This is a genomic window from Streptomyces pluripotens (assembly GCF_000802245.2).
GTDB lineage: Bacteria > Actinomycetota > Actinomycetes > Streptomycetales > Streptomycetaceae > Streptomyces > Streptomyces pluripotens.
Genome location: NZ_CP021080.1, coordinates 6,946,102 through 7,003,772, shown reverse-complemented (window position 1 = coordinate 7,003,772; position 57,671 = coordinate 6,946,102). Strand labels below are relative to the sequence as shown.

Sequence of the window (57,671 nt, the reverse complement as noted above, 5' to 3'; positions counted from 1 at the left end):
GCATCCCGACTGGGGCACGTACGAGTTCGACTACGGCCGCACCGAGGTCCGCAACTTCCTCGTCGCCAACGCCGTCTACTGGTGCGAGGAGTTCCACATCGACGGCCTGCGCGTGGACGCCGTCGCCTCGATGCTCTACCTCGACTACTCACGCGACTCCGGCCAGTGGGAACCGAACGTCTTCGGCGGCCGGGAGAACCTCGACGCCATGGCCTTCCTGCAGGAGATGAACGCCACCGTCTACCGACGCTGCCCCGGCGTGGTCACCATCGCCGAGGAATCCACGGCGTGGGACGGCGTGACCCGGCCCACCGACAGCGGCGGACTCGGCTTCGGCCTGAAGTGGAACATGGGCTGGATGCACGACTCGCTCCAGTACATGCAGAAGGAGCCGGTGCACCGCAAGTACCACCACAACGAGATGACGTTCTCGATGGTCTACGCCTACAGCGAGAACTACGTCCTGCCGATCTCCCACGACGAAGTCGTCCACGGCAAGCAGTCCCTGGTGTCGAAGATGCCGGGCGACTGGTGGCAGCGGCGCGCCAACCACCGCGCCTACCTGGGCTTCATGTGGGCCCACCCGGGCAAACAACTACTCTTCATGGGCCAGGAGTTCGCCCAAGGCGCCGAATGGAACGAGGCACACGGCCCCGAATGGTGGCTGCTCGACGACGACTACTGCTCCGCAGGCGACCACCGGGGCGTCCAGCAGCTCGTGCGGGATCTGAACGCCAGGTACCGGTCGCTACCCGCGCTGTGGCAGCGGGACACCGACCCGGACGGCTTCCAGTGGATCAGCGGGGACGCGGCGGACGACAACGTCTTCGCCTTCCTGCGCTCCGGCACGGCGGGGACCCCCCTGTTGGCGGTGTCGAACTTCTCCCCCGTCGTACGGCATGACTACCGCCTGTGGGTGCCCGACGGGATGCCCGCCTGGCAGGAGGAACTGAACACCGACGACCTCCGCTACGGCGGCAGCGGGGTCGGCGCCGAGGGCCCCTGCAAACCCGAGGACGGATTCTTGAGGCTCACGCTCCCGCCGCTCGCCACGGTGTGGCTCACACCGGAGCACTGACATCGCAGGTGTCGGCGGTCACACCGGGGGCAGTCTGGGTCGAACGGACCCCGACTGCCCCCGCGGCACGGAGGGAAGGGCGACGCAGGTGCGCACTGTCGGAGTGGAGGAGGAACTCCTCCTAGTCGATCCGGACAGCGGCGATCCGAAGGCCCTGGCCGCGGCCGTGCTCGCCCGGGCCTCCCACGACGATCCCGGACAGGAGGTGTTCGAGAAGGAGCTCTTCGGGCAGATGCTGGAGTTCGCCACGCGTCCGCAGACGGAGATGGCCGACCTCGGCGCGGAGATCGTGCGCTGCCGCAAGGAAGCGGCCCGGCATGCCGGACGCTTCGGCTGCGCGGTCGCCGCACTCGCCACCTCTCCCCTGCCGGTCAGCCCTTCCCTCACCGTGAACGAGCGCTACCGGTGGCTGGCCGAGCGATACGGGGTCGGCACCCGGGACCAGTTGGTCTGCGGGTGCCATGTGCATGTCTCCGTGGAGTCCGACGAGGAGGGCGTGGCCGTCCTCGATCGGCTCCGCCCGTGGCTACCGGTGCTCAGCGCGCTCAGTGCCAACTCCCCTTTCTGGCAGGGCCGGGACACCGGCTACGCCAGCTACCGCAGCCGTGTGTGGGAGCGCTGGCCGTCGGCTGGTCCGACCGAGCTGTTCGGGTCCCCCGAGCAGTACCGCCGGCGGGTAGCGGACATGGTGGCCACCGGCGTCATCCTCGACGAGCCGATGGCCTACTTCGACGCACGACTGTCCGTGCGCTATCCGACGGTCGAGATCCGGGTGTCGGACGTGTGCCTGTGTGCGCACACCGCAGTACTCATCGCCACGCTGACCCGGGCCCTGGTGGAGACGGCGGCGCGGGACTGGCGGGCGGGCCGGCCGCCGCCCGGTCACAGCGTCAGCCTGCTCAGGCTGGCCGCCTGGCAGGCGTCCCGGTCGGGTTTGGAGGAGGAACTGCTCCATCCGGTGACCATGCGGCCTCACCCGGCCCCCCTGGTACTGCGCGCCCTGCTGGAGTACACCCGGCAGGCGCTCACCGACCTCGGGGACGCGGACTGTGCCGAGCAGGCCCTGGAGGAGGTACTGCGGCGGGGCAACGGCGCGCGCGAGCAGCGGCGGCTGCTGGAGCGCACCGGCAGCCTGCGGGACGTCGTCACCGAGTGCGTACGGCACACCCAGGGCTGAGCCGCCCGCACGGGCGTCTGATCGGAACGACGGCGCACATCGCGAAGCGATCCGTGGACAGCACGTCGAAGACGGGCGGCGTGGCTGGCACCTCGGCGCAGCCCGCGGACGCTACGGCTGCGGGCGCGGCCCGCGGGGGACCTTCCCCGGGCGGGTGCCGCCGAGACCCACTGCGCCCCGGCCCACGGCCACGAAGTGTGCCCGGGCTCCGCAGCCGGGACCTGTTCACGTCATGTCTGCCGAGCCCTCGGGGCACGGCCACATCATCAACCGATCACGACTTCCCCGTTCCCGGCACCGAAAGCGGTCACCTGGGCTACATTCGAGCACCGCCGAGACCGAGCCGATCGGCGCAGTGACCCTCCGTACACCCCGGGAGCAGCGCATGCGGGACGTCTCCCTCGCTCCAGCCCTTACCCCGCCGCTCACGGGCGGCCTCGCCGACAGCATCTTCGACACGGCGGAGCACAACCCCGCCTTGCCCCTGCTCGCGCGCCGCGCGGACCCCTGTGCCACCGAGTGGACGAAGGTGACAGCGCGGGAAGTGCGGGACGAAGTGGTCAGTCTCGCCAAGGGACTCATCGCCGCCGGCGTGTCACCCGGCCACCGGGTGGCCCTGATGGCCCGTACCCGCTACGAATGGACGGTGCTGGGTCACGCGCTGTGGGCCGTGGGCGCCGAGGTTGTGCCCATCCATCCGGCTTCCTCCCGCGACCAGGTCGAGTGGATCCTGCGGGACGCCGGCTGTGTGGCCGTGGTGGTCGAGGACGAGCAGGGCGCCATGACCGTCGGAACCGTGTGCACCAGGCTGCCCCGGCTGCGCCACGTCTGGCAGCTCGACGGAGGCGCGTTGCACGAACTCTCCGAGCAGGGCGAGACCGTGCCGTACACCACGGTGGAGTCGTTGCGCCGGATTGTCCTGCCGGATTCCACGGCGGCCGTCGTCTACACCTCCGGCACCTCGGGCCGTCCGCTGGGCTGCGCGCTGAGCCACCGCGGTCTGGCCTACCCCTGTGACACCCTCCTGGCCGGCTGGGCCCACACCGCGGCTCCGCCGGGGGAGCAGCCCTCCGTGCTGGCCTTCCTGCCCTTCTCCCATGTCTACGGCATCATGATCATGTTGACCTGTGTGCGCGGCAGGGTGCTCATGGCGCACGAGCCGGAGCTGACCGAGGCGGCGCTGGCGTCGGCACTGACCACGTTCCGGCCGACGTACTTGTACGGCGTGCCCTCCATGTTCGAGAAGCTCTACAAGATATTCCTGCGCAGCGCGGAGCTGGCCGGCCGGGGCGCGTTGTTCGAACGGGCCGCACGGACGGCGCGGGACTTCGCCACGGCCGAGGAACGCCGGCGGCTGGGCACCGGGCCGGGTCCAGCACTCGATCTCAGGCTGCAGCACGCTCTGTACGAGCGGACGGTGTACCGCAAACTGCGCGCGGTACTCGGCGGCCGCGCGGTGCGCGGCACGTCCGGCGGTTCCTCGCTCAGCCGTGAGCTGTCGCTGTTCTACGAAGGCATCGGTGTGTATGTCCACGACGGGTATGGGCTGACCGAGTCCTCCGGCGGGATCACCATGCAGCCACTGGGCCGGGAAAAGTCCGGGACCGTGGGCCGGCCACTGCCGGGCACCGAGATCCAGGTGGCCGGTGACGGGGAGATCCTGGTGCGCGGACCGTCGGTCTTCCAGGGCTACGTCGGCGACGAAGCGGCGACCCGGGCCGCGCTGTGGAGTGGCTGGCTGGCCACCGGGGACATCGGGCAGGTGGACTCCGAAGGCTACCTGACGATCACCGGACGCAAGAAGGACATCATCGTCACCAGCGGCGGCAAGAGCGTGGCCCCGGCCCCGCTGGAGCAGCGACTGCGCCTGCACCCACTGGTCCACCAGGCGGTGGTGATCGGCGACGACCGACCCTGCGTCGGTGCCCTGATCACCCTGGATCCGGAGTTCCTCGCGCACTGGCGGGCCGCGCTGGCCCTGCAGGGCAATGCGCCCGGCCGGGAGAGCCGCGAGGAGAACGCGCTGCGGGAGGAGATCGCGCGGGCCGTGGCCTCGGCCAACAGCGCGGTGTCCCGCGCGGAGTCCATCAGGGTCTACCGGGTACTCCAGGAACCGTTCGCCGCGGACAACGGGCTGCTCACGCCGTCCATGAAGCTGCGCCGGGACGCCATAGTGCGGCACTACGCGGCCGAGATCGAGGCGATGTACCAGGCGCGGCCCCGGGGACGGCGGGGTGCGCCGGAGTCGCCGGACTGGGACGAGCCGGACGACGTCTTCCGCTGAGCGGGCGGACGCGCACCGAGCACTGTGCGGCGCGGACGGATAGCCGGCCCTGCCGGGGGAACCCGCAACGCAGGAGGAGTCCAGCAACGATGACCGTTCCGGCCAGCGGGGCCACGCGGGTCCCGGTCGGCCAGTGCCCGGGAATGCCAGATGGCGACGAAACCGCCTCAAAACGACCCGCACCTCTCACAGCAGAGCTACGAGCGTACGTTCTCCTTCGCGGGTGAGCTGCGCAACGTCGCGGAGGCGCGGCTCGCCGCGGAGGGCTTCCTGCGCGCCCTGGCCGGGGACGCGCCACCGAGCGCGCACGAATACTGGGACGACATCCTGCTGGTGGTGACGGAGTTGGCCGTCAACGCGGTCCAGTACGCGCCGGGGCCGTTCGCCCTGCGGATGCGCCGTACCTTCGGCGGGGTGCACGTGACGGTGCACGACACGAGCACCGCCGAACCGGAGCCGCGGCCCTTCCACCCCCGTTCCGGCGGGGGCGGGGTCGGCTGGCACCTGGTGCACACGCTGTGCACCCAGGTGATGGTCGTGGTGCACGACCACGGCAAGGACATCCACGCGTTCCTGCCCTGGTGACGGCCTGGACCACGGGTGGTGTCCGACGCGGACGCGCCCTGCGGACGGGGCCGTACCAGGACCGGCACCCGGCCTCCGGGCGGGGCCGCACAGCCGCCCAGGCATGGGGCCGGCTGCGTCCCCGGCTGGCGGAACGGCCCGGGGCACGGTGGGATCGGAGTCGGGGGCCGAGCGCTCCGGGGTCCGCGGACGGCGACGAGCCCAACCGCCTGGAGCCGCAGAAAGGGATGAACACCGTGACACGACCCAGGATCCTGGTGGTCGGCGCAGGCTTCGCCGGAGTCGGTTGCGTCCGCCGCCTGGAGCGGAAACTCGCCCCCGACGAGGCCGACGTCACCCTGGTGACGCCGTTCGCCTACCAGCTCTACCTGCCCCTGCTGCCCCAGGTCGCCTCCGGGGTGCTCACGCCGCAGTCGATCGCCCTGTCCCTGCGCCGCAGCAGGAAGTACCGCACCCGGATCATCCCGGGCGGCGCGATCGGTGTGGACCTGGACGCCAAGGTGTGCGTCATCCGCACCATCACCGACAAGATCGTCAACGAGCCCTACGACTACATCGTCCTGGCACCTGGCAGCGTGACCCGTACCTTCGACATCCCGGGGCTGACCGAGCACGCCTTCGGGATGAAGACCCTCGCCGAGGCCGCGTACATCCGCGACCACGTGATCTCACAACTCGACCTGGCCGACGCCAGCGACGACCCGGCCGAACGGGCCGCGCGGCTGCAGTTCGTGGTGGTGGGCGGCGGCTACGCCGGCACGGAGACCGCGGCCTGTCTGCAGCGGCTCACGCACGCCGCCCTGCAACGGTACCCGCGGATGGACCCGCACCTGATCAAATGGCATCTGATCGACATCGCTCCCAAGCTCATGCCAGAGCTGGGTGACAAGCTGGGCCGCAGCGCGCAGGAGATCCTCAAGCGGCGCGGCATCGATGTCTCACTGGGCGTGTCGATCGACAAGGCCGGTGCGGAGGAAGTCACCTTCACCGACGGCCGGGTGGTGCCCACACACACCTTGATCTGGACAGCGGGCGTGGTCGCCAGCCCGCTGATCGCCACGCTCGGCGCGGAGACGGTCCGCGGCCGGCTAGCGGTCACCGCTGAGATGACCCTGCCCGGCCATGACGGGGTGTTCGCGCTCGGGGACGCCGCGGCCGTGCCCGACGAGGCCGCGGGTGGCCCGGGCGCGATCTGCCCGCCCACCGCACAGCACGCCATGCGCCAGGGCCGAAGGGGTGCCGAAAACCTCATCGCGACGCTGCGGGGCCAACCGCTCCAGCCCTACCAACACCGGGACCTGGGCCTTGTCGTCGATCTCGGTGGCAAGGACGCCGTGTCCAAACCGCTGGGCGTCGAGCTGCGCGGTGTGCCCGCCCAGGCAGTGGCCCGCGGCTATCACTGGTCGGCGCTGCGCACCAACGTCGCCAAGGCCCGGGTGATGACCAACTGGCTGCTCAACGCGATCGCGGGAGACGATTTCGTCCGCACCGGTTTCCAGGCCCGCAGACCCGCCCGGCTGAAGGACTTCGAGTTCACCGATTCTTATCTGACGCCGGAACAGGTGCGTGCCCGGGTGCAGAGAGGCACCGCCGAGCGGCCCTGACCATGCGCCGGTAACCGGGACCGGCCATGGGCCGGCGGGCGGCACCGCTCGAGTACCGGAGAGGACCACCCCTCCGGTGACCGGTGAGCGGCGTCCTCGGGGCCGGGGACGGGTGGCGCGGGGCCTCGTGCGATCCTGGGCAGGAGATCGATTTCCAGCACGGGAGAGAGCGCGGGCGGCGTGAGGACAGCGGGACGGCCGGGGCGCGTACGGCTGTGGGACCGGTTCGCTGCGTCGGACCCCGGGCTGCTCCGGCTCACCGCGGGGCTGCGCACGGTCACCGCCATCGTCCTGACCCTCGCGGTCCTCGCCGTACTGCAGGCCCCGGTGTCCCAGCTGGTCGCCGGGGCCGTCGCGGCGATGACGGCGACCTTCGCGATCCGGGAGAAGCAGCGCCTGCAGCAGGCCGTCACCCTCGCACTCGGCCTACCGGTGGCGCTCTTCTCCGTGTCGCTGGGCGCCCTACTCAGCCAGCGGATCGTCGCGGGTGACCTGTTCTTCGTCGCGCTCATCTTCTGTGCCGTCTACGGCCGCCGGTTCGGCGACCGCGGTACGGCACTGGGTCTCATCGGCTTCCAGGTCTACTTCCTCTCCCTGTTCGTCCAGGCGACCACGTCCGTTCTGCCCGCGCTGCTCGGGGCCGTCTGCGTGGCGTTCGCATGCAGTGCCGCCGCCCGCTTCGTGCTGCTGCCGCAGACCGCAGCCGGGACGCTGGACCGGCTGCGCCGGGCCTTCCGCGCCCGGCTCGCCCAGCTGATCAGCGTTCAAGCCGAGTTGCTGGACGCCGGACCCGACGAGGCGGAAAGGGTCCTCCAGGATCTGCGGGCCGGCACCGCCCGGCTGCACGAGACGGCACTGATGATCCAGGGCCGGCTGGCGGACGGCACCTCCGACGAGTCGGTCGCCCTGCTGTTGCAGCGCCGGACCGCCGACGCCGAGATCGCCGCCGAACGCCTCGGACTGCTGCTGCTCACCGCGCGCAGCGCTCAGCGGACCGACACCCTCACCCTGCATCTGCCCGGTGCGCCACTGCCGGCCGGAGGCGAACTGCCGGTGCGGGACGAAGCGACGGCGGCGTTGCGCCGGGATCTCCAGGCGCTGAGGCTGCTGGCGCTGCGGCCGGCGGGTGAGGCCTCGGGGACCACGCTCGCCCAGCTGCGCAACCGGCTGCTCGGTTACCGCGACGAGGAGAACCTGCCCAAGGCCTCCCCGGCCGTGCGGGACGTCTTCCGGGGTCTGGGCGAGGCAGCCCGAGCCGTACTCGGCCTGCGGACGGCTCTGGACGGGCCGCAGGACGAGGCCGGCGACAGCCCGGCGACCACCCGCTCGCGCGAGGAACTGGACGCGGAGGACGCCGCGATCGAGGGTGGCGGGGAGAGCGCACCAGAGGAGGCGGAGACCACCGGCCTGCAACGGCCCACCACCCGGGCGGCGGTTCAGGTGGCGGTCGGCTCCTCGCTGGCCATCGCCGGAGGCGAACTACTCTCCACCCACCGCTGGTACTGGGCGGTGCTGACCTGTTGGATCGTGTTCATCAACACCGCCTCCACCGGGGAGATCCTGGTCAAGGGCTACCGGCGGCTGCTGGGCACGGTCCTCGGCGTGGTGGCCGGCATTGCGCTCACCGGGCTGGTCGGGCACCACACCTGGACGGCGTTCGCGCTGGTGCTGGTGTGCATCTTCGCGATGTTCTACACGGCGCCCCTGTCGTACACGCTGATGTCGTTCTTCGTCACGGCGATGCTGGGACTTCTGTACGCGCTGCTCAACACCTACAGCACGGCGGTGCTGGTGCTCCGGGTCGAGGAGACTGCGCTGGGGGCGGCCTGTGGGGTGGTCGCGGCGGCGGTGGTGCTGCCGGTCCGCACCGACCGCCGTACCGACGAACTCCTCGTCACGGTCCTGCACCGGCTCGCCGACGTCACCCGCGCCGCCGTCGACCAGTTGAGCGGCGGAACGGAAGCCGACCTGGTGGAGCAGGCACGCGAGTTGGACCAGGCGCTGGCCGATCTGCGCGGGGCCACCCAACCACTGACCCATCCGATCACCCCGCTGCGCTCCCGCCGGAACACCGCCCAGTACGTGGTGGCGCTACTGGAGACGTGCGCGTACCACGCGCGTTCCCTCGCTGCCACGGCCGAACTGCTGCCAACGCACCCGGCGATCGCGGCCGATCCCCGGCTGCGCGAGGCATGCGGGCGGATCGTGCAGAACATCGAAGTGATCGCCGCCCATGTGGCGGGCCGGCCGTCCGCACAGGGGATCGAGGCGGGCCCCAGTATCGCCTCGATGCTGGAGCCGGGGACCCCGGACTCTCCGCGCTACGGCCGGGTGACCGACCGAGTGCTGCGCCATCTGCAGCGTCTGGACGAGGCGGTCTCGGGTCTGGTGCGCCCGCTGCGTACCAGCACGGGTACGGCACCACCGGTCAGGTGACGCTCCGTCACGGGTTCCTCCGGGGCGGGGCCGCCCGGGCGGCAGATCAGGTTCGGCGCGTGTCGGGCCGGTACGGCGGGGCCACGGTGCCGGAGCGGATCTCCAGCCCCCGGTCAACCCGGATGATGGCCGGGAACGTGAAACAGGTCACGTGACCCGCTTTTAGGTTCACGCATTCCCGTCAAGTGGTTTATCGTTCATCAATACCTGATGCCGGGACGGCGCAGAACCGTTCTCTCTCCCGCTCGGTGTCACCATAGGCGGCCCTGGCTGGTTTCCCCCGTCCAGCCAGGGCTTTTTGCTGTCCGGGACAGGGCCGGCCCGGAAGATCCACGCCCTTCGAGGTGCCCCGGGCAGCGCGAACGGCTGAAATGGGCTTAGCGAAAGCACCCGGACCGCGACCGCAGCCGGTGAGGAGCCCGCGCCATGACCAAAGCGATCAAACTACTCACCGCCCTGCCCCAGGCACAGCGCGAACGCCTGATGGAGCTGGCCCAGGAGGTCTCCTTCCCGGAGGACACCCGCATCTTCGAGGTCGGCGGGACGGCCGACCGGTTCTGGGTGATCCGCTCGGGTGCGGTCCACCTGGACCAGGAGCTGTCCCCCCGGCAGCGGGTCACTGTGGCCACGCTCGGCGCCGGCGACCTGCTCGGCTGGTCCTGGCTGTTCCCGCCGTACCAATGGGACTTCGGCGCGGTGGCCTTCAGCAACGTGCGGGCCTACGAGTTCGACGGGCCTTCGGTGCTCGCGCTGTGCGTGGAGGACCCGTTGCTGGGACTCTCGCTGGTGCGGACAGTGGCCGAGGTTCTCGCCCACCGGCTGGAGACGACCCGCGGGAAGCTGATGGACCAGTACGCCATCCGGCGGCGCAGCGGACTGCTCTGATACCGCCGACAGGCAGGGTCAGGTCCGGCAGCGGCGCAGGCCCAGGGCCGCACCCGTCAGCGCTATCGTGCCTGCAGAAGGGGCGTCTCAGAGCCCTGCGGCAAGTCTCGCACCCCACGCGAGCATGGTGGCGGCGACCAGGCCGTCCAGGAGCCGCCACGCTCCTGGCCTGGACAGGAACCGGCCCAGGAACCGGGCACCAAAGCCGAGCGCGGCGAACCAGCACACGCTGGCGAGCGCGGCGCCGAGTCCGAAGGTCCAGCGCAACGGGCCCTGACCTGTGGCAAGGGAGCCGAGCAAGAACACGGTGTCCAGGTACACGTGCGGATTGAGCCAGGTCATCGCCAGGCAGGAGAGCACCGCCCGGTTGCGGGAGCCGGCTGCATCACCGTCGACCTGCAGTCCGGTGCCCGGCTTGAGGACCCGGCGGGCGGCGAGTGCGCCGTAGCCGAGCAGGAAGGCGCCGCCGACGAGGCCGACACCCCTGACCGCCCCCGGCCAGCGCACCACGACGGCCCCGACCCCGCCCACGCCCAGCGCGATGAGCACGGCGTCGGACAGGGCGCAGACGCCGACCACAGCGAGAACGGCATGCCGCCGGACCCCTTGCCGCAGGACGAAGGCGTTCTGCGCGCCGATGGCGACGATCAGGGAGAGGCCTGTGCCGAATCCGGCGGCTGCGGCCGTCAGGGGGTGGTTCATGCCGTCGACGCTAGAAAAGCCAATCCCGGAAGTACAGCTAAAGTTTCTTACGTAACATTAGCCATTGTGATGATGGATCTCCCCGTGGAACAGGTACGGACACTCCTCGCCGTGGTCGATGAGGGCACCTTCGACGCGGCGGCGGCCGCACTGCATGTGACCCCGTCGGCGGTCAGCCAGCGGGTCAAGGCCCTCGAACAACGCACCGGGAGGGTGCTGTTGCAGCGCGCCAAACCGGTACGGCCGACAGAGTCCGGCGCGGTACTGGTGCGGTTCGCCCGGCAGCTCGCACGACTGGAGCGGGACGCGTGGGACGAACTGGGGCTGAGTGGTACCGGCGAGCCGACACGCGTGTCGGTCGCGGTGAACGCGGACTCGCTGGCGACCTGGTTCCTCCCGTCACTGACCCGGGTGGCGGGGCTGTGCTTCGAACTGCACCGGGAGGACGAGGACCACACGGCGGCCCTGCTGCGCGAGGGTCTGGTGATGGCCGCGGTGACCTCCTCGCCCGAACCGGTGCCCGGCTGCACTGTCCGACCGCTCGGACGGATGCGCTACCTTCCTGCCGCCGCACCGCAGTTCGCCCGGACCCACTTGGCGGGGCGGTCCCTGCCGGACGTCCTGCCCAGCGCCCCCGTCGTCGTCTTCGACCGCAAGGACGACTTCCAGGACGGCTTCGTACGTCGGCTAGGCCACGGTGCGGCCGGTCCGTTCCGGCACTACGTGCCCACCTCGGAGGGGTTCGTGGATGCGGTCACCGCGGGGCTTGGCTGGGGCATGGTGCCGGAGGCCCAGGCTGGCCCGCTGCTGACCGAGGGGCGGCTGGTGCTGCTCGCTCCCGGCGAGTGGGTCGATGTCAGCCTGTACTGGCAGCAATGGAAACTCGACTCCCCCGCGCTCGCGGCCCTCGCCGAAGCGGTGACAGTGACTGCCGCAGCGGCCCTGCGCCGCTGAGGGCCGGTGCAGGGGCGACCCTTCGTCTGTCGTCCACGCCCGGTCCGGCCTGCCCCGCACCACGGCCGGTACGGCCCCCAAGCTGATGCGGTCTCCGGCGGCCGGAGACCGGTCAGCGATCAGGCGCTGTCCGGTTTGCCCTTCGTGTACAGCCAGGTGCGGAACAACCCGTCCAGCCTCTTCCCCGACTTGGTCTCGGCAAGCCTCACGAACTGCGCGGTCGTGCCGTGACCGTACCGGTGCCCGGACGCCCAGGCACGCAGGATCCGAAAGAAATCCCGGTCGCCGACGGCCCTGCGCACCTCGTGCAGGGCCATGGCACCACGGGCGTAGACGGGGGAGCCGAAGAGGTGGGCACCGCTACCCGGGTCGCCGGGCGGATAGGCCCACAACCGGTCGTTCGCGGGACGGGCGTAGAAGGCGTCGAAGGTCTTCTGGGCGCTGTCACCGCCGTGCTGCTCGGCGTACAGCCACTCGGCGTAGGTGGCGAAACCCTCGTTGAGCCAGATGTCCTTCCAGGAGGTCAGCGAGACGGAGTCACCGAACCACTGGTGGGCGCTTTCGTGCACCAGGGTGCTCAGGTCGGGCGCGGAGTCGTAGACCGGCCGGGTCTGGGTCTCCAGCGCGTAGCCCACGCCCGGAGCATGGTCGACGACCGCCCCGGCGGCCCGGAACGGATAGGGCCCGAACAGCTCGCTCTCCCAGGCCAGGACGGCGGGCAGCTTCCTCAGCACCGGCGCGGCGGCGCGCGCCTCCCGGGTGTCGACGGCGTTGAACACCTGGACGCCGTCACGGGTGGTGTACCGCTCCACCGTGAACTTGCCGATGGTGGCGGTGGCCAGATAAGCGGCCATGGGCCGGTTTTCACGCCAGTGGAAGGTGGTGTACCCGTGCCCGGTGTACCGCCGGAGCAGGGTGCCGTTGGCGACCGCGGTACGCCCTCGCGGGACGGTGATCGTGAAGTCGTACGTCGACTTGTCCTTGGGATGGCTGTTCGCCGGGAACCAGGTCATCGCGCCCTGCGGCTCACCCGCGACGAACGCTCCGTCATCGGTGGGGATCCAGCCGTCCGCCGAACCGTCGGGGTCGGTGACCGGTTTCGGGGTGCCCCGGTAGACGACCGTGACGCGGAAGCCCTGCCCCCTGTGCAGGGTTCGGCGCGGAGTGATGACGAGTTCCTGGCCGTCGTGCCGGAAGGCCGCCCGTGCCCGGCCGACGGTGACCGACGTGACCTCCAGACCCTGCAGGTCCAGATCGAAGCGGGTGAGCCGTTGGGTGGCACGGGCGGTGAGGACGGCCCTGCCGTCGAGCTGGCGTGCGGTGGTGTCGTATCGGAGCGTCAGGTCGTAGTGACCAACGTGGTAGCCGCCGTTGCCGCTGAGCGGGAAGTAGGCGTCGCCCGCGCCCGGCGCGCCGGCCGCGCAGGGCGTGCCGGGCGTGCCGGCCGCCGCGGGTCCACCGGTACCGAGCAGCGCGGCCACGGCCACCGGGATGGTGGCGAGGACCACGTCACGCCGCAGGACGGCGGTACGGCGTCGCGCGGGCTGTCTGCGAAGGTGCCTCACATGCGCTCCTCAGGGGTGACCGATGATCGACTGGCCGACAGATTAGGGGTGCTGGGGTCCCGTTCTCCGTCTCGTTCAGGCCAAGTCACGCCGTGTCTTGATCTCTTCAGGTCAGGGCGCGCCGCGTCGACCCCGGGTGTGCCGAGTGGGTCCCGTAGGCTCGCGCTACCGTTCCGCGACCGAGAGGGGCCTGACCGTGCACGTGCGCGTGCGCCGGATCTATGAGCCGCCCGAGCCCGACGACGGCCTTCGCGTCCTGGTCGACCGGCTGTGGCCGCGCGGGCTCGCCAAGGACGCGGCCCGTGTCGACGCATGGCCCAAGGTGCTCACCCCCTCGACCGAACTGCGCAGGTGGTATCACGGCGGCGGGTCGTACGAGGACTTCCGCCTCCGCTATGAGGCGGAGCTCGGCACTCCTGAGGCCGCCGAACTCCTCGAAGACCTCAGGAACTCGGCGCGTGCAGGACAAGTGACGCTGCTGACGGCGTCCCGGAACCTGGAGCGGAGCCACGCGCGGGTGCTCGCGGAGTTGCTGCAGCGCTGAGGCCCCGGCTGTCGGACGACCGGTGGCGGAACCGCTCGGCCAGCGAAGCCACCGAAGGTCACCACCGGGGATGCGGCACGAACGGCTCTGTGCGCCGTCAACCCGTCTGGCGGGCCGCGTGCCGTCCCGCGGCCCGCCCGGAGAACAGGCAGCCGCCGAGGAACGTCCCCTCCAGGGCGTTGTACCCGTGCACGCCGCCACCACCGAACCCGGCTACCTCACCCGCCGCGTACAGCCCGTCGATCGGCGTGCCGTCGGCACCCAGGGCACACGCGTCTAGGTCGGTCTGGATGCCGCCGAGGGTCTTGCGGGTCAGCACGTGGAGCCGAACACCAATGAGGGGACCTGCTGCCGGGTCGAGGATGCGGTGCGGGGCGGCAACCCGGCCGAGCCGGTCACCGATGTAGCGACGGGCGTTGCGGATGCCCTGGACCTGGGAGTCCTTGCTGTAGGGGTTGACGATCTGCAGGTCACGCGCCTCGATCTGGTGGCGTACCGCAGCGGCGTCCAGCAGTGGCTTCCCGGCCAGGTCGTTCATCTTCCCGACCAACTGCTCCAGTGTGCTGGCGGTGACGAAATCAGCGCCCCGGTCGAGGAACGCCTGCACCGGTACGGGGGCGCCTTTGCCCAGCAACCGGTCGCGCAGTACCGCCTTGCGGTCCTTGGCCGTGATGTCAGGGTTCTGCTCGGATCCGGAAAGCGCGAACTCCTTCTCGATGATCTTCCGGGTCAGGATGAACCAGGAGTGGTCGTACCCGGCGATGTCCTCGGTGGTGCGCAGGTGCTTGAGCGTGTTGAGGGTGTCATAGCCGGGCAGGCAGGGGTCGGGCAGCCGGCGCCCCAGGGCGTCGAGCCAGATCGAGGACGGACCGGGGAGGATCCGGATGCCGTGCCCCGGCCAGATGGGGCTCCAGTTCTGCAGGCCCTCGGTGTAGTGCCACATCCGGTCACGGTTGACCAGGCGTACGCCCGCCTCGGCGCTGATGTCGAGCATCCGGCCGTCAACGTAGGCGGGGACGCCGGTGACCATCTCGGCCGGGGGTGTGCCCAGCCGCTCGGGCCAGTGACGGCGGACGATCTCGTGGTTGGCACCGATCCCGCCGGTGGTGATGACCACAGCCTGGGCGGTGAGCTCGAAGTCACCGAGCCGGTCGCGGTTCGAGGCGACGCCGCGCGGTGAGTCGTCGTCGGCGAGGACGGTGCCGCGCACCCCGTGTGCCCCGCCTTCCACGATGACCAGCTCGTCCACCCGGTGACGGTGGTAGAAGGTCAGCAGCCCGTCCCGGGCGGCCTGGCGGGCGTATCCGACGAAGGGTTCCACCACGCCGGTGCCCGTGCCCCAGGCGATGTGGAAGCGCGGTACGGAGTTGCCGTGCCCGTTCGCCCTCAGGTCGCCGCGCTCCGCCCAGCCGACGGTGGGCAGCAGCTCGATGCCGTGCCCCCTGAGCCAGGACCGCTTCTCGCCGGCGGCGAACTCGACGTAGGCCCGGGCCCAGCGCACGCCCCAGGCGTCCTCGTCCTCCAGTCGGTCGAATCCGGCGCTGCCCCACCAGTCGTTCCACGCGAGATCGAAGGAGTCTTTGATGCCGAGCCGGCGCTGCTCGGGGGAGTCGACGAGGAAGAGCCCGCCGAAGGACCAGAACGCCTGCCCTCCGAGGTTGGCCGCGTTCTCCTGGTCGACCAGGGCCACCCGGCGGCCCCGGCTGGTGAGTTCGTGGGCCGCGACCAGGCCGGCGAGACCCGCTCCGACGACGATGACATCCGCGTCCATGGCGGCTGTGTCCTTCCTGTCAGTGCTCATACCTGGGGTGCTCGTGCCTGACTGCTGATCTGTGGGGTGCTCGTGCAGGACTGCTCGTACCAGGGAGTGCTCGTACCGGGGGCCGTCGGCCCGGGGTGCTCACGAGGGGGTCCGGCTGCCGTCCGTGAGCAGCGCCGTCAGCAGCTGCCTGAGCCAGGCCCGGGCGGCCTCGACGTCCTTGTCCAGCAACAGCTGTGTGGTGACCCCGTCGTAGGCGGCGACCACCGCGTGCGCGGCGCCGTGGACGTCACCGAGTACGGCGGGGAGCGCGTGGGCGCCCCGAGCCCGGAAGAGCCGGTCGGCAATGGCCTGCCGGAGCAGAGCGCGGTGGTCGAGGAGGGACCGGGCGACGGCCGGGTCGCGCGCGGCATGCACCAGGAAGTCGGTCTTCACCAGCAGCCAGTCCACGTCGAGCAGCAGCACCTCGGTGACCCGGTCCACGGACGCGGACACGTCCAGTTCCGTGCCGTCCCGGCCGAGCGCGTCGGCGACCTGGGAAGCGATGAGATCAGCGCGCTGCCGGTAGAGCGCGAAGAACAGTTCGTCCAGGGTGGCGAAGTTCGAGTAGAAGGCGCCCCGGCTGAACCCGGCGGCGTCACAGATCTCCTCGATGGACACCCGCCCGAAGCCCTTGGCGGCGAAGACCGCGAACGCGGCGTCAAGCAGCCTGGCCCGGGTGCGGCTCCGGCGCCGGGTGATGCGTCTGGGTCGCTCTTCCACGCCCACCACCCTCTCAATCGATACATGAATGTATCCGATACATCGGTGTATCGAAAGGCCCCCGCAGATCCGAGGGGACGGACGAGGGCTGGCGCACGCAACGAACATAAGGGAACGTACATTCGATTAAGGCGTAGTCTGGACCCATGTCCACGCACCTACAGGGCTCCCTCTTCGACCAGACCGACGAGGTGCGGCTCGGCCCGCTCGGCGGACTGGGCCGGACCGAGCTGGGCTCCGGTGCCTGGATCGACGTGCTGCCAGGCTGGCTGAGCGGGGCGGACATCCTCTTCGAGAGACTGGCCTCGGACGTCCCATGGCGAGCGGAGCAGCGGAAGATGTACGACCACGTGGTGGCGGTTCCCCGTCTGCTCGCCTTCTACGGGGTACACGCCCCGCTGCCCCACCCAGTCCTCGCCGAAGCCCGCACTGCACTGTCCCGGCACTACGCCGGAGAACTGGGCGAACCCTTCACGACCGCCGGACTGTGCTGCTACCGGGACGGCCGGGACAGCGTGGCCTGGCACGGGGACCGAATCGGTCGCGGTGCGCGCGAGAACACGATGGTCGCGATCCTCTCCGTAGGCGCACCGCGCGACCTACTGCTGCGCCCTGCCGACGGGGGCGGCACCACCGTGCGGCGACCGCTCGGACACGGCGACCTCATCGTGATGGGCGGCTCCTGCCAACGCACCTGGGAGCACTGTGTGCCCAAGACCAGCCGGGCCACGGGACCCCGCATCAGCATCCAGTTCCGGCCACGCGGTGTGCGGTGACGCATCCGCCGCCCCGCCCGCCCCGGGGGTCGACGCATCTGGTTGGCTGTCCCCGACGGCTACTGCTCGGGGTTCGGGGAGATCATGCAGGCAGAAGTACGCCAAGTCGCCGACGACGTCCATGTGGTGCACGGCCACCACACCAACTGGGTGATCCTCAAAGACGGTGACGCCGTCACGCTGGTGGACACCGGATACCCCGGGGACCGGCAGGGGCTGCTGGAATCCCTTGCAGCCGTGGACAGTTCGCCCGCGGCAGTGACAGCTGTGCTGATCACGCACGCTCACAACGACCACCTGGGCTCGGCCGAGTACCTGCGCGCCACCCACGGCACCCCCGTGCACCTCCACCCGGCCGAGGTCCCCCACGCCCGCCGAGAGTTCCTGCAGCAGGCCACCATCGGCGACGTGGTACGCAACGCCTGGCGTCCCGGTGTACTGCCCTGGGCGATGCACGTGATACGGGTCGGCGGGACGGAGAACCATCCCGTCACCGCGCCCGAACCCTTCCCGGTCGAAGGCCCACTCGACCTGCCGGGCAGGCCGGTTCCCGTCCACACCCCCGGTCACACCGACGGCCACTGCGCGTACCACCTGCCCGAGGCGGGCATCGTGATCTCCGGCGACGCCCTGGTCACCGGGCATGCCACCACGCGGGTCCAGGGCCCCCAGTTGCTGCTCGACTTCTTCCACCACGAGCGCGCACAGGCCCTCACCTCCCTGGGACTGATCGGCGGGCTCGACGGCGACATACTGTTGCCCGGCCACGGGCCGGTCCACCGGGGCCCGGTGCGCGCCGCCGCCGAACAGGCCCTGGAGCGCACCGCTTAACAGAACGACACCGCGGGCCCGCACGGGGGCGCAGCCACGCACGGTCCCGGTCCACAGGGGCCCGGCCGCCCCGGGTCACTCGTGCGGGACCACGGCCACCGGGCAGTCAGCGTGGTGCAGCACGCCGTGCGCAACCGAACCGATCCGGCCGCCGACGGCTCCACGGTGCGCCCGGCGCCCGACGACCACCAGCTGGGCCCCCGCGGACTCCGACAGCAGCACCTGTCCCGCGCTGCCCATCTCGACGTGCTCCGCCACGGGCACGCCCGGGAACCGTTCCCGCCACGGCTGCAGTGCCTCGGCCAGCGCCCTCTTCTCGTAAGGCTCCAGGCCGCCCGCCTCGTCGAGGAGCGCGAGCGAACCGGGGCTGTAGGCGAAGACCGGCGGCAGCGTCCACGCCCGGACGGCCCGGACGGCAGCGCCGCGGGCAGCCGCGGTCTCGAAGGCGAACCGCAGCGCCGCCGCACTGTCCTCGGGAGCGCCGTGCTGACCGACTACGACGTCCCGGCCCGCCGCTTCCGCAGCCGGTCGGTCGCCTGCCCGCACCAGGACCACGGGCCGCGTCGTGTCCGTGATCACCTGTTGGCCGACCGAGCCCAGCAGGAATCCGACGACGGGACCGTGGCCGCGTGAGCCCAGCACCAACATCTCGGCCGAGGCCGCGGCGCCAGCCAACACCTCCCCGGCGCCGCCCTCGACCACGTCGAAGGTGACCGCCAGCTCCGGATGCCGTTCCGAGAGCTTGCGCACGGCCTCCGCCACACCGTCCGTCGCCCATCGGTGCTGGGTTTCCCGGTCAGCCCCGGCGAGCGCCTCGGCGTAGCGCCACGCGTGCACCACACGCAGGGGAAGCGTCCGCCGCACGGCCTCCCGTCCCGCCCACTCCAGCGCGGCCAGGCTCTCCTCCGTACCGTCAACCCCTGCCGTGATCGGGCGTGTCATGCGTGTGTCTCCTCAGTCGTAGACGCGCTCTTCTTGGTGCTGGTGCCCACTATCGGGCACCAGCGGTCCCCGGAGCGAACCCGGGCGATCGCCCCTACGATGGGCGGGCAAGAGAGCCTCTTCCCCGCCCGGTGGCCGGGCCACGGCCCAGAACCGATTCCCGCATCAGGTCCGTCCCAGCCGCTGCCGAGCCCTGGTCAGTGAACTGCTCCCCCTGACCACCGGAACACCGGCGCAGGAAACCGAGTGGGCAAAGGGCACCCTGTGAGCACCGTCGACGGCATGGGCCCCGGCGTCCCTGCGACCACCCCGCACCGGGAACGGCCGGACGGGTACCGGCGAACCGGGCGCAGACGATTGCGGTGAGGGGCTGATGGGGAGGACGCACAGGTCAGGGGAGCACTGTCGGTCAGTCGTGTCAGGATGGGGCCGTGTCACAGATCGCTTTCACCACGCCCCCGTTGATCGGCCGGGACGAAGAACTGGCCCGCCTCACCGGCGTGCTGGAGCATGCCCGGGACGGTGAGGCACGAGCGGTGTTGGTGGCCGGGGACGCGGGGGTCGGCAAGACGCGGTTGCTGGATGAGGTCGCGGGCCGTGCGGCGCGGGCGGGCACGACCGTGCTCACCGGACACTGCGTGGACCTGGGAGACGTCGGCCTGCCCTACCTGCCCTTCACCGAGGTCCTCGGCACGCTCGCCGCCGACGAGCGCTTCGAGGCAGCACTGAGGGCACATCCGGTGGTGAACCGGCTGCTCGGCGCGGGAACGGACGCAGAGCGGGACGCCGACGGGCGGCTCCGACTCTTCGAGGACGTTGCCGGACTGCTGGCCGACCTCGCCGCCACGGCGCCGCTGCTGCTCGTTCTGGAGGACTTGCACTGGGCCGACCAGTCCTCCCGGGACCTCCTGCGTTTCCTGCTCAGTCGGGGTGTGCTGCACCGGACGGGTGGCGGTGTGAAGGACCGTCGTCTGACCGTACTCGTTTCCTACCGGGCCGACGATCTCCATCGCCGCCATCCCCTGCGCCCGCTGCTCGCCGAACTGGTCCGGCTGCCGGCCGTGGAACGCCTGGAACTGCGCCCACTGCCCGATCCGGAGCTCGCGCGACTGGTCCGGGCGCTCGGGGACGGACCACTGCCCGAGTCCGTCGTACGGGGCATCGTGGACCGTGCCGAAGGCAATGCGTTCTACGCCGAAGAACTGCTCGCGGCAGCGGGTACCACAACAACCGGAATGCCCAGCGGACTCGCCGACCTGCTTCTCATCCGGGTCGAGCAGTTGTCCGAGACCGCACAGCTGGTGCTGCGGACCGCGGCCGTAGCCGGGCGGCGGGTGGAGCACGCTCTGCTGCTTGACGCGGCGGGGCTACCCGACGACGAGCTGGAGACGGCGCTACGCGAGGCCGTTGGACGGCAACTCCTCGTCCCGGGGGACGATGGCGCCTACGCCTTCCGCCACGCCCTGACGCGCGAGGCGGTCTACGCCGACCTGCTGCCCGGCGAGCGGTCCCGGCTGCACGGCGCGTACGCCCGGCTGCTCGCGGCCTGCGGCAGGGCCCCGGAGACCGCCGCCGAGCGCGCCCACCACCACCGCGAGAGCCACAACCTGCCCGAAGCGCTGGCCGCCCGACTGGAGGCCGCCGACCACGCGCGGCGGTTGGGCGCGCCCGCCGAGGAACTGCAACATCTGGAGACCGCCCTGGACTTGTGGTCGTCGGTGCCGTCGCCCGCACGCCCTGCCGTCGGCGGCTTGGACCGGGTGACGCTGACCCTGCGCGCCTCGGCGGCGGCTGCGCACGCCGGTGACGCGCACCGCGCCGTCACCCTCACCCGCGCGGCGCTCGCCGACGTCGACCAGGACGCCGACTCCGAACTGGCCGCCCGGGTGCGGTACACGCTGGCCGGCAACCTGCTGACCGTGGACAGTCTGACGGCGGCCTACCGCTACAGCAGCGAGGCCCTGGCGATGATCCCCGCCGATCCGCCCTCGCAGACCTGGGTATGGGCGGCGGCCACACATGTCGCGGTGGCCCGTCAGGTTGGCGAGGACGAAACGGCGTTGCGCGTCGCACGCCAGGCGCTGCGGGTCGCCGAGGAGTTGGGCGTGACCGCGGCCCGGGCCGATCTGCTGATCTCCCTGGCCAACGTCGAAGGCGGTGGCAGGAAGACCGCGGAGGGCAGGGAGAGGCTGGGTCAGGCGCGGGAGCTGGCCCGCGCCGCCGGGAACGCTCCGGTGGAGTTGCGCGCGCTGTTCAGCCTGGCCGTCGCGGCCTTCGAGTCCGGGAACCTCCAGGAGTGCCCGGCACTGCTGGCCGACGGCCTCGACCGGGCCCGGTGCTCCGGGCTGCTGTCCTCGCCGTACCCGCTGGAGATGCGCTATCTCCAGCTCCTCGTGATGTACACCCTGGGGCACTGGGACGACTGCGTGCGCACCGCTGCCAAGGCTGCGGCCGCGCTGCCCCCGGTGGGCGGCAGCTTCGCGACGAGCCCCGCCCTGTACGTGGCGCTGGCTCGTGGTGAGCAGTCCGTCCTCGCGCGGGCCCGCGCCCTGCTGACGGGCCCCTTCGACTGGATGGGCAGGCTCGTGGCCGGGGTCGTCCTCACCGACGCCGCCGCCCAGGAGAGCGACCCCGAAGGGGCCATCCAGCGGATGCGGACGGTGATCGCGGAGCTGGGCGACGGCACGACCCGCCGGCCGGGGATCGCGATCCGGCTCGCCGCACTCTGTCTGGGAGCCGTCGCCGACCGTGCCGTGGAGCTGCGCCGCACCGACGCCGGAGCGGACCTCGCCCGCTGGGCGGGCACCGCGACCGAACTGGTGGAGTTGGCCCGGGCCACGGCAGGGCAGGACGGCGCGGGCCACGCGCCGGGCCCGGAAGGGCAGGCATGGCTGGCCCGCGCCGAGGCGGAGTGGACTGACGTCGTGTCCGGAGCAGACCCGGCGGCCTGGGAGAAGGCGGTGGCCGCGTACTGGTACGGCGACGGGTACGAGCAGGCACGGTGCCGACTGCGGTACGCGCAGGCACTGATCGCCGTAGAACGCCGCGCGGAGGCCGCGGAACAGGCACTCCTGGCCCGTGAGACGGCGGCCGGGCTGGGCGCGGCACCGCTGCTGGACCGGGTCGACGTGCTCATCCGCCGCGGCCGTCTGACCGCCGTGCCGTCAGGCACGGACCGCTCCGCCCCGCTCACCGCACGCGAACGGGACGTGCTGCGGCTCCTGGCGCGTGGGCGCACCAACCGGCAGATCGGAGAGGAACTCTTCATCAGCGGCAAAACAGCCAGCGTGCACGTCTCCAACATTCTCGCCAAGCTGCACGCCACGAGCCGAACGGAGGCCGTGGCAATCGCCTACCGAGAAGGTCTGATCGCTCCGGATCCCATGGGTTCGGGGTGACCCGCCGGTGTGCTGTCCCCGGTGTGACCGGGACGGCGGCCGGGTCCCGCGGCGGTCCCAGGACATACGGATGCCCCGCACGAGGCGGGGCATCCGGTGCTGCGGGTGGTGGGGTCGTACGTCAGCGACGGGCGGTCGGCCTGTTGGCGGCGGTGACGTTGACCGCGGCCCACGCCCGGTCCACCGTCTTGTACTCGGTGCTCTTCGCACCGTACAGGTCCTTGGCCGCCTTCAGCGTCGCTACGCGCGCCCCGTGGAAGTCGGTCGTGGAGACCATGTAGCGGGTGAGCGCACGGTAGAAGATGGCGGTGGCCTTGGTACGGCCGATGCCCTTGACCTTGCTGTTGTCGTAGGTCGGCGAGTCGTAGGTGACGCCGCCGATCTTCCTCTTGCCACTGCCCTCGGCGAGGAGGTAGTAGGCGTGCGAGGAGACGCCGGAACCCGCGTGCACCTCGGTGTAGTACGTCTCCGGCGACCAGTAGTCGATGGTGCCTTCGAGTTTGTCCAGCGACGGATGGTCCAGGCGACGCAGGAACTTCTGCTTCAACCCCAACTTCTCACCGATCAGGAAGTCCGGCGTGTCCTTCTTGTTGTGGGCGAAGAACTCGACGTTGGAACCGAAGATGTCGGCGAGCGACTCGTTCAGCGCGCCGGGCTCGCCGTACTGGTTGCCGTCCGAGTCGACGTACGTCGGCTCCAGTTTGGCGGTCGCATCCACCACGCCGTGGGTCAGTTCGTGGCCGGTGACGTCGAGGACGACGAGCGGCTTCTTGAACATCTTGCCGTCGCCGTCGCCGTACAGCATGCAGTTGCAGGTCGGATCCCAGAAGGCGTTGGCGACCTTCTTGCCCCAGTGGACCATCGCATGGGCCGCCTTGCCGTCGTTGGCGATGCCCTTGCGCTTGAAGGTCTTCTTGTAGAAGTCCAGGGTCTCGGTGACGCCGTACTGGGCGTCGGCCGCGGCACTGGTGCGGCTGGAGGTCTTGCCGTTGCCCCACACGTCGGTACGGCTGGTGAACTTCTTGCCCTTGGTGAAGCTCTCCGTGTACGAACCCTTGGCGTCCCGCGTCTCGGTGCCGTACCGGGTCCGGTCTCTGAGCTGGAAGTGGCCGCGCGAGGTCTGCGTGGTGGTGAGTCTGACCTTGCCCACGAAGAGGCTCTTGCCGGTGCCCTTGGCGTTCGCCGGGTAGCGCGCAGCACGGTGGCCACCCGGGTCGAACACCAGGCTGGCCCTGGCGGTGCCGGAGCCCGAGCCGGTGGCGGGGTTGATGGTCTCACCTCGCTTGCGCAGGGTGCGGACCAGCTTCGGTGACAGGAACTCGTCGCTGTCGGGGATGTCGCTGCGCACCTTGCCGGTGACGGCATCGACGACGACGGTGTGTGAGGCGCCCCGGCTGGTCACGGTCACCTGGTAAGCGAGGGCGGCGCCGCCGCCGCGGGCGTCGACGACGAGTCGAGCTCCGCCCGCATGGCCCTTGGCGGCGCGGGCGGCCTTCGAGGCGGCCTGACGAGCAGTCAGCCTGGCCCGAGTGGTGTCCGGCTTGACAGCGTGTCCGGCCGCGCGGGTCACGCCGGCGTAGGCCAGCTTGTTATTGAGATGGACGACGAGGTCGCCACCGAGCACCGGCAGGTTGTGGTGCGTCCGAACGAACCGGACGTGCCGGGCACCCTCGGGGTCGATCATCACGTCCTGGGCGTGGAGTTCGTCCCCCTTGGAGACGCCGGACGCCGAGGCATGGGCGAAGGCGGCGGCGCGCGCCGCCGCCACCACCGCCGCCGCCGACGCCGACGCGCTCGTCCTGGCGGACGCGGCGGACCGCTCCACCCCCGTGGAGGGACCCGCGAAGGCCGTACCGGCCAGTCCCGTGGCAGCGGTCGCCACCGCAACAGCGACGGCGACTCTACGTATGTGCGGTCTACCCACTGATCAGGGTTCCTTCATTCGAAGGCGGCCGGGTATCGCCAACCGCCTTACAGCACGGCACAGTTCGCGCCATGGGGGCTGGTCGGGCCCCACCGTCACCCTGACGGATCAGTCATGCACACGTAAAGATGGAATAATCCATTTCGTCAGCTTCTATGACAATCCTTTACAAAGGTGCACCATAGAGTGATCGCCGACTGACTAACTGTGTGTCGGCTGTGGAGACGCGACCTGAATCCTCTAGGTTCCCTGGGCGAAATGTGACTGAGGTCGCATCACCATGCACACGGACGGAAGTGGGTGCCGGATGGACTCAGTCTCGGCGGGACAGCGTGCCGTCCTCGGGGCGGTCGTGCTTTCGCTCATCGCGGTCCCGACGCAAGCGTCGGCCTGGACGACCGCAACGAACAAGGCGACCAGCACAACTCGCGCGACCGAGGCGACCGAGGCGACCGAGGCGACCGAGGCGACCGAGGCGACCGACAGGGTGAACTCCACTACGGAAGGGGAAATTCCGGCACCCGACACCGCGGGCGTCACCGCGGTGCTGCGCTCCGCCGTGGCCCAGGGCGCACCGGGCACGCTGGTCCGGATCGACGACCGGGGCAGGACGTACCAGTTCACCCGCGGCATCGCCGACCGCGGCACCCACCGGGCGATGGCGCCCGACGACCGATTCCGCGTCGGCAGCGTCACCAAGACCTTCTCTGCGGTGGTACTGCTCCAACTCGCCGACGAACACCGGATCACGCTGGACGCCCCGGTCAACCGCTACCTGCCGGGGCTCCTGCCCGACGACCGGATCACGGTCCGCCAACTGCTCAGTCACCGCAGCGGCCTGTACGACTACACCAACGACATGTTCGCCAGGAGCGTGTCAGGATTCGAGGCGGTGCGGAACAAGGTCTTCACCTACCGCCAGTTGGTTGCCCTTTCCCTGAAGAGGCCCCGCACCAACGCGCCGGGGGCCGCCTATTCCTATTCCAACACCAACTTCGTCATCGCCGGCCTGCTCGTCGAAGAGCTCACGGGTCAGTCCGTGCAGACCGCGTACGAGAACCGCATCTTCAAACCGCTGAAGCTGCGCGACACCTTCTACGTACACCCCGACACCACGATTCCCGGTCGGTCCGCCCGCGGTTATCTGACCCCCGACACGACCGGCGCTCCCCTGGTGGACGCCACCGCACAGACGGTGTCGTGGGCACAGAGCGCAGGCGCCATCATCTCCAGCGCGCGGGACCTCGACACGTTCTACAGCGCGCTGCTCGGCGGCACGCTGCTGTCCTCCGCGCGACTCACGGAGATGGAGCGTTTCCTCCGGGTCAACAGCACCACGGCGTACGGCCTCGGGCTGCGACGCCGGGACCTGCCGTGCGGGATCTCGGTCTACGGCCACACGGGCGCGGTACAAGGCTATTACACCTACTCCTTCGCCACGAAGGACGGCCGCCGCAGCCTGACCGCTGCCGCGAACACATCCAACAACGCCAAGGTACTCAACACGCTGGCGGGCGTCCTGAACTCGGCCTTCTGCGGCACGTCCCGTCGGGAACAGCAGACGCGGAGCTAGGAACTGTCGTCACACCTCGGCCCACGACCGTCAGGAACGGTTCGGCCACCAGGGTGTAGGCCTGCCCATCGCCTGGGACGGCACCCCGGGCGGGACGTTCACGCCATCCTGCGGCACTAGCTCGGGCGGCCGGTCGGCTGACGGGCATCAAGACATCGCCTGCGGCCAGCACTCCCCCACCGGGGTCCCGGACGGCTGGCTGAACCGTCCCGGTCGCCACACCAGCATCCGCAAGGGGGAGTTCATCCACATCGGTGTCGGCTCCTTGGGGGGCAGCCGGAACCGCCCACGCTGGGCCCAATCTTGTTCGGTCGCTGAACCGGCACGTCCCGTGATCTTGGCGGAACGACGCCCTCCAGGCCACTATGCCCCGCATGAAAGGTGATCTCTTTTCCAGGCAGCACATGGTACAGCCGGCCGCGGAACCGGGAATGTCCGTCGAGAACGCCAAGTGCATCAAGTATGCGGTGAACGGGGAAATGCACGCCCGCCAGGGCTCGATGGTCGCCCACCGCGGCAGTCTCAAGTTCGAGCGCAAGGGGCAAGGGGTGGGCGGCATGCTCAAGCGTGCCGTCACCGGGGAGGGGCTGCCCCTCATGGCGGTGCGCGGGCAAGGCGAAGCCTGGTTCGCACACGAGGCGCAGAACTGTTTCATCATCGACGTCGAGCCAGGCGACCGGTTCACCGTCAACGGCCGCAACGTGCTGTGCTTCGACGCCTCGCTGTCGTACGAGATAAAGACGGTGAAGGGTTCGGGCATCGCCGGCGGCGGCCTGTTCAACAGCGTGTTCACCGGCCACGGCCGACTCGGCCTGGTCTGTGAGGGGAACCCTCTGGTCATCCCGGTGTCGGCCCAGGCCCCGGTGTACGTGGACACGGACGCGGTGGTGGGCTGGACCGCACAACTGGAGACCTCGCTGCATCGCTCACAGTCCATCGGGTCGATGCTGCGCGGCGGTTCCGGCGAGGCCGTACAGCTGATGCTCCAGGGCGAGGGACACGTCGTGGTGCGGCCGAGCGAGCTCACGCCACAGAAGGCCCAGCAGCACTGAACCTTCACATGTGATCCGCCCACCGCGGGCAACCCCCGAAGCCGCACCGTCGTCTTGACCAACAGTAGACCGAGCCCCGGCCCCTCGGGCCGGGGTACGTTTCCAAGGAGCTATACATGGCATGTATACATTCCGTGTATAGAAAGGTTCACATGTACGGCAAGGCCTTCGCCCCGGAATACCAGGGCTCCCTGACCACCCTGTCCGTCAACTCCTCGCTGGTCGACGTACTGGCCGAGGCCGCTGAACGGCTGCGTGCGGCCGAGCGGTCCGGGCAGCCTGCCGAGGCAGCACGCTGCGGCCTCGCCGTCGCGGAGGCGCACCGACGCCTCGGCCAGGTACGCGACGCGGACCGCGCCTGGAAGGCGAGTTACCGCGCCGCCCGCGCGGCCAAAGACACCGCTGCCATGGCCTGGGCACTGTGGAGTGGCGGCACCCTCGCCCGGCAGCGCGGGGCCTTCCCGCTGGCACGGCGGCTGCTGGAGCTCGCGGCCGAACTCGGCGAACGCGGTGGGGACGTCGTGGTCCGCGGCTACTCACTGGCCGGCCTGGCGGAAACCGGCCGCATCCAGGGCGACTACACGGCGGTCGGCCGGCTGCACGAACAGTTACTGGCCGAGGCCCGCCGGCGCGGAGAGGCCCGGCACACGGTGTGGGCGCTGGAAGGCATCGCACAGATGCACCGCAACCAGGGTGACTACGACAGCGCGTACGGGCTGTTCGAGGAGGCCGCGGAGATAGCCGACCGAGCCGACGACCGGCGCGGACACGCCTGGGCACTGCGCGGCCTCGCCGACATCCTCTCGGTACGCGACGGCGACACCGAACGGGCGCTTGAGCTACTGTCCGAGGCGGAGGCCGGCTGCCGGTCGATGAACCTCACCAGCGCACTCGCCTACAACCACAAGATGCGCGGCAACGTCTGCTACCGGGCGGGTCGTTACACCGAGGCGCGGGACTTGTACGAGCTGGCGCTGAAGGAGTTCTGCGCGATGAGCGAGCCGCGCGGCGCGGCACTGGCCCGGCTCGGACTGGCCAAGTCGCTGGCCCGGCTCGGCCGGGAGCACACCGAAACCGCAGCCGAACTCGCCTCTCTGGCAAAGACGCTGGACCGTAGCGGCCTCAAACACGCACGGGAGATGGTGACCCGGGCACAACGGGAGTTCGGCCTCGACACGGAGACCGCACGATGACCGCGCTCCGTACGGTGACGCGGGCCCCGCACCCCGTTCCCGAAATCCTCGCCCGTTGCCAGGAGCTGGTACGGCCCGCGCTGGCCGAGGCCGTGGGGCGGCTGCACCCGTGGGTGGCCGAGATGGCCGGCTACTCCTTCGGCTGGTGCGAGGTCGACGGGACGCCTGCCCGCACGCCGGGCGGCAAGGGCCTACGGCAGGCACTGGCGGTCCTCGGCGCCGAGGCCGCGGGCGCCGACGGGCACCGCGGTGTCCCGGCGGCGGTCGCCGTGGAACTGGTGCACGCCTTCACCCTGTTGCACGACGACATCATGGACGGCGATGCGACCCGGCGCCGACGCCCGGCCGTGTGGAAGGCGTACGGCACGGGTCCGGCGGTGCTCACCGGTGACGCCCTGTTCGCCCTGGCGGTGGACACGCTCGCCACCGCGCCCCAGGGCCCGGACACCGTACGGTTGCTCTCCACGGCCCTCGCCGACTTGGTGCACGGGCAGGCCGACGACCTCCTGTTCGTCACCCGTCCGCCCACCGGCCCACAACGGGTGACGCCACAGGAGTACCTGACGATGGCGGAGAAAAAGACCGGCGCTCTGCTGGGTTGTGCCGTCGCGCTGGGTGCCGCGCTCGGCGTTGCACCCGCAGGCACGGTCACCGCACTGGACCGGGCCGGGCGCCATCTCGGCATCGCTTTCCAACTGGTCGACGACGTGTTGGGGATCTGGGGCGACCCGGCGGTCACCGGAAAGCCGGTGGGGGGCGACCTGCGGGAAGGCAAGAAGACGTTCCCGGTGGTGGCCGCGTCGGACTCCCCGGCGGCTCCCCGGCTGTTCGCCCTCCTCGGCCGCCCGGAGCGGGCAGGGGAGGCGGCCCGGCTGATCGAGGAGGCCGGGGGCCGGGCCGCTGCGCTGGCCGAGGCCCGCACGCAGACGGCCGCCGCGCGGGCACTGCTCGCGGACACGCCTCTGCCCACCCACGCCGCCCGGGACCTGTCCCGGCTGGTGGACTTTCTGGTGGACCGCGAATTGTAAAGCCCCTCCGGCCCGCACCACGCGCCCGGAGTGCGCCCTCGGTGCGCCGGTCGAGACAGACCGTGTCTCCACACGCGTGCAAGAGGTACCGCCGGTCGCGGACCAGGACGCCCCCAGGACGGTCCAGAGCCTGCCGGCCGCGCCAGGGGGCCGCCGTCCCCTGACGCAGGCCGTGGCTGTCACCACCTGTCGCGGAAGACGGCAGGTGGTGACAGCCACGGACGACCGCGCCCGGATCGGGCTCATGGTGCACGGGCCGGTGCGACGCCCCGGCACCTCGTCCAGTGGACCCACCGTTTCAGGCCAGGCGCTCGAACGCCCGCCCGCGCAGGGCCGCGAGCCGGGCGGTTCATTGAACGCGCCCCCGCGCATCCCGCGTACCTCTGGGAGACACGGGCAGGGTTTGCAGCGAAGGATGACCATGGTCAAGGCGAACGTCTCCGCAGACGGGTTGGCCGCCGGACGGTACCGGCTCCTGGAGGTGTTCGCCCGCGAGACGAACCGGCTATGGTGGCACGCCGAGGACCTGCGGGCGGAGCAACCCCGACTGGTGACGCAGACCACACTTCCGGAGCCGTCGGCCGACGACACCGCGTGCCGTGTCAGGGCCCGGGTCGTCCAGACCTCCGAAACCATGCGGATGCTGTGCCCGGGCCAGGTCGCCACGGTCGTCGACGCCGTGGTGGAGGAGGGCACCCTGTGGACGGTCATCGAGTCCATCGACGGCACTCCCTTGGGCGAACTACTCGACCGCGAAGGCACCTTCACCGCGGTCCGGGCAGCGCGGCTGGGCCTGGACCTACTCGACGTGCTCCAAGCAGCGCACGACGAGGGCATCACACACGGTGAGTTGAGCCCCGACCAGATCTTCGTACGAGACGACGGCCCGGTCGTCGTCACCGGCTTCGGGCTGGCGGGCGCGACCCTGGTGCCACGGCTCACGGCACCGTCGTACGCCTCGCCGGAGCAGGCCCGGGACGAGCGTATCGGCCCCACCGCCGACCTGTGGGCCCTGGGCGCACTGCTCTACACGATGGTCGAGGGCCGGCCACCGTTCCGCGAGCGCGACCGGCCCGACGCCACTCTGGCGGCTGTGGACCGGCTGCCGCTGCGCACCCCGCTGCGCGCGGGCCCACTCGCCCAGGTGGTGGAAGGGTTGCTGCGCAAGAACTCACGGGAGCGGCCGCCCCGGCCTGCGGTCCGCACGGCGCTGACCCGGGCCCTGGCCGAGAAGGCAGCCGTGGGTCGGGAAGCGGCGCCCGCGCCCTGGCTGCGCGGCACGTGCCGGCGGATGCGCCTGCTGGGACGGGCGCGGGGTGGACGCACCAGGGCAGCCGGGGCTGCCCTGGCCGCAGTCACCGTGGTCGCCGTCGCCACCGCGGCCCTGGCCACGGCCCATCGCCTCTCCGGTACGGACGCCACGCGGAGACCCCCCGAAGGCACCTCTTCGGCCGCCCCCACCCACGAGGAGACAGGCACCACCCACGAGGAGACAGGCACCGGCGGCCCCGCACCGGCCGCACCGCCCTCCGCGACCGAGCCGACCGTATCCCCCTCTGCGGCCGTGCCGCCCGGCTACCATCGTTACACCGCCGCAGAAGGGTTCTCCGTCGCACTGCCCGACGGCTGGAAGCGGCTGGCCACCTCCCGTATGGGCGACCTTGCCTACCGGATCACTTTCGGCGAGGGCGGTGACTCCCCCACCCTCGCCGTCACCTACAGCTCGCGCGTCGGCCCGGATCCGGTCGCCGTCTGGAGAGACGACGTCGAACCGCAGCTCGCGAAGCTGCCCGGCTACCGCCGCGTCGGCAACGTCCGGGCCACCACCTACCAGGGTCACCGGGCGGCCGATCTGGAGTGGCTGGCAGGCACCGGGCGGATGCGGCTGCACACCTTCGGGCGAGGCTTCCTGCTGGGTGGCCACCGGGGCTTCTCGCTGCGTTTCACCACGGCGACCGGTGCCTGGAACGACACGGCCAGCCGGCTGGCGCTGAAGACGTTCCTGCGGACCTTCCGTGCGCCGGGGGGCTGAACCCCCTCTTCCCCGGCCGTTCCCGGTCCGCGGCTGGGGCAGGGGGCTCACCCTGCAACAGTTCGACCGGGACAGCGGGACAGCTCAAGGCGGTCAGCACCCGTCCGGCAACACCGCGCGGAGCCACGGGACCCGGGCGGAAGGCCGTGCAGGCCCACGGAACGGGCATACCAGCGGACCGTGCACGGCCGGTGTCCGAGGCGTACGACGGCGGCCGGAACGCTGCGGGACGTCCCAGCGGCCGCCAGGACTCCCGGGGGCGGCAGCCGGGGCGACGGCAGTCGGCACCTCGGCAGCGCAGGCCCGGGCACGCACGGGTACCGCGTTCCCGCACGAGACCCACCGGGGTCGTGCCGCACGGGCAAGGCCCCCTCCCGGTCGAGGGGTTGCCCATGACGGATCGCCTACCGGCACTCGGTCGTACCGGGCACGGCGTGGAGATCACGCCCCGGTTCCACCTCCGCCCCCGCCGCCGGTGTGGTCACCCGGCCCGGGGCCCACCTCCTCGTCGTCCGGTGGGGTGGTGTGCCGGCGGCGGGCCCACAGGGGAAGGACATACCAGCACAGGAGGTACCAGGCGACGACGGCCGTCACCACGTACGGCACATAGCTGTCCCTGGTGGCCACCCGCAGGATCAGCAGCAGGGAGGACGTCATCGTGGCGAGTAGCAGGAGCAGACCGACGAAGGTCATCCGGGAGGCGAGCCGCACCGCCTGCGGCTTGACCCGCCGGCCGGAGACCAGGCGGTGCAGGGACACCGGGCCGATCAGGGCACCGGTCGCACACGCGCCCAGGACGACGGTCACGATGTAGATGACCTGGTTGGTCTCGGTGAGCCGGGCGTACTTCGGCTGGAAGACGACCGTCAGTAGGAACCCGAACAGGATCTGCACGCCCGTCTGAGCCACGCGAACCTCTTGGATGAGTTCGACCCACATCCGGTCGGCCCGCTCCTCCTCGGACTCGTTCCGCCCCCTGCGTCGCCCTTCCTCCATCATGCGGTGCGTGTAACCACCCGGCCGTTCCTTCAAACGGTGTCCACCCTGATGACCTCAGGTGCCGCACGGTCCGGTCGCGGATCCCGTGGTCGTACAGGTGCCGGATCGTGGTGAAGGTCTTCTTGGGAAGTGGCGTCAGCTGACTGGCTGCCGCGTCGGCACGGGCCGCTGCGGGCTGCCGGCGCCAGGGGGCACCCTGGTCGCACCGAGCCGCTGGTAGGTCCGGCGCAGGGCGGGGTCGGGAGGGGTCGCAGCCCTCTGACTCAGGAAGTGGGGACGTCCCTCCGGGAGGAGCTCGGTGGCCGCCCCCGGCACCCGCAAGCACCAGCGGCAGCCGCAACCACCAGCGGCAGCCGGAACCGGTGGTCAGGCACCGCCTTCGACAGGTACGCGTTCGGCAGCCGGGGCAAACCGAGCGCAGTGCTCGGTCTCGGTGCTGCCGTCCGGCGTCAAGCCGCGCGGACCGCACGGATCCGCCCGGCAGCGCGGGCTCTTCTTCGCCCACGGGCCCAGCGGGCCGGGTCCGGGCCAGGCCGCGCGGGCGGCACTCGCGCGGCACGGGAAGGCGGCCGTCATCGTCCGTCCGAAACCTGCCTCAACCCTTGCCGAAGTCCTGCCGCCCCTGTCCACCGATCGCCGGGGCTCAGGGCTCGGTAGTCAACTGGGCCTGCACAAGCGGCCCATAACGGTTGACGATGGCCTCGACATCGGTGTCCCGCAGGTGCGGACCGCGCGCGATGCCGTACATCACGCCGAGGCCGACGAGGGCGGAGACGGCGAGTTCGGCGCGCAGGCCGGCGTCCGGACCGGTGAGCCGGGCGGCGAGGCGCCCGGTCACCTGGGCACGGAAGTTGGCGCGCAGGATGTCGCCGTGATCTCCGTGCAGGGGCGCGAAAGCGATCCGTAGCAGCGGGTCGGCACCTCGCTCGCGCTGGCTGGCCAGGACATGTCGGACCATATGCCGGCCCAGGTCGGACAGTGGAGCGTCCAGCAGGGCATCCGCATCGCTGTCGAAGGACATCACCCGGGCGAACAGGGCGTCCTTGTTCCCGAAGTACTTCAGAATCAACGGCGCGCTGACACCCGCCCGTTCGGCTACGGCCTTGAGGGTGATGTCGGCGTGGGCATGTCGGGCTAGCAGATGGCGGGCTGCCTTGAGGATGAGGGCCTTGGTGGCTTCGGCGTCACGGCGCACGGGACCCACCCCTTCGGCAACGGGCTTTGGGGGAGAGTGCCTCCGGAAAACGGTCGGCTCTCCGGCGCCGGGACCGGATGCTGCGGGAGTCGCCTGTCGGCGACGGGGTGCGGTACTCACGGTTCTCACGTTCCCTCCAGCGTCTGGTCGCGGGCACCGCGGGTCGCGCCCCCGGCCGGCTGCATGACGTCGCGGGCGCGGTCGCCCGGGATGGACAGGGCCGCGACGCAGGCCATGACGGCCACGGCACCTGCCATGGCGAAGGAGAGCAGGTATCCGTGCAAGGCCGGTACGAGGACACCGTCCACCGGGCTGCTGTGATGGACGAGAACGGCCGCGACGGCGGCGCTGGAGGCGGCCTGGCCGATGGTGCGCATGAGCACATTGACACCGTTGGCCGAGGCGGTCTGCCCGGCCGGAACGGCGCGAAGGATCAGTGTCGGCAGCGCCGAGTAGGCCAGCGTGGTACCGGTCGCCACCACGGTGGCGCCCAGAATGATCATCCACAAATCGCGGCTGTCGGCGATGCGCACGGCGTAGCCGCCGGCGATGACGGCGGCGCCGAGGGAAAGTGTGATCCGCGGGCCGCGCGCGGCCGAGATGCGGGCCGACAGCGGGGAGAACAGCAGCATGGTGACACCGCCGGGCAGCAGACACAGGCCGGTGGCGACAATCGACAGCCCAAGACCGTAGCCGGTGCCCTTCGGCGCCTGCACCAGTTGGGCGGTGACCAGGGAATTCGCATAGAAGGCGAACCCGGTCAGCAAGGCCGCGACGTGCGTCAGACCTACCTGCGGCCGGGTCACCAGCCGCAGGTCGACCAGCGGCCGCTCAGCGCGTAGCTGCTGCCACCACCATAGGGCGAGGACGACCAAGGCCGCCGCGAACAGCGCCAGGATCCGGGCACTGCCCCACCCCCATATGCCGCCCTCGGAGACACCCAGCAGCAGGCACACCAGGCCAGTAGCCAGCCCCACCGCGCCGAGCACGTCGAAGCGGCCGGGTTCCCGGACGGACGACTCCTTGACTGCCCACCGCGTCGCCGCTGCGCCCAGCGCGCCCAGCACGCTGGTCAGCCAAAACATGGTGTGCCAGTCGGCGTACTGCACGACCAGGGCGGCGAGCGGCAGCCCCAGGGCGGCGCCGATGCCGACCGTCGCACTCATCAGCGCGACCGCCGAGCCCCGGCGCTCCGACGGGAGTTCGTCCCGCAAGATGCTGATGGACAGCGGAACGACCGAGGCGGCAGCCCCCTGCAGTGCCCGGGCGGCGATGAGCAGGCCGATGTCGGAGGACAGAGCGCACACCACGGAACCGGCGGTCATCAGGACGAGTGCCGCCGTGAGCACCCGACGCTTGCCGTACATGTCGCCGGCCCGGCCGAGGACGGGAGTGAGGACGGCGCCGGAGAGCAGGGTCGCGGTGACCATCCAGGAGACGGTGGCCGCCGAAGCGCCGGTGAGCCGCGGAAGGTCCGGCAGGAGAGGGATGACCACCGTCTGCATGACCGCCATGAGGATGCCGCCCGACGCCAGTACCGGGATGGTGAGCCGATCCCGCAACGGCAGCGTCGTGGCCGGGGTACGGGGCGGCGGGGGTATCGGGGCGGTCTGGTCCATCGGCGCTCCTGCGGACGACGCGGCAACGGGGTGAATGACGATTCACCCTAGCGGGTGAAGTCATTCACCAACGCCGTTCACTGGGCTGTATCCGGCACGCACGGTCAGGCGGAGCCCTGGTCACGTGAGGTTCTTCTGCAGACCGTGAGATACCTGCGCATGAAATGGTCGCGGATGCCGTCGGAGGTGGGCACGAAGGCCTCGGCGGCCGGTTGCCCGGCCCGGTCGGCGAGGACCGACAGCATCAGCATGCAGTCGTGCAACTGGCCGTGGGAGTCGAAGTAACGCAGCGCTCGGACATGGGTGAAGGCCGGCTCGGGCGGGAGTTGGGAGACGATGTCGGCGTCGTTGACGAAGCGGTACATTCGGCCGCCGAATCCGTTGTGGAACGCCTCGGCGAGCAGTCGGTCGCAGGTGCGCGGCTGACCGTAGGTGTAGACGCCGTCCACCACCAGGTGTGGCTTCTCCAGGTACAGCCGGGCACCAACCAGCATGGCGAGGGCACCGACGGGCAGGCCGTGTCCGGTGAGGAACACGCCCTGCCCGTCGGTGCGCAGTTCGGCGAGGGTGCCGACGACGGCCGGGTAGACCTGGTCCAGCACGTGGCCGAAGCCGTCGTGGACATGGCCGTTGCCGCCGGGACCGGGCCGTGCCGGGGCCCCGGCGTCACAGAGCCAGTCCTTGATCTGTGCGGGGTCGGTACCGCGGAAAGCCGTGACGAGTCTTTGTCCCCGGCCAGGGTGCGGGACCGGGTGTCATACAACGGGAAGGGCGGGGCGAAGCGGGTTTCGTGGTGCCGCACCCGGTCGAAGCCCCCGCGGGTGGCCGGCTCGTCGATGACGGCACGGTCCTGATAGGCGAGGTCGGCTGCACGGGCCAGCCAATAGGGCACGTTGCAAGCCGTAACCGGTCGAGTTCTGATCGAACGAGAGGGGGACCGCCACGGGAACGGGGCTCCTTCCGTGCAGGGGGCGGCTGCTGGAGTGCGGGACCAGGACGGTCAGCGCCGACGCCCGACCGAGCGGGCGTGCAGGGCCCGTGCGGCCCTCGGGCCGAGCCACCGCTTGAACCTGCGCAGCATCTCCAGCCGCCCGGCCGCCTTGTCGAGGCCGTAGTACAGCTGTGGGGGGATGTACGGCAGCAGTGGCGAGTGGCGTTGGCCAAGCAGAGCGAACATCCGGTGCGGGGGCAGATTGACGTAGCGGGGCAGGTTCTCGTACCACTGGGCGCTGTGGCGGGCTGCGCTCTGCGCCGCCAGCAGTTCGGACTTGCGCCGGCGCTCGTAGTCGGCGAGGGAATCGGGCAGGTCGGCGTGCGTGCGCAGGGAGTCGGCGAGGCACATGGCGTCCTCCAGGGCGAGGGTGGTGCCGGCGCCGATGGAGTAGTGGGTAGTGTGGGCCGCGTCCCCGAGCAGCACCAACTTGCCCTGGTGCCAGGTGCGATTGGTGACGGTGCGGAAATTCAGCCAGGCCGTGCCGGGACGGCAGATCAGGGGATGTCCGTCGAGCACACGCGCGAACAGCTGCTCCAGCAGGGCCACTTGCTCGCCCTCGTTCGCCCGGTCCAAGCCGAGTCCGGTGAACGCCCGAGGGGAGCACTCGACGACGCATGTGCTCTGCTCGCCGCTGAAGCCGTAGCCGTAGACCCAGATCCAGCCGTGCTCGGTCTCGGTGAAGGCGAAGGTGAAGGCGTCGAAGACCTTCGTCGTGCCGAGCCAGATGTAGTGGTTGCGGCCCGGGACGATCTCGGTTCCGAAGTGCCCGGCACGGCGGGTGCGCAGGGTGCTGTGCACCCCGTCGGCCGCGACCACGAGGTCCGCACCGGTGGGCGGTTCGGTGATCTCGCTCTCGTACTCCAGGCGCACGCCGAGGATCCGGGCGCGGTCGGCGAGCAGGTCGAGCAGCCGCTGGCGGCCGATTCCGAAACCCTCGTCACCTTGATGGCGTGTCGTCAGATCTCGTACGTGTGCGACGCCTTCGCTCCAGCGGACGGACGCCTCCTCGATCGCACGCGCTGACGCCGGGTCGTAGGCCTGCAGCCTGTCGAGGAGCCCGCGCCAGTACGTGACACCCCAACCGTAGGTGGAGCCTTCCGGGTTGCGCTCATGGACCGTAATCTCGCGGGACGGATCCTGCCGTTTGAGCAGGATGGCGAGGTAGAGGCCCGCGGGCCCTCCTCCGACACAGACGACCTTCACTGCACTCCCAGAAAGTAACCAGGCGTAGGCATTCAGATCCGCAGAGTAGCAGCGCCTCCAGGCCGTGCGATCGCGTCACCCTGACGCGGTGAGCCATACCACTCAGGCAGGCGGCCCGCGGGAAGGATCGCCGCAAACCCGGCGGCCCCAGCAAGGAATTGCCCGTTCCGGAACGAGTCGACCCGCCACCCAGGCAAGATCACCCTGGTTCAACTCTGTACGAGTTGTACATAATTGTCTGAATCGTAGCCAACTGATTCCGAGCGATTTCCCCCGTTCGCCGACCCCTCGATAGGCATGCGAAGTCACCACCTCACCACCAGGACCCTCCAGGAGGACCCGCATGCCCGACATCACCCGGCGCCGCGCGCTCACCGCGGCGGCCGCACTCGCGGCGACGGCCGGCGCCGTGACCGCCGTCGCACCCGACGCCCTGGCGGTCACCCGCAGTTCGCCCGATACCCCTGGCACCCGCGGCCTTCCGGGCGCCTCGGCCGCCACGACGACCGGCCGAGAGCACACCGTGCCAGCGGCGTTCGATGAGGTCTACCGGGGGCGCCGGATACAGGGCCGTCCGTCGAGCGAGGGAGGTCACCACCACGAACACGGTGGCGGCTACGCGGTGTTCGTGGACGGGATGCAACTGCACGTGATGCGGAACGCCGACGGAACCTGGATCAGCGTGGTGAGCCACTACGACCCGGTGGCGACCCCGCACGACGCCGCCCGGGCCGCCGTGAACGAACTGCAGGGCGCAGCGCTGCTGCCGTTTCCCCTCAACTGACCGCCGCCACAAGGACTTCCGGAGCCCGCTCGTCATGACCGTACGCAAGAACCAGGCCACGCTGACCGCAGACGAAAAGCGACGGTTCGTTGCCGCCGTCCTCGAACTCAAGCACAGCGGACGCTACGACGACTTCGTCCGCACGCACAACGAATTCATCATGTCGGACACCGACAACGGCGAGCGGACCGGCCACCGCTCGCCGTCCTTCCTGCCCTGGCACCGCAAGTTCCTCCTCGACTTCGAACGCGCACTGCAGTCGGTGGACGCCTCGGTGGCGTTGCCGTACTGGGACTGGAGCACCGACCGGACGGTTCGCGCCTCGCTGTGGGCACCGGACTTCCTCGGCGGCACCGGACGCAGCTTCGACGGCCGGGTGACGGACGGTCCGTTCGCCGCGTCCACCGGTGACTGGCCCATTACGGTGCGGGTGGACGGCCGCACGTTTCTGCGCCGGTCGCTCGGCAGGTACGCACGCGCGCTGCCGACACGCGCCGAGGTGGATTCGGTACTGGCCATGACGGCGTACGACATGGCACCGTACAACAGCGCCTCGGACGGATTCCGCAATCACCTGGAGGGCTGGCGCGGGGTCAACCTGCACAACCGGGTCCATGTGTGGGTGGGCGGGCACATGGCCACCGGCGTCTCCCCCAACGACCCGGTGTTCTGGCTGCACCACGCCTACGTGGACAAGCTGTGGGCCCAGTGGCAGCGCCGGCACCCTCGCTCCGGGTACGTGCCGACGGGTGGCACACCGGACGTCGTGGACCTGGACGAGACGATGAAGCCGTGGAACGACGTACGTCCGGCGGACCTGCTGGATCACACCGGGTTCTACACGTTCGACACCTGATCAGGCCTCGGCGGAGCGGCACTCCGGGTGACCCCAGCCCTGTGCGTTCTTGGCGATGGACTCGCCTGCCGCATAGGAGCGGCCGCACAGGCAGCGGCCCGCAAACTTCGCCTTGATGGTGCGGGAGGACGCTCCGCCGCCACTGCGGCGGGGCGCCTTCCGGCGCGGGGGCCCCGCCTTGGGGGTGTCGGGTGACGCGGGAGGTTCGGGGGAACCAAGGGAACTGCCGGCCGCCTCCTGGACGGAGGCAGCCTGGCTGGCGGCTCGGTCGGCGAAGTCGTTCAGCGGGTCACCGTCGGCCTGATGAGCGGGAACGTAGCGAAAGTCGACGGCACGGCCGTCGAGGAGTCCATCGATACGGACCACCAGGTCCTGGTTGGCGACCGGCTTTCCGGCGGCGGTCTTCCAACCGTTGCGCTTCCACCCGGGCAGCCAGGTGGTGACGGCCTTCATCGCGTACTGGGAGTCCATCCGGATCTCCAGCGGTACGTCCGGGTCGACTGCCGCCAGCAGCCGCTCCAGCGCGGTCAGTTCGGCAACGTTGTTGGTGGCCCGACCGAGCGGGCCCGCCTCCCAGCGGGCAGGGGTCCGCTCATCGCCCTCGGACACCACCCACGCCCATCCGGCCGGTCCAGGGTTTCCCTTCGAAGCCCCGTCGCACGCGGCCACCACACGTTCACGCATGCGCACGATCATGCCATGCCCGCGTCCGTCGCCGGCCCGGGCCGGGTCAGACGTCCTTGGTCTTCGGCATCTCACCCTCGGTGGTCGTGATGTCGATCACCGAGAAGTTCGCGCCCTGCGGGTCGCTGAGCGCCGCGAACCGGCCGAACGGGCTGCTCATCGGCCCGAAACGCAGGACACCACCGAGTTTGGCGGCCCGGGCGACGGCCGCGTCGCAATCGTCGACGGTGAAGTAGACGTTGACGTACGACGGCACTTCCGGCGGGAAGTCGTCAGTCATCCGCATCCGGCCGAGGACGGTGTTGTCGCCGACGTCGAACATACGGAAGTCGACCGATTCGTCCTCGATCTCCTTCATCCGGTAGGGGAAAACGGCGGAGAGGAAGCCGTCAGCTTTGCCTGGTTCCCGAGTGAACACCTCGGCCCAGCAGTAAGCACCCGGGGTCGCCGTGACCTCGAAGCCCTCATGGCTGCCGGCCTGCCAGACGCCGAACACGGCTCCACTGGGTTCGCGGGCCAGGCACATCGTGCCGAACTCACCGACCTGCATCGGCTCCATCAGCACCTCGCCGCCATTGTCCCGGATCTTCGCCGCCGTGGCGGCGGCGTCCGGCGAGGCGAAGTACAGGCACCACTGAGACTGGCCCTCCTGGCCGGGCATGGGCGGGACGACAGCGGCCACCGCCTTGCCGTCCACGTAGGCCTGGGTGTAGTTGCCGTACTCCGACGAAGACTCACCGAAGGTCCAGCCGAGGACTTCGCCGTAGAACTTCTTCGCCCCTTCGACGTCACTGAACATCGCATCCGCCCAGCAGGGCGTTCCCTCGGGTTGCACGGCCATGCCCGCACTCCTTCCCGTGTCGTTCTGTCCCGTTTCCTCACGCTAGCCACCCCGCCGTCGGCCCGCGCGCCGAGTACCGGTGGCCCGTCTCCTCGGTGCCGGCCGGTGACCGCCCGGCTACTCCCCCGCGTAGGCCCGCTCCAGTGCGGCGACGTCGAGCTTGCCCATGGCGAGCATGGCCCTGGTGGTGCGGGCGGCCTTCTCCTGGTCGGCGTCGCTGATCAGATCGATCAGCCGTTGGTAGACGACCTGCCAGGAAACGCCGTACTTGTCCTTGAGCCAGCCGCAAGGACCACCCTGGCCGCCGCCCTCGGTGAGCTTGGCCCAGTAGTGGTCGATCTCCTGCTGGTCGGCGCAGAGGATTTGGAAGGAGACCGCCTCGTTGAACGTGAACTCGGGGCCGCCGTTGAGCGCGACGAACTTCTGACCGTTGGCCGTGAACTCGACGGCCAGCACGGAGCCCGCTGGGCCGGGACCGGCCTCGGTGTAGTGCCCCACCCGGCCGAGGGCAGAGTTCTCGAAGACCGACACGTAGTAGTGCGCGGCCTCCTCGGCCTGGCCGTCGAACCAGAGGCACGTGGTGAATCCGTCGGTGGTCATGAGCACCTCCCGGAGGTGGAACGCGGTTCTCTCTACCGACCGATCCTCGACGCGAAACTCATCGGTCGCACAGCCGGGTCATCCGGATGGGCGAGCGCGCATCGCGCGGGGCATCCGGACTCTCGACCGAATTCGACCGGGGCGGAAACACCGCAGCACCGGAGGAACCGGGCCTGCTGGACGGCGATGCCCTGGCCTCCTTCCGGCAGCCTCGGCACACGGGGCTCCGCGGCCAGGTGGGGCGGCCGGGCCAAGCTGGTCGCGGGAACGGTGGGGCGCCTTGCCCGGACTACGGCGCACGATCGTCCGCAGTCAGCGCTTCAGCGCTGCACACTTCAGTTCGAAGCGAGCCTGCACGCGCTTGCCGACGGGTACGCGCTCCACGGTGACCTCCGAGGCCAGGGCGTGGACGATCTCCAGACCATGCCGTCCGACGCGTCGGGGGTCCTTGGGGTACCTGCTGGGCAGGGCCGAGCTGCTGTCGTACACGGACACGCAGACGTAGCTGCCGGTGCCCTCCAGTTCCAGGATGTACGGGCCGCTGCTGTGCTGGTCGGCGTTGGTGATCAGCTCGCTGACCACCAGGAGCAGCTCACCGTCGACGCGGATCCCGGTGGCGCACCACTCGGTCCTCAGCTGGTCCAGGAACTGGGCCGTGAAAGCCCGCGCCTCGGCGATGCATCCGGGCGCGCCGGTGTAGTGCGCCGCGCGTCGCAGCGGTTCCACGGGTACGTCGAAACCAGTCGGTATCGCTGCCCCGCCCAGGTACTCGGTCATGCTGTCTCTCTCGAAAGCCCGGTCCGGCCGGTCGCCTGTTGCACCGGGCTCGTACCCCGAGCGGAGCCGGACAGTCCACCGAATCCGTTCGCCGACCGCGCAGAGTGGTGATGCTCACACTACCGGGCCCGACACCGCGGACCGCTCAGGCCGTCGGCGAGCCGGTGTCGGGCGATCCCGGGAACGTGGACGTTGTCGCCGGCCGGACGGAAGTCGCCGAGGTGGGCGAACCACCCCCCGAAGTCGCGGACCGGGAAGTCACCGACGTCCGGGGTGCGGAGGTGGCCGTGGTGGCCGTGGTGGCCGACGTGGGGCCCGAGGACGCCGACGACGACTCGGCCGGGGGCGTCTCGGACGGGCGCCCTACCGACGACGACTTCGAACCCGGCGACTTCGAACCCGGCGACTTGGACTCCGGGGACTTCGAACCCGGCGGTGACGAGGACGGAGGTGACGTGGACGAAGAGGACCCAGACGGAGGGGTGGGCGGGGAGGTTGAGGTGGACGGGGAGGTGGAGGTGGACGAGGAGGACGTAGGGGGCCGGGTTCCCGAGGGGGAGGGGGACGGTGGCCGGCTCGACTTGCCCGGTGTTGGCGGGATCCACGGGTGCGGGTCCGCCGGGGGCTTGGCCTGCTGGTCATGGCGGCCGCTGTGGTCGCCGCGGTGACGATGGATCCAGCCGTTGTGACGGTGGTCGTAGAGCACGAAGACGTTGACGGTGGCTGGCGCGGGTGTCACCACAACCGTGTTCGAGGGCTGGTACGACGGCCAGCGGTGGCCCACCGGCTTCGGTGCGGTCCGCTGCGGGACCGGCTGGGTCAGCGGGTTGCCGCACGCGCAACGCACCCTGGGGACACCGCGTCCGTCAACCAGAACCGCGGTGCCCGCCTGAAGAACGGCCTGGTAGCTGGTTGCGGCGCCGTCGCGGAAGCCGTGGTTGGTGACACGAGTGTCGACACGCAGCTGGACAGGGGTGAGGGAACGCAGATAGGCCGGCACACCGGACGGCTGCACACCGGCCACGGAGGCGAAGGCCCGGTTCTTGGCCGAATCGGCCTGAAGGGCCTTGACCTGCTGCCCCACGTCGCAGGCGGCGACCTTCTCGGTGCCGCCGTACAGGCCGGGCGCTCCGCCCTCCACTGCGCGCACCTCGTTGGCCGCCCCGGTGGGCGCGGCAGGGGCCGAGGGCTCCGGTGGGACGGAGCTCTGTTTCGCGGTCGACTCCGTGAAGGGATCCTGGCCCGTGCTGTTCGCGGACTGCAGGAAGACCTCGCCCCCCTGGGCTGAGGAACCGCCACCGCCCGGACGGGTGAAGACCACCGCAAGGACCACGGCGACGACCACGGCGGCGGAGAGGGCCGCCACGCCCGGTACGGACTTCCACCACGGCCCACGGGGCCCCTTGGGCCCGGTACCGCCGCCCGGTGGCTGAGAGGGCGGAGGGCCGGAGGGGGGCCGGTTCGAACCGGACAGGGGTCCGGAGGGCGGCCCGGTGGGGTGACTGGAGGACGGAGGTTCCATGCTCACTGGCACTTCTTCCCGTCGCGATCGTCGCGATGCGCGGCTCTATTCGGTCAAATGATGCACAAATCTTCCTGCACATGACGGTTGGTGCATTTGGCCGTATTGAGCCCATTGTGTGTCACAGGATGGTGCGGCTCGCAAGCGGGCGCGGACGGCCCACCCGGCGAGCGGGCTGGGCGGACGCTGCTTAGCGTGGCAAGCGTGAGCCCTCCAACCGTTTCCGAGCGCCCCGTCGCCCGCCACGGCTGGGCCCAGGCCGTGGCTGCGGTGCTGACCGCACTGGCCGTCATGGTGCTGATGGCAGCGCTGGGACTATGGGCGGCCGGCGCGGCGGATCTGCCGGACGGCGCGTTTCCCAGGGTGGTGGCCGCGACCGTGGTCGCCGCGGTCGGCGGCAGTCTGGAGGTCTCCGGCGACGTCGGTGTGTTCGCCAAGACTCAAGCCGGTCTCACCGTGATCCCGCTGTCGGTGACGCTCGCCGGGGCCCTGGTGATCGGCACCGCCTTCCTGCGTCCGTTGCGGCACCGGGCGGTCGCCTCGGCCAGGGAACTGGCCGGCTGGGCCGCGCGGATCGCCGTGCTGTGGTTGCCGGTACTGATCGGCCTGGCCTTCGCCGCACGGCAGACCTTCGCCGTCGATCTGGGCAGCGGCGCGCTCAGCGACCTCACGGATCTGTTCGGTGCCACACCGAAGATCGGGTTCACCACGAACGTGCCGCTGACCGTGCTGTTCGGGTTGCTGTGGCTGTCCGGCGTGCTCCTGCTGACGCTGCTGGTCGCGCGCGGGGCTCCCCTGCCGGGCCGGCTGTTGCGCCTCCAGGAGACGGTGCGTCCGGCGGCTCACGCCATGGTGATCCTGCTCCTCGCCTGTGTCGCCGTCGGCCTGGTCAGCGCGCTGATCACGGCGGCCACCCGCGGGCACGTCCCCACGACCTTCGCGGTCGTCCTGCTGGGCCTGCCCAATCTGGTCTGGCCGGCCTTCACCATTGGTCTCGGGGCGACCTGGAACGGCCGCGTGGGCGGCCCCTTCGGGCTGCCGATGCCGCACGTCCTGGACGTCATCCTGCGCACCCCCGACATCTCTGTGCTGAACCTGCGCTCGCTCACCGGCTACGACGGCCGGTGGTGGTGGCTGGTGGTGGTCGACGCAGTGCTGCTGCTCACCGTCGCCTTCTGGATGGCGGTCCGCTCACCGGCCCGGCTCCGTCCCTGGCAGCACGCCGTGCACCTGGCCGTCGCACTCGGCCTGACCGTGCTGATGATCTGCCTGGTGGGGCGCATCTCGGCGCACTACGGCCTGTCCCTGCTCGGCATCGGCGATCTCGGCGGCGGTCTGTCCGGGGAACTGTTCCTCAGACCCCAGCTGTGGCAGGCGGTCGGCCTGGGCGTGTTGTGGGGGCTGGTGGCCGGCTTCCTGGGCGGCCTGCTGGCACGGCCGGTGCACCGCCGGGGCGAGGTGAACGGGGTCTGATCCACCCTCCCCGGGCTACCGCGCTACCGCGGCACTAGGAGCGGAATACCGGCGCGGCCCAGTGCGGGGGCCGGAGGGAGGCGGGCAGTGCGTGATCCGGCTCGGTCGCCGTGCGGACGGTGGTCGGCGGTGTGGCACAGGTCGCGCGGAGGGCGGCGACGAAGGCCAGGCAGGTGTCGTATCGGGCATCTGGGTTCTTGGCCAGGGCCTTGGCGAAGACGGGGTCGACAGCCGGGTCGAGGCCGGCCCGGGCCGCGCTCGGCGGAGACGGCTCGTCGTACTGATGGGCCCACAGCAGCGCCATGTCGTCCTCGCGTTGGAAGGGCGGACGGCCGGTGAGGGCTTCGCAGACGACGCAAGCGAGGCCGTAGACGTCGCATCGTCCGTCGACCGGGCGGCCAGAGATCTGCTCAGGGGCCACGTAGTCAAGGGTGCCGACGAACTGGCCGACGCTGGTGAAGCCGGTCAGCGACAGCGACTTCTTGGTGAGGCCGAAGTCGGTGAGGTACACGTGCTCGGGGTGGTCGCTGTCGGTGCCCTGGGCGACCAGGATGTTGCCGGGCTTGACGTCCCGGTGGACCAGGCCGTGCTCGTGGGCCGCGTCCAGGGCCGAGGCCACCTGCCCCGCGATCCGTACGGTGTCCGGCAACGCAAGCGGTCCGCGCCGATCGAGGAGGTGACGCAGGTCGCTGCCCGCGACGTACCGCATGGCGATGTAGAGCACCCCGTCCGTCTCACCGGCCTCGTAGACGGGCACGATGTGCGGGTGGTCGATCGCGGCGGCCACCTGGGACTCGTGGGTGAAACGCTTCCGGAAGGTGTCGTTGCGGGCCAGTTCGGGGGCTAGCAGTTTGAGTGCGACAGTGCGGCCCAGGCGCAGGTCGCGTGCACGGAAGACGACGGCCATGCCTCCCCGCCCGATCTCGCTCTCGACCAGGTAGTTCGCCACCTGACGTCCGATGAGTTCCGAGGGCCGCCCCGAGAACAGGCTGGACTCCCGCGCCATCAGCGCTCACCCCCGGGCGCGGCCAGCCGGGTCGGGGCGTGTCCGGACTCGTCCGCGCCGGCCGCCGACCGGTCGGTGGCGTAGGTGCTCAGGCGCCGTCCGTCGCCGTACATCCACCGGCCCTCCCGCGCGTCGTACATCCACACCGACTCCCCGTCGACGACGATCCCGACGCGGAGGTTCCGGGTGCGGTCCTGGAAGGCCTCACCGTCCAGACCTCCCGCCGCCAGTGCCTCGATCGCGGACCGGTAGTCGGCCAGGTCCTGCTCGGCACGGGCCAGCAGGGGGCGCGGATCGGCGGCGCCGGCGGGGGCGTCGGAGGCGGGCGGGTCCTCGGGCACGGCGACCAGGTGGCGGCCGTCGACCCAGGCGGCCCAGCCATTGGCGCACCGGATATGTCCCCAGTCGCCCCGCCACTCCACCAGTTGCACCGGCAGCAGCGGGTCGAGGGACACGGTCGGCCGGGCCGGGTCCGGAGCTTCCCAGGCGGGCATGCCGCGCGGGGGGACGACGTGCGTGGCCCGGAATCCGCGAGACGACGATACGGTCATCGGCTCGCCTACCTCCGCATCACGGCCGGCTCCTGCCGGCGCAGCAGCCAGCCGACCACGACGCCGTAGACGGCGGACAGCACCAGCAGCATGGCCAGGTTGAGCAGCCATACGCCCGTCGAGTGCCGGAACAGGGGATCGGCAGCCAGAGTGCCGGGAACAAGCCGTGACAGCCCGACCGTCCCGGCCATGGCACCGAGTGCCCAGCGGGAGGGCACGAGCCAGGACAGCTGCTCCAGGCCGGGTACGCCATGGAGCCGGAGCAGGGCGCCGCAGAAGACGACCTGGATGATGGCGATCAGCACCAGCAGCGGCATCGTCACCTCCTCCTTGCGGACCAACGCGGAGACCAGCAGGCCGAGCATCATCGCGGTGAACCCCAGCAGAGCCACCGCCAAGGTCAGTTCGGCGAGTGGCGGCAGGAGAACGCCCTTGCCCCCGGGGGCGTTCAGGTCGACACCAAGCAGGGCGACGAGGGTGAGGACGACGGCCTGCGCGACCGTGACCGTGCCGAGCACCACCACCTTGGAGATCAGATAGGCGGACCTGGGCAAACCGACAGCGCGTTCGCGCTGATAGACAGCGCGTTCCTTCACGAGTTCACGGACCGCGTTCGCGGCTCCGGTCAGCACCGCGCCCACACACAGGATGAGCAGCGCGTTCATCGCGCTGTCCCGGGCGAGCCGGCCCCCCGCCAGGGCACGGGCCATGGCCCCCATCACAAAGGGCAGGGCGATCATGATGACGAGAAAGGTGCGGTCGGCGCCCAGGACCGCCGTGTAGCGGCGGACCAGTGTGGCGAGCTGGGCACCCCAACTACGCGGCCGGGGCGGCGACACGGGGGCGAGCGGGGCCGGGCCGGGGTGGTGCGGCTGGCTGGTGGCCTGGGTGACGTAGTGCCGCTGGAAAGGCGACTCGCGGTACTCGCGAGCCCAGTCCCGCTGGCGGTCGCGCTCGAAGGCCTCGAAGGCCTCCGGCCAGTGATCGAAGCCGAAGAAGGCGAGGGTGTCACCGGGCGGGCCGTAGTAGGCGACCCTGCCACCGGGAGCCAGCACGAGGAGGCGGTCGCAGACGTTCAGGCTGAGGACGCTGTGCGTGACCACGATGACCGTGCGGCCATCGTCGGCGAGGCCACGCAGCATGTTCATCACCGACCGGTCCATACCCGGGTCCAGCCCCGAGGTCGGTTCGTCCAGGAAGAGCAGGGAAGGCTTGGTGAGCAGTTCCAGGGCCACGCTGACCCGCTTGCGCTGCCCGCCGGAAAGGCTGTGCACGGGCTGCTCCGCGCGCTGTTCGAGGCCGAGTTCCCGGATCACCTCGTCCACTCGGGCCCGCCGCTCCGCCTTGGCCGTGTCCTGCGGGAAGCGCAACTCGGCGGCGTAGGCCAGGGCGGCGCGCACGGTGAGCTGGGGGTGCAAGATGTCGTCCTGGGGCACGAGACCGATACGCCGGCGCAGTTCGGCGTAGTCCCGGTAGAGGTCACGGCCGTCATACAGGACGGTGCCCCGATCGGCGGGCCGCTGCCCGGTCAGGGCGTTCAGCAGCGTGGACTTGCCTGCACCGCTCGGTCCGACCACTGCGAGTAGGCACTTCTCCCCCACCGGGAAGGACACGTGGTCGAGCAGGACCTTGCGGCCGTGGTCGACGGCGACGGTGAGCTCCTGCACGTCCAGGGAGACCTCGCCGGTGTCGACGTACTCCTGGAGTTCGTCACCGACGAGACAGAACGCCGAATGACCAATACCGATGATGTCGCCGGAACCGACGGGAGCACGGCTGACGGGGCTGCCGTTGAGGTAGGTGCCGTTGTGACTGCCGACGTCGAGGATCTCGTACGTGCCGTCCGTGTGAGCGCGCAGTTCGGCGTGCCGGCGGGAGACGGTCAGGTCGTCCACGACCAGGTCGTTGTCGGGAGCCCGGCCGATGCGGATGGTGCGCGCGGGCAGCGGGCGGACGCTGGTGGGCCTGCGGAAGGTGCCGGTCAGTTTGGGCAGGGAGACCTCGGTAGGGCGGTTCGGGGTGGGGTCCGGGGCACTGACCAGGACCGCCCGGGGGCCGTCGGCCGGGTTGCCGAAGCGGATCTCGCTGCCGGGCCGGACGTCGCAGTCGTGGACCCGGTGGCCGTCGGCGTACGTGCCGTTGGTGCTGTGCCGGTCCGCCAGCGTCCAGCGGTTCCGGTCGCAGCGCAACACGGCGTGGTGCCACGACACCCGGGCATCGTCGAAGACGATGTCGCTCAACGGATCGCGTCCGACTTGATAGTCGTGGCCCGGGCTCATCACCGTGGAGCCCGTGTCGGTCTCCAGGACAAGTTCAGGCGCCGTCGGGGCGATCGGCCGCTCCGCCATGCCCAGAATTGTACCGATTGGCCCACTCGTGTGCCCGTTCGATCCCGACACGTGGCACGTCCGCGGACACAGCTCAGGGGGCGGTCACGACGAGTGCCGGGAGGGTGCGCTGCATCCGCACGGCGTCAACGGATTCGGCGAGCAACTCGTACTCGGTGGTGTCGTCGCTGGCGGCGATCCGCACCAGCCGACCGCCGGACAACTCGTCGGCCGCCAGCTCCTGCCGGGCGTCGTCGGCACACCAGGCACGCAGTAGAGCGGGTACGTCGGCCACGGTGTCCGCGACCGGCACCAGTGCGCCCACCGGGACGGCGCAGCCCCCGGGCGCCGGATCGAGCCGCTCGGCGATCCAGGAGGCCCGGTCCCGCAGCCACCACAGCGCCAGTGCCAGCGTCGGCGCGCGATAGGTGCCCAGCGGTACGCCGATGCGCCTGCCGTCGCACGTGCCGTACGCCGTCACGTGGCACAGGAATTCGTCGTGCACGCCTCACTCCCCCGTAGCTTCGATGCTGGCCAGCCAGGCCCCTCGCTCTCCGTACGGCTCCTGTGCGGTGAAGTGCCCCTGACATTCGAGTATCGCCACTGCCGAAACCCTGTCACCACGACTTTCCGGCCAGTCTGTTGGCATATTCACCGCCGGCCCCGGCCGGAACGGACCGGGCGAGGACGGTCGCCCGGGCATGACGCCAGAGGTAATCGCCTCACCCGGGCTACTTCGAGCATGGTGGTCGCACCGGGTCGGCGAATCTCGATCCGGGACCTGACCAGCAGATGCGACCTCGACGGAGGCTGATTCGCCATGTCCGTGCACACCGATCGCTACGAGAACGCCGCCGCCCGTTACTTCGAAGCCTGGAACGCCACCGGGCCGGCAGCCCTCCAGAAGGCGGTGGCCGCGGCCTGGACCGCGGACGGCGGCTACACCGACCCCCTCGCCGATGTCCGGGGGCACGAGCAGATCGCGGCCGTGATCGCAGCGGCCCAGGAGCAGTTCCCTGGCTTCGTGTTCCGTCCTCTGGGCACGGTGGACGGGCACCACGACACCGCGCGCTTCGGCTGGGAGTTGGTGAACGAGACGGACGGCTCGGCACCGGTGGCCGGTTTCGATGTGGTCACGCTGGACGACGAGGGCCGAATCCGGCAGGTACTGGGCTTCCTGGACCGGGTTCCGGAAGGTGCCTGACGGGATCCGCGCAACGACGGGTACCGCGCGCGACGGCGCGTCCTCCGGTCCTGCTGGGACCATCGTCCGGAAGGGGTCGGCCCGGTAGCCCATGTGCTTTCTGGTCCGAACGGGCCGACAGACCTTCCGCCCCTGGCCCCGCGGCGCGCATCCTTGCGCCCGCGGTGTATCGGGTCACGGCCAGCCAGGGCCAGCTGGGCCAGGGTCCCGCGGAACCCTGGCCCAGTCGGCGCGCAGGGCCTCGCCGAACGCGGATTCCGCTGCGCCAGGCGGCGACCCGTCGTTGTCGGCGAGGTCGAAGTGGGTGACGCCGAGGTCGAACGCTCAGCGCAGGATCGCACGTCGGGGCCCGGCCAGCCGTTCGGGGCCGAAATTGTGCCAGGGGCCGAGCGAGAGCGCCGGCAGCTTCAGACCGCTGCGTCCGGTACGCCGGTACGCCGGTACGCCGGTACGCCGGTACGCCGGTACGCCGGTAGGGCATGTCGGCGTACCGGGCGGTGTGTGCGGTGCACAACACGGCTCCCAGGGCGGGCGCAGCGATCTACCGGTGCCACTCTTGCCGGGCAGCGATCCAACAGGAGAATTCGCTGAAATTCAGCGGATAGGCTTCTCAGTCATGGAACTGCGCCAACTCCAGCATTTCGTCGCGGTCGCCGAGGACCGGCATTTCACCAGGGCTGCCGAGCGCCTGATGGTGTCCCAGTCGGGCCTATCGGCTTCCATCCGCTCGCTGGAGCGGGAACTGCGGGCGCCGCTGTTCGTGCGCACCACTCGCCGAGTCACCCTCACCGAGGCCGGGCGTGCGCTGTTGGTGGAGGCCGAGCGGATTCTGGCGCAGGTGCGGTCGGCACACGAGGCGGTTGCCGCGGTGCAGGGCGTCCTGCGTGGCACACTGGCGCTCGGCACCGAGCAGTGCATCGCCGGGGTGCACGTGGCCCGGCTGCTGGCCGCGTTCCGCAGGCGGCATCCGGACGTGGAGATCCGGTTGCGGCAGACCGGCTCCGGCGCATTGGCGGAAGAGGTGGCGGCCGGGCGGCTCGACCTGGCCTTCGCCTACCGCACCGAACCGGACACCGATCAGCTGCGCTCGGTGTCCCTGGCCGGCGAGCCGATGACGGTGCTGTGTCACCCCGGCCACCGCCTCGCCTCGGCGACGGCCGTACTCGCTCCGAACGACCTCGCCGGTGAGGTCTTCGTCGACTTCCATCCGGACTGGGGCCCGCGGCGCACGACGGAGGCCGCGTTCGCCGCGGCCGGGGTGCGGCGCGCCGTCGCGCTGGAGGTCAACGATGTGCACAGTCTGCTGGACCTCGTCGAGGAGAACCTCGGGATCGCGGTCGTGCCCCGGCACTTCCGGCACAAGCGGCCCTCCCTCGCGGCACTGCCGCTCAAGGGCATGGGCGAGACGGAGTACGAGACCATCGCTCTGCTCCCGCCGGAACGGGCCACCAGTCCGGCCGCCCGCGCGCTCGTCGCGCTCCTCGCAACGGCGGATCCGGTGTCACCCCCCGCGGGGGCCCAGGCCCGCTGATCTGCGCCGTGGGGCGGCCGACGCCACGGCCCACCCGGCGCGGAGCGTCCGCGACCTGGACGCGGGGCCGCCGACCTGGTGATCCTTACCGCGCGGGACTCCACCGGCGGTCCGGGTGCACACGTCGGAAGTCCGGCTTCCGTGGGAGCCGGACTTCCGGACGCGTGCCGGAGCGCGATACGCGAAGGTGGATGCATGCATGCCAAGGACATCCTCATAGACGGCTACGGCCGCATCCGGGAAGAAGTCCATGCCGTCCTCGACGGCCTCGGACCGGACGAGCTGCACCACCGGCCGGTCCCCGACGCGAATTCCGTCGCCTGGCTGGTCTGGCACCTCACCCGGGTCCAGGACGACCACGTCGCCGACGCCTTCGAGCTAGGCCAGGTATGGCTGTCCCAGGGCTGGGAGAAGCGCTTCGGCCTCGACCTGCCCCGGCACGACACCGGCTACGGGCACAGCCCCGCCAAGGTCGCGAAGGTCCGGGTCGGATCCGCCGGTTTACTGGCGGACTACTACGACGCCGTGCACGAACAGTCCCTCGGCGCCCTGCGCGGTCTCGCCGCCAACGATCTCGGACGCATCGTCGACGAGCGCTGGGATCCCCCGGTCACCCTGGGTGTCCGCCTGGTGAGCGTCCTGTCCGACGACCTTCAGCACATCGGACAGGCCGCTTACCTCAAGGGGCTGATTCAGAGCGCAGCCGCATAACCCGGCAGGACCACGTCCTCGATGAGGGCGTTGCGCTCATCGAACGGGATGAAGGCGCTCTTCAGGGCGTTCACCGTGACCGTGCGCAGGTCCTCGACCGTCCAGTTGGCCTGCTCGACCAGCAGGGACATCTCCCGGGTCATCGTCGTGCCGGAGACCAGCCGGTTGTCGGTGTTGAGGGTGACCCGGAAGCCGAGGTCCTTCAGGGCCGTGATCGGGTGCTCGGCGATCGAGTCAGCACAACCCGTCTGGAGGTTCGAGGTGGGGCACATCTCCAGGGCGATCCGGCGGTCGCGCACCCAGGACGCCACCCGGCCGAGCTTCCCCTCCACGATGTCCTCCGTCAGACGCACACCGTGGCCGATCCGCTGGGCACCACAGACCTGCAGGGCCTGGTGGATGCTGGGCAAGCCGTGCGCCTCGCCGGCATGGATGGTGAAGGGCACGCTCTCGCAACGCAGGTGCTCGAAAGCATCCAGGTGGTCGGCGGGCGGGAAGCCGTCCTCGGCTCCGGCGATGTCGAAGCCCACGACGCCGGCGTCACGGTAGGTGACGGCCAGTTCGGCGGCCTCCCGGACGCGGTCGAACATCCGCATGCCGCACAGTAGGGTGCCGACACGAACGGGAGTGCCGGCTGCGGCGGCCTTGGCCATTCCGGCGGCCAGCCCCTCCTGCACGGTCTCCACGACTTCGGCGAGAGTCAGGCCGCCCTTCAGCATCAGCTCGGGCGCGTAGCGGACCTCGGCGTAGACCACACCGTCGGCGGCAAGGTCGAGAACGTACTCCTCGGCAGTACGCAGCAGGCCCTCGCGGGACTGCATGACGGCGAGGGTGTGCTCGAAGGTGGCTATGTAGCGGACCAGGTCGCCGGAGTTGGCGGCCTCGAAGTACCAGGCCGCCAGTTCGTCGGCGTCGGTCGTGGGCAAGGTGTGGCCGACCGCGGCCGCGAGTTCGATGACGGTGGCGGGGCGCAGGCCACCGTCGAGGTGATCGTGCAGGACGGCTTTGGGGAGCCGGCGGAGGGACTCGGTGTCGATGCGGGGCGCGGTCATGGCAGGGGCTTTCCTCAGCAGGTGGTTCAGCGGTGGCACCGCAGGGGCTGCGGTGGTGGTGCACGGGGACCGGCAGAGGCCGGTTGAACAGGGGTGGGGCGTCGGTCAGGCGACGGGCTGGAGCAGGTCCCAGCGGTTGCCGTACAGGTCCCGGAAGACGGCGACGGTGCCGTAGGGCTCCTGGCGCGGCTCCTCCAGGAAGGTCACGCCGGCGGCCGTCATCCGGGCGTGGTCGCGGGCGAAGTCTTCGGTGTGCAGGAAGAAGCCGACACGTCCGCCGGTCTGGTCCCCGACACGGGCCCGTTGCTCCTCCCCCTTGGCCCGGGCCAACAGGATCCCGGTGCCGCCCGCGTCGCCGTCGGGCTCCACGACGACCCAACGGGAGCCGTCGAGCCGGGGGGCGTCCTCGGCCAGGCGGAATCCGAGGGCCCCGGTGTAGAAGCGGATGGCCTCGTCGTAGTCGTCGACGACGAGGGTGACCAGCGCAACGCGTCGCATCGGGACCTTCCGGTGGGGGTGGTTAGCCGGTGAGGTTATACGTAAAACGAGACGGGCGCCAGTCCTCTTTCTACGCGCGTTGCGACGGGCTCGGGGGAGCTACCCCGTCAGGGCCTCGCCTCGCCCTGGGCAACCTCCACCCGGTGGTGGAAGGCAGCCATGCCGGTGACCGAGGCCACCCCGGAGACAGCGGTGCAGGCGATGAGGAACGCGGCGACCGCGCGGCCGGCCCGGGATGCGCGGGGCACGGCCAGGAGGGCCTGGACACGCCTCGGGACCGGGCCGGTGGTCGCGGCTGCAGCAAACCCCGGACGCGCGCCGTGGCCGCCCTGGCCTGCCAGGGCGGCCCGCGCGATGGCACGGGCGGTCAAGCGCCGGTCGCCGACCGAGAGCGCGGCGGCTTCGTCTGCGGCGCGCTCGACGGCGAGCCGGATCGTACCCCGGACCGCACGCAGTGCGGGATGGCAGTGCGCGGCCAGTTCGGCGGCGAGCAGGAAGTAGTGGTGGCCGCCTTCGTTGTGCGCGCGCTCGTGAGCGAACAACGCCTCCCGTTCGGGGCCGTCCAGCGAGCGGAGCATCGCCGTGGTGACGACGATGCGGTGCGGTCGCCCGGGGAGGGCGTAGGCGTCCGGGCAGGGCGAGTCCACGACGCACAGATCCCCGGCGACGGGGCCGCGCCCGGCCTGTGACCTGGCTGCCCGGAAGGCCCGCGCCTGCTGGACCAGCGACCCGGCGAACGTCCATGCGCACCTGACGAGGACTCCGGCCGAGAGGGCGGCAGCCGGGACGACGAAAACACCGGAGGCGGTGCGCAGTGGGTGCACCAGTTCGCCGAGCGCGGCGAAGAACGGGAGCTTGAGCAAGCCGATGAGGACGAATGCACCTAGCGCGGCCGTCGAACAGCCGGCGAGGACGACCGCGCAGAGGGTGACGGTCCGCAGCGCGGCGACCGGCGCCAGCCGGTCCAGGGCCCGGTGGGCCGCTGCCGGCAGGGCGAACGGCAGCAGCAGGGGCAGCAGAAGCAGCGCGGTCATCGGCCGTCGGACGCGAGCAGGTCCCGCAGGACGCGTTCGTCGTCGGGGCTGAGCTGGGCGACGAAGCGGGCGAGTACGGTCTCCCGGTCGCTGTCCCGGTCAAGTTCGCTGTGCATCCGACGCGCGGTGAGGCCATGGGCGTCCTGGGCGCCCCGCACGGGGAAGTAGGCGTAGCCGCGGCCCTGACGCCGCCGGTCGACGACTCCCTTGTCGTGCAGGCGGGTCAGGATCGTCGTCACCGTGGTGCGGGCGAGGTCCGCGCCGAGGCTCCGCTGGACCTGACCGGGCGTCTGAGGCCCGCCGGCAGCCCAGAGCGCGGCCATGACACTCGCTTCGAGTCCGCCTGCCGGTCGGCGTTCATCCTTGGCATCGGTCATGGGAACCTTCCTCACCCGTCATTCTTCTGCCGTCCGGGACCGTCTACACGATGGTAGTCAGCCGGAGCCGCCGTACGCCCACACCCCGGCCCCGGCCCCAGACCCCACACCCCGGAACAGCGAGCGGCAGACCCCTGGTACTGGGCGAGAGGCGCCCCCGCCCAGGGTGACCCCTCGCGGAACGGGTCCCCGCGGGTCCGTGCCCGACCGCTGCGCGTCCGCCCGGGCCGGTTCCCCCTCCATACGACCGGAGGACACCGCTTCCTCACTCCTCGGCGGGTCCGCGGTGCCGCGGGCCGAAGCAGCCGGGGAGGGGCCACGGGCCCGTTCCCCGGCGCGGAAGACGGTCACGGCGCCGGGCCATGGTGGAGCGCCGCCCGACCTGCCGGCCCAACACGGCCATCGGTGTCTGGGGGGGCGCAGGCCGGTCAACGGCGTCTGCCGGTCGTAGGCCCGGGTTTCGCCGTCAGGGCTGGTCCGCGAAGGAGCGCACCTCGATGGGCAGTGTGGTGGCGAGGGCGGCCTTGCGGCCCCACGCCAGAGCCTCCTCCCGGTCGGCCGCCCGGATCAGGCACAGTCCACCGAGGTACTCCTCGCCCTTGGCGTAGGGACCCTCGGTGGTGCGGACGTCGCCGTCCCCCGGCCGGATCACGGTGGCGGCCTCGGGACCGTCCAAGCCACCCGCGAACACCCACGCCCCGGCGGCACGCAACTCGTCGTCGAAGGCCTTGACGTTGCGCATGATCTCGGCGAGCGCGTCGGGTGCGGGCGGCGTCCCGCCGGCCGGCTGGACCACGCTGAGCAGGTAGTGCTTCATGACGACCTCCAAGGCGTCGGACCCGTGTCGGGCTGTCCGTCCACCTCCTACACGAGCGGCCGGACTCCGGTTCGGCACCGCGCCCCGGAGCAGGCGGAAAATTCGCGAGAATCTCCGTATGACCATCAGCGCACATCCACTCGTCGACCGGGCCCGTCGGCTCGCCGCAGATCTGCTCGCCCCCGAGGCCGAGCGGGTCGACCAGGAGGGCGTGCCCGCCAGTCACATAGCAGCCGTCAAGCGGTCCGGGCTGCTCGGTGCCGTCGCGCCGGTCACACACGGCGGCGCGGGGGCTCCGCCTTCCGTGCTGCGGGAGACCGCGGAGATCCTCGCCGGAGCATGCTGTTCCACGTGGTTCGTGCAGACCCAGCACCACACACCGGTGCAGACCCTGACGCAGAGCGAACTTCCGGTACGCGAAAGGCTGCTGGGCCCCCTGGCGCGCGGAGAACTGCTGTCCGGAGTGGCGTACGCACATCTGCGGGCGTATCCGCGCGTCCCGGTGCGCGTCCACCGGCGGGGCGCCGGCTGGCGGTTCGACGGGACGGTCCCCTGGTACACCGGCTGGGGTCTGAACGACGTGCTGCTGCTCGCCGGCGTGACCGACACCGGCGAGGTGCTGTTCGCCTTCGCCGAGGCCTGCGACCAGCGAGGGCTGCGTGCCTCACCGCCTATGCGGCTGGCGGCCCTCACCGCCTCGCACACGGTGTCGCTGGAGCTGGACGGCCTGTGGCTGCCCGAGGAGGCCGTGGCCCTGCGAACGCCCTACGAGCGGTGGGCGCCCGGGGACCGGGCCAGAACGCTAGGCACCAACCCTGCCGTGTTCGGCGTCGCCCGGTCCGCCCTGTCCCTGCTGGACGAGGAGACGGCCGGACCGCTCCGGGTCCGACTGGCCGACGTCCGCCGCCGGGCCTACGCCCTGGCCGACCAGGCGGAGCCGGGCGAACGGACCGGGGAACGGCTGGCAGTGCGCGCGGATGCCTACGAGGTACTGCGCACAGCGACCACGGCGGCGGTGGTGGCCGGGGGAGGTCGGGCGATGGCCCTCACCAGTCGTGCGCAGCGTCTCGCCAGGGAGGCGTTGTTCCTCCTGGTCCAGGGCCAGACGGCCGAGTCACGCGCGGCGCATCTGCGGACCTTGGCCGGGACTCCGCCGGAACCGGGTGGCATCAGGAACACCTGAATCCCTGTCCGGCAGGCCCCGTCGACCCGCGTGTGCACACCAGACGCACCGGCAGCGGCACACCAGCCCGGGCAACGGCGCCCCGTACCGCCGAGAGGCCCCGAAGCCATGCGAAAGGTCCCCAGCGCGACGTGTACAGTTGCGCGGCTCCGCTGAGGCACCCGTCAGACCGGCCGCACCGGAACTCCGGTCGGTCCGCCGCTCAGGTACTTCGTTCCGGCAGACCGGACAGGACGACATCCGGGGCGGACATCGGGCCCGACTCCTCGTCCGACACGGGCCGTGACGCATCAGGAGGAACGCGGGGCCGGCGACGGCGCCGTCAGGGCTCGCGCGGCACGCGGTGGACCAGTGCGAGCGAGCCGGCCGTCGCCGCCGCGGCCAGGACGAAGGTGGAGCACGCGACCGCCGTCCCGGTCCGCCATCCGCCACGAGCGGCGTGTCCGAGCCGGGTCACCCCGCGCCCTCGCGCGGGCACGCCCGAGGCCGGCTGCTCCGCGCCGGCCAGTTGCCGCCAGCACGTCACTGAGCCGACTTGGGGGCGTTCACCTCTCCCTCGAACCCCACCCGCTCCTGCCTGCGCCCCAGTCGCCCCGGCCACCAGGCGAGGCGCCCGATGTCCAACACCAGTGCGGGCACCAGCAACGAGCGCACCACCAACGTGTCGAGCAGGACGCCGAAGGCGACGATGAACGCGATCTGCACGAGAAACGCCAGCGGGATCACCCCGAGGGCAGCGAAGGTCGCCG

48 protein-coding genes and 3 pseudogenes (2 of these 51 only partly in view) are annotated in these 57,671 nt (G+C 70.8%); 24 read left to right on the top strand and 27 right to left on the bottom strand.

What is annotated here, in order from left to right; all coding sequences use genetic code 11:
- The 7 genes from glgB to LK06_RS30930 form a co-directional block, all read left to right on the top strand.
- Positions 1–1,078, top strand: partial view of a 1,4-alpha-glucan branching enzyme gene (gene glgB, locus LK06_RS30960; RefSeq protein WP_086083597.1) — the 3' portion only. The gene continues 1,124 nt to the left of window position 1, outside the view; only the last 1,078 of its 2,202 coding nucleotides appear in the window; its start codon lies beyond the left edge, outside the window; the stop codon is at positions 1,076–1,078.
- An 88-nt stretch (positions 1,079–1,166) separates the two neighbouring features.
- Entirely contained in the window at positions 1,167–2,255 is a 1,089-nt protein-coding gene (locus LK06_RS30955; RefSeq protein ID WP_039657834.1) for a glutamate--cysteine ligase 2, read from the top strand.
- A 385-nt stretch (positions 2,256–2,640) separates the two neighbouring features.
- Complete coding sequence (locus LK06_RS30950) at positions 2,641–4,539, top strand: AMP-dependent synthetase/ligase (protein WP_043434637.1); 1,899 nt, start codon at positions 2,641–2,643, stop codon at positions 4,537–4,539.
- A gap of 150 nt (positions 4,540–4,689) precedes the next feature.
- On the top strand, positions 4,690–5,124 hold the full coding sequence (locus tag LK06_RS30945; protein ID WP_039657832.1) for an ATP-binding protein: 435 nt from the start codon (positions 4,690–4,692) through the stop codon (positions 5,122–5,124).
- A 227-nt stretch (positions 5,125–5,351) separates the two neighbouring features.
- Positions 5,352–6,728, top strand: a complete 1,377-nt coding sequence (locus LK06_RS30940) for an NAD(P)/FAD-dependent oxidoreductase (protein ID WP_039657831.1) — start codon at positions 5,352–5,354, stop codon at positions 6,726–6,728.
- Positions 6,729–6,908: 180 nt separating this feature from the next.
- Positions 6,909–9,164 carry an FUSC family protein gene (locus LK06_RS30935; RefSeq protein WP_234367549.1) on the top strand — a complete coding sequence of 752 codons (2,256 nt, stop codon included), beginning with the start codon at positions 6,909–6,911 and terminating at the stop codon, positions 9,162–9,164.
- A gap of 426 nt (positions 9,165–9,590) precedes the next feature.
- Entirely contained in the window at positions 9,591–10,049 is a 459-nt protein-coding gene (locus LK06_RS30930; protein WP_039657830.1) for a cyclic nucleotide-binding domain-containing protein, read from the top strand.
- Between the two features lie 87 nt (positions 10,050–10,136).
- Here the strand turns inward: LK06_RS30930 and LK06_RS30925 are convergent, their stop codons facing one another.
- Positions 10,137–10,751: a LysE/ArgO family amino acid transporter gene (locus LK06_RS30925; RefSeq protein WP_039657828.1), complete on the bottom strand. Its 615-nt coding sequence runs from the start codon at positions 10,749–10,751 to the stop codon at positions 10,137–10,139.
- A gap of 66 nt (positions 10,752–10,817) precedes the next feature.
- Between LK06_RS30925 and LK06_RS30920 the strand changes: the two genes are divergently transcribed.
- A complete protein-coding gene (locus LK06_RS30920; RefSeq protein WP_039657827.1) occupies positions 10,818–11,705 on the top strand; it encodes a LysR family transcriptional regulator ArgP in 888 nt (295 codons plus the stop codon).
- Between the two features lie 119 nt (positions 11,706–11,824).
- On the opposite strand, the gene LK06_RS30915 is transcribed toward LK06_RS30920, so the two are convergent.
- Positions 11,825–13,270, bottom strand: coding sequence for a M1 family metallopeptidase (locus LK06_RS30915; protein ID WP_043434640.1), 1,446 nt, complete (start codon positions 13,268–13,270; stop codon positions 11,825–11,827).
- A 196-nt stretch (positions 13,271–13,466) separates the two neighbouring features.
- Here LK06_RS30915 and LK06_RS30910 point away from each other — a divergent pair, with 196 nt between their 5' ends.
- A complete protein-coding gene (locus LK06_RS30910) occupies positions 13,467–13,814 on the top strand; it encodes a DUF488 domain-containing protein (protein WP_174673959.1) in 348 nt (115 codons plus the stop codon).
- A gap of 97 nt (positions 13,815–13,911) precedes the next feature.
- Here LK06_RS30910 and LK06_RS30905 read toward each other — a convergent pair whose 3' ends face one another.
- On the bottom strand, positions 13,912–15,585 hold the full coding sequence (locus LK06_RS30905; protein ID WP_039657823.1) for an FAD-binding dehydrogenase: 1,674 nt from the start codon (positions 15,583–15,585) through the stop codon (positions 13,912–13,914).
- Between the two features lie 129 nt (positions 15,586–15,714).
- The gene (locus LK06_RS30900) at positions 15,715–16,335 is read right to left on the bottom strand and encodes a TetR/AcrR family transcriptional regulator (protein ID WP_039657844.1); all 621 of its coding nucleotides are present in this window, start codon (positions 16,333–16,335) and stop codon (positions 15,715–15,717) included.
- 146 nt (positions 16,336–16,481) lie between these two features.
- Here LK06_RS30900 and LK06_RS30895 point away from each other — a divergent pair, with 146 nt between their 5' ends.
- Positions 16,482–17,111: an alpha-ketoglutarate-dependent dioxygenase AlkB gene (locus LK06_RS30895; RefSeq protein ID WP_043408325.1), complete on the top strand. Its 630-nt coding sequence runs from the start codon at positions 16,482–16,484 to the stop codon at positions 17,109–17,111.
- 84 nt (positions 17,112–17,195) lie between these two features.
- Entirely contained in the window at positions 17,196–17,942 is a 747-nt protein-coding gene (locus LK06_RS30890) for an MBL fold metallo-hydrolase (RefSeq protein WP_039657819.1), read from the top strand.
- A 75-nt stretch (positions 17,943–18,017) separates the two neighbouring features.
- On the opposite strand, the gene LK06_RS30885 is transcribed toward LK06_RS30890, so the two are convergent.
- Positions 18,018–18,884 carry a universal stress protein gene (locus LK06_RS30885; RefSeq protein WP_039657817.1) on the bottom strand — a complete coding sequence of 289 codons (867 nt, stop codon included), beginning with the start codon at positions 18,882–18,884 and terminating at the stop codon, positions 18,018–18,020.
- A 431-nt stretch (positions 18,885–19,315) separates the two neighbouring features.
- Here LK06_RS30885 and LK06_RS30880 point away from each other — a divergent pair, with 431 nt between their 5' ends.
- Positions 19,316–22,282, top strand: coding sequence for a helix-turn-helix transcriptional regulator (locus LK06_RS30880; RefSeq protein WP_039657816.1), 2,967 nt, complete (start codon positions 19,316–19,318; stop codon positions 22,280–22,282).
- A 121-nt stretch (positions 22,283–22,403) separates the two neighbouring features.
- On the opposite strand, the gene LK06_RS30875 is transcribed toward LK06_RS30880, so the two are convergent.
- Entirely contained in the window at positions 22,404–24,206 is a 1,803-nt protein-coding gene (locus tag LK06_RS30875; RefSeq protein WP_043434643.1) for a M4 family metallopeptidase, read from the bottom strand.
- 307 nt (positions 24,207–24,513) lie between these two features.
- Here LK06_RS30875 and LK06_RS30870 point away from each other — a divergent pair, with 307 nt between their 5' ends.
- From LK06_RS30870 to LK06_RS30850, 5 genes are all read left to right on the top strand, one after another.
- Entirely contained in the window at positions 24,514–25,779 is a 1,266-nt protein-coding gene (locus LK06_RS30870) for a serine hydrolase domain-containing protein (RefSeq protein ID WP_043434646.1), read from the top strand.
- Between the two features lie 374 nt (positions 25,780–26,153).
- Positions 26,154–26,831, top strand: a complete 678-nt coding sequence (locus LK06_RS30865) for an AIM24 family protein (protein WP_039657810.1) — start codon at positions 26,154–26,156, stop codon at positions 26,829–26,831.
- 152 nt (positions 26,832–26,983) lie between these two features.
- Positions 26,984–28,024, top strand: a complete 1,041-nt coding sequence (locus tag LK06_RS30860; RefSeq protein WP_039657808.1) for a tetratricopeptide repeat protein — start codon at positions 26,984–26,986, stop codon at positions 28,022–28,024.
- Positions 28,021–29,052 (top strand): polyprenyl synthetase family protein, encoded by a 1,032-nt coding sequence (locus LK06_RS30855; RefSeq protein WP_052270325.1) that lies wholly within the window; start codon positions 28,021–28,023, stop codon positions 29,050–29,052. The genes LK06_RS30860 and LK06_RS30855 overlap by 4 nt, the downstream gene beginning before the upstream one ends.
- Positions 29,053–29,467: 415 nt before the next feature.
- Positions 29,468–31,084 (top strand): protein kinase domain-containing protein, encoded by a 1,617-nt coding sequence (locus LK06_RS30850; protein ID WP_043434648.1) that lies wholly within the window; start codon positions 29,468–29,470, stop codon positions 31,082–31,084.
- A gap of 441 nt (positions 31,085–31,525) precedes the next feature.
- Here LK06_RS30850 and LK06_RS30845 read toward each other — a convergent pair whose 3' ends face one another.
- The 5 genes and pseudogenes from LK06_RS30845 to LK06_RS30825 all read right to left on the bottom strand — a co-directional run bounded on the left by LK06_RS30845 (position 31,526) and on the right by LK06_RS30825 (position 37,094).
- On the bottom strand, positions 31,526–32,083 hold the full coding sequence (locus LK06_RS30845; RefSeq protein WP_234367548.1) for a DUF6328 family protein: 558 nt from the start codon (positions 32,081–32,083) through the stop codon (positions 31,526–31,528).
- Positions 32,084–32,726: 643 nt separating this feature from the next.
- Entirely contained in the window at positions 32,727–33,287 is a 561-nt protein-coding gene (locus LK06_RS30840) for a TetR/AcrR family transcriptional regulator (RefSeq protein ID WP_039657805.1), read from the bottom strand.
- Between the two features lie 116 nt (positions 33,288–33,403).
- Complete coding sequence (locus tag LK06_RS30835; RefSeq protein WP_043408341.1) at positions 33,404–34,897, bottom strand: MFS transporter; 1,494 nt, start codon at positions 34,895–34,897, stop codon at positions 33,404–33,406.
- Between the two features lie 104 nt (positions 34,898–35,001).
- Positions 35,002–35,604: pseudogene (locus LK06_RS30830) on the bottom strand (lipase family protein); the annotation flags it as partial.
- 293 nt (positions 35,605–35,897) lie between these two features.
- The gene (locus LK06_RS30825) at positions 35,898–37,094 is read right to left on the bottom strand and encodes an FAD-dependent monooxygenase (protein WP_039657801.1); all 1,197 of its coding nucleotides are present in this window, start codon (positions 37,092–37,094) and stop codon (positions 35,898–35,900) included.
- 343 nt (positions 37,095–37,437) lie between these two features.
- On the opposite strand from LK06_RS30825, the gene melC1 reads away from it, so the two are divergent.
- Together melC1 and melC2 are read left to right on the top strand one after the other, a co-directional pair.
- The gene (gene melC1, locus LK06_RS30820) at positions 37,438–37,878 is read left to right on the top strand and encodes an apotyrosinase chaperone MelC1 (RefSeq protein WP_039657799.1); all 441 of its coding nucleotides are present in this window, start codon (positions 37,438–37,440) and stop codon (positions 37,876–37,878) included.
- Positions 37,879–37,912: 34 nt separating this feature from the next.
- Positions 37,913–38,734, top strand: a complete 822-nt coding sequence (melC2, locus tag LK06_RS30815) for a tyrosinase MelC2 (RefSeq protein ID WP_039657797.1) — start codon at positions 37,913–37,915, stop codon at positions 38,732–38,734.
- Here the strand turns inward: melC2 and LK06_RS30810 are convergent, their stop codons facing one another.
- The 5 genes and pseudogenes from LK06_RS30810 to LK06_RS34745 all read right to left on the bottom strand — a co-directional run.
- Entirely contained in the window at positions 38,735–39,430 is a 696-nt protein-coding gene (locus LK06_RS30810) for a ribonuclease H family protein (RefSeq protein ID WP_043408344.1), read from the bottom strand.
- Positions 39,431–39,464: 34 nt separating this feature from the next.
- Positions 39,465–40,259 carry a VOC family protein gene (locus tag LK06_RS30805; RefSeq protein WP_039657793.1) on the bottom strand — a complete coding sequence of 265 codons (795 nt, stop codon included), beginning with the start codon at positions 40,257–40,259 and terminating at the stop codon, positions 39,465–39,467.
- A gap of 117 nt (positions 40,260–40,376) precedes the next feature.
- Complete coding sequence (locus tag LK06_RS30800) at positions 40,377–40,859, bottom strand: VOC family protein (RefSeq protein WP_039657792.1); 483 nt, start codon at positions 40,857–40,859, stop codon at positions 40,377–40,379.
- 312 nt (positions 40,860–41,171) lie between these two features.
- Positions 41,172–41,636 carry an ATP-binding protein gene (locus tag LK06_RS30795; protein ID WP_039657790.1) on the bottom strand — a complete coding sequence of 155 codons (465 nt, stop codon included), beginning with the start codon at positions 41,634–41,636 and terminating at the stop codon, positions 41,172–41,174.
- 301 nt (positions 41,637–41,937) lie between these two features.
- Positions 41,938–43,164, bottom strand: a pseudogene (locus LK06_RS34745) (DUF6777 domain-containing protein); the annotation flags it as partial.
- 198 nt (positions 43,165–43,362) lie between these two features.
- Here LK06_RS34745 and LK06_RS30785 point away from each other — a divergent pair.
- Positions 43,363–44,631 carry a streptophobe family protein gene (locus tag LK06_RS30785; RefSeq protein ID WP_039657786.1) on the top strand — a complete coding sequence of 423 codons (1,269 nt, stop codon included), beginning with the start codon at positions 43,363–43,365 and terminating at the stop codon, positions 44,629–44,631.
- 34 nt (positions 44,632–44,665) lie between these two features.
- Here the strand turns inward: LK06_RS30785 and LK06_RS30780 are convergent, their stop codons facing one another.
- The 4 genes from LK06_RS30780 to LK06_RS30765 all read right to left on the bottom strand — a co-directional run bounded on the left by LK06_RS30780 (position 44,666) and on the right by LK06_RS30765 (position 49,020).
- Positions 44,666–45,637, bottom strand: a complete 972-nt coding sequence (locus LK06_RS30780; protein WP_043408350.1) for a serine/threonine-protein kinase — start codon at positions 45,635–45,637, stop codon at positions 44,666–44,668.
- Positions 45,637–46,131 (bottom strand): hypothetical protein, encoded by a 495-nt coding sequence (locus LK06_RS30775; RefSeq protein WP_234367546.1) that lies wholly within the window; start codon positions 46,129–46,131, stop codon positions 45,637–45,639. Before LK06_RS30775 ends, LK06_RS30780 begins: the two co-directional genes overlap by 1 nt.
- 65 nt (positions 46,132–46,196) lie before the next feature.
- Complete coding sequence (locus LK06_RS30770) at positions 46,197–48,536, bottom strand: FHA domain-containing protein (protein ID WP_043434657.1); 2,340 nt, start codon at positions 48,534–48,536, stop codon at positions 46,197–46,199.
- A 73-nt stretch (positions 48,537–48,609) separates the two neighbouring features.
- Entirely contained in the window at positions 48,610–49,020 is a 411-nt protein-coding gene (locus LK06_RS30765; protein WP_043408356.1) for a hypothetical protein, read from the bottom strand.
- Positions 49,021–49,335: 315 nt separating this feature from the next.
- Between LK06_RS30765 and LK06_RS30760 the strand changes: the two genes are divergently transcribed.
- On the top strand, positions 49,336–49,719 hold the full coding sequence (locus tag LK06_RS30760; protein WP_039657781.1) for a nuclear transport factor 2 family protein: 384 nt from the start codon (positions 49,336–49,338) through the stop codon (positions 49,717–49,719).
- A 219-nt stretch (positions 49,720–49,938) separates the two neighbouring features.
- Here the strand turns inward: LK06_RS30760 and LK06_RS34740 are convergent.
- A pseudogene (locus LK06_RS34740) lies at positions 49,939–50,200 on the bottom strand (hypothetical protein); the annotation flags it as partial.
- 135 nt (positions 50,201–50,335) lie between these two features.
- Here LK06_RS34740 and LK06_RS30750 point away from each other — a divergent pair.
- Together LK06_RS30750 and LK06_RS30745 are read left to right on the top strand one after the other, a co-directional pair.
- On the top strand, positions 50,336–51,250 hold the full coding sequence (locus LK06_RS30750) for a LysR family transcriptional regulator (RefSeq protein WP_039657780.1): 915 nt from the start codon (positions 50,336–50,338) through the stop codon (positions 51,248–51,250).
- Between the two features lie 195 nt (positions 51,251–51,445).
- Positions 51,446–51,961 carry a mycothiol transferase gene (locus LK06_RS30745; RefSeq protein ID WP_039657779.1) on the top strand — a complete coding sequence of 172 codons (516 nt, stop codon included), beginning with the start codon at positions 51,446–51,448 and terminating at the stop codon, positions 51,959–51,961.
- Here LK06_RS30745 and LK06_RS30740 read toward each other — a convergent pair.
- The 5 genes from LK06_RS30740 to LK06_RS30720 form a co-directional block, all read right to left on the bottom strand.
- Entirely contained in the window at positions 51,943–53,013 is a 1,071-nt protein-coding gene (locus LK06_RS30740) for an adenosine deaminase (protein WP_039657777.1), read from the bottom strand. The genes LK06_RS30745 and LK06_RS30740 overlap by 19 nt on opposite strands.
- A gap of 105 nt (positions 53,014–53,118) precedes the next feature.
- Entirely contained in the window at positions 53,119–53,511 is a 393-nt protein-coding gene (locus LK06_RS30735) for a VOC family protein (protein ID WP_039657775.1), read from the bottom strand.
- 107 nt (positions 53,512–53,618) lie between these two features.
- The gene (locus LK06_RS30730) at positions 53,619–54,545 is read right to left on the bottom strand and encodes a M56 family metallopeptidase (protein WP_039657773.1); all 927 of its coding nucleotides are present in this window, start codon (positions 54,543–54,545) and stop codon (positions 53,619–53,621) included.
- Positions 54,542–54,922 (bottom strand): BlaI/MecI/CopY family transcriptional regulator, encoded by a 381-nt coding sequence (locus LK06_RS30725; RefSeq protein WP_039657772.1) that lies wholly within the window; start codon positions 54,920–54,922, stop codon positions 54,542–54,544. Before LK06_RS30725 ends, LK06_RS30730 begins: the two co-directional genes overlap by 4 nt.
- Before the next feature lie 466 nt (positions 54,923–55,388).
- Positions 55,389–55,739 (bottom strand): YciI family protein, encoded by a 351-nt coding sequence (locus LK06_RS30720; protein ID WP_039657839.1) that lies wholly within the window; start codon positions 55,737–55,739, stop codon positions 55,389–55,391.
- 118 nt (positions 55,740–55,857) lie between these two features.
- On the opposite strand from LK06_RS30720, the gene LK06_RS30715 reads away from it, so the two are divergent.
- Positions 55,858–56,922, top strand: a complete 1,065-nt coding sequence (locus LK06_RS30715) for an acyl-CoA dehydrogenase family protein (protein ID WP_043408359.1) — start codon at positions 55,858–55,860, stop codon at positions 56,920–56,922.
- 522 nt (positions 56,923–57,444) lie between these two features.
- On the opposite strand, the gene LK06_RS30705 is transcribed toward LK06_RS30715, so the two are convergent.
- Positions 57,445–57,671, bottom strand: the end of a protein-coding gene (locus LK06_RS30705; protein WP_039657766.1) for an MMPL family transporter. The gene runs 1,900 nt beyond the window's last position; the window shows 227 of its 2,127 coding nt (coding positions 1,901–2,127); its start codon lies beyond the right edge, outside the window; the stop codon is at positions 57,445–57,447.

Excerpts from the sequence above, each read along its gene's own strand:
- LK06_RS30775 (WP_234367546.1), bottom strand. The coding sequence starts at position 46,131 with ATGCCCGCCTGGGAAGCTCCGGACCCGGCCCGGCCGACCGTGTCCCTC.
- LK06_RS30850 (WP_043434648.1), top strand. The coding sequence starts at position 29,468 with ATGACCATGGTCAAGGCGAACGTCTCCGCAGACGGGTTGGCCGCCGGA.
- LK06_RS30810 (WP_043408344.1), bottom strand. The coding sequence starts at position 39,430 with ATGATCGTGCGCATGCGTGAACGTGTGGTGGCCGCGTGCGACGGGGCT.
- LK06_RS30770 (WP_043434657.1), bottom strand. The coding sequence starts at position 48,536 with ATGGCGGAGCGGCCGATCGCCCCGACGGCGCCTGAACTTGTCCTGGAG.
- LK06_RS30720 (WP_039657839.1), bottom strand. The coding sequence starts at position 55,739 with ATGAAGCACTACCTGCTCAGCGTGGTCCAGCCGGCCGGCGGGACGCCG.
- LK06_RS30940 (WP_039657831.1), top strand. The coding sequence starts at position 5,352 with ATGAACACCGTGACACGACCCAGGATCCTGGTGGTCGGCGCAGGCTTC.
- LK06_RS30760 (WP_039657781.1), top strand. The coding sequence starts at position 49,336 with ATGTCCGTGCACACCGATCGCTACGAGAACGCCGCCGCCCGTTACTTC.
- LK06_RS30730 (WP_039657773.1), bottom strand. The coding sequence starts at position 54,545 with ATGACCGCGCTGCTTCTGCTGCCCCTGCTGCTGCCGTTCGCCCTGCCG.
- melC2 (WP_039657797.1), top strand. The coding sequence starts at position 37,913 with ATGACCGTACGCAAGAACCAGGCCACGCTGACCGCAGACGAAAAGCGA.
- LK06_RS30725 (WP_039657772.1), bottom strand. The coding sequence starts at position 54,922 with ATGACCGATGCCAAGGATGAACGCCGACCGGCAGGCGGACTCGAAGCG.
- LK06_RS30745 (WP_039657779.1), top strand. The coding sequence starts at position 51,446 with ATGCATGCCAAGGACATCCTCATAGACGGCTACGGCCGCATCCGGGAA.
- LK06_RS30860 (WP_039657808.1), top strand. The coding sequence starts at position 26,984 with ATGTACGGCAAGGCCTTCGCCCCGGAATACCAGGGCTCCCTGACCACC.
- LK06_RS30895 (WP_043408325.1), top strand. The coding sequence starts at position 16,482 with ATGTCCACGCACCTACAGGGCTCCCTCTTCGACCAGACCGACGAGGTG.
- LK06_RS30715 (WP_043408359.1), top strand. The coding sequence starts at position 55,858 with ATGACCATCAGCGCACATCCACTCGTCGACCGGGCCCGTCGGCTCGCC.
- LK06_RS30870 (WP_043434646.1), top strand. The coding sequence starts at position 24,514 with ATGGACTCAGTCTCGGCGGGACAGCGTGCCGTCCTCGGGGCGGTCGTG.
- LK06_RS30735 (WP_039657775.1), bottom strand. The coding sequence starts at position 53,511 with ATGCGACGCGTTGCGCTGGTCACCCTCGTCGTCGACGACTACGACGAG.
- LK06_RS30750 (WP_039657780.1), top strand. The coding sequence starts at position 50,336 with ATGGAACTGCGCCAACTCCAGCATTTCGTCGCGGTCGCCGAGGACCGG.
- LK06_RS30780 (WP_043408350.1), bottom strand. The coding sequence starts at position 45,637 with ATGGCGCGGGAGTCCAGCCTGTTCTCGGGGCGGCCCTCGGAACTCATC.
- LK06_RS30740 (WP_039657777.1), bottom strand. The coding sequence starts at position 53,013 with ATGACCGCGCCCCGCATCGACACCGAGTCCCTCCGCCGGCTCCCCAAA.
- LK06_RS30950 (WP_043434637.1), top strand. The coding sequence starts at position 2,641 with ATGCGGGACGTCTCCCTCGCTCCAGCCCTTACCCCGCCGCTCACGGGC.
- LK06_RS30945 (WP_039657832.1), top strand. The coding sequence starts at position 4,690 with ATGGCGACGAAACCGCCTCAAAACGACCCGCACCTCTCACAGCAGAGC.
- LK06_RS30890 (WP_039657819.1), top strand. The coding sequence starts at position 17,196 with ATGCAGGCAGAAGTACGCCAAGTCGCCGACGACGTCCATGTGGTGCAC.
- LK06_RS30855 (WP_052270325.1), top strand. The coding sequence starts at position 28,021 with ATGACCGCGCTCCGTACGGTGACGCGGGCCCCGCACCCCGTTCCCGAA.
- LK06_RS30800 (WP_039657792.1), bottom strand. The coding sequence starts at position 40,859 with ATGACCACCGACGGATTCACCACGTGCCTCTGGTTCGACGGCCAGGCC.
- LK06_RS30865 (WP_039657810.1), top strand. The coding sequence starts at position 26,154 with ATGAAAGGTGATCTCTTTTCCAGGCAGCACATGGTACAGCCGGCCGCG.
- LK06_RS30930 (WP_039657830.1), top strand. The coding sequence starts at position 9,591 with ATGACCAAAGCGATCAAACTACTCACCGCCCTGCCCCAGGCACAGCGC.
- LK06_RS30795 (WP_039657790.1), bottom strand. The coding sequence starts at position 41,636 with ATGACCGAGTACCTGGGCGGGGCAGCGATACCGACTGGTTTCGACGTA.
- LK06_RS30905 (WP_039657823.1), bottom strand. The coding sequence starts at position 15,585 with ATGGACGCGGATGTCATCGTCGTCGGAGCGGGTCTCGCCGGCCTGGTC.
- LK06_RS30925 (WP_039657828.1), bottom strand. The coding sequence starts at position 10,751 with ATGAACCACCCCCTGACGGCCGCAGCCGCCGGATTCGGCACAGGCCTC.
- LK06_RS30805 (WP_039657793.1), bottom strand. The coding sequence starts at position 40,259 with ATGGCCGTGCAACCCGAGGGAACGCCCTGCTGGGCGGATGCGATGTTC.
- LK06_RS30885 (WP_039657817.1), bottom strand. The coding sequence starts at position 18,884 with ATGACACGCCCGATCACGGCAGGGGTTGACGGTACGGAGGAGAGCCTG.
- melC1 (WP_039657799.1), top strand. The coding sequence starts at position 37,438 with ATGCCCGACATCACCCGGCGCCGCGCGCTCACCGCGGCGGCCGCACTC.
- LK06_RS30835 (WP_043408341.1), bottom strand. The coding sequence starts at position 34,897 with ATGGACCAGACCGCCCCGATACCCCCGCCGCCCCGTACCCCGGCCACG.
- LK06_RS30845 (WP_234367548.1), bottom strand. The coding sequence starts at position 32,083 with ATGATGGAGGAAGGGCGACGCAGGGGGCGGAACGAGTCCGAGGAGGAG.